The sequence below is a fragment of the Hymenobacter aerophilus DSM 13606 genome, from assembly GCF_000382225.1.
Classification (GTDB): Bacteria; Bacteroidota; Bacteroidia; order Cytophagales; family Hymenobacteraceae; genus Hymenobacter; species Hymenobacter aerophilus.
On sequence record NZ_KB907804.1, the window covers coordinates 113,619 to 170,507 of the forward strand.

A 56,889-nucleotide genomic window follows, 5' to 3' on the forward strand; every position below is an offset into this window, starting at 1 on the left:
AGCCGCACGTCGCCAACTACTTACCCACAGTTGCGCCCGAAATGCGGCGTTGGCTTTGGCGTAAGTCAGATTAAGGCGTATGTTTGCATCCTCAAAGACCACTAGGGTGACGTGACCGAGTGGCTAGGTAGAGGTCTGCAAAACCTCCTACGGCGGTTCGAATCCGCCCGTCACCTCTTCTGTAAAACCCCGATTGATGCGTTTCAATCGGGGTTTTTTGCGTCAATGCCTCCCGGACCGGCTCAAGTGGAGACGGTAGTTGGAAGTTGGGGCGCGGCGGGCTTAAATTGAACGGGATTTAGTGGCCTCTTATGATTTAGCCGCGCTTTATCCCTACATTCCGTTCCTGCGTAGAACCGCGCAACCCCCTGTTTCTCTCTTCTGTCTCCCTTTATGAAAATTGTGAACCTGCGCACTATGCGCGGCCCCAGCTTCTGGTCTGTTAAGCATTACCGGCTGATTGTAATGAAAGTGGATTTGGAGGAGCTGGCCGACAAGTGGTCGAGCAGCGTGCCGGCGCTGGCCGAGCAGCTGCCCGGCCTGCTGCCCCGGCTGACCGACGCGCCGCCCTCCGATGCCGACAAATCCATCCTGAAGAAGCCCCCGCTGACGGCCGAGCAGCTGACCGACGGTGAGCCGCTGGGCTACGTGATTCAGCACGTGGCGCTGGCGTTGCAGCGTACGGCGGCCATGCCCGTGTTCTGGGGCAAGTCGTACCCGGCCGAGCACGAGCCGGGCGTGGAGTTTGTGGTGTTTGCCTACCAGGAAGAGCGGGCGGGCCGCGTGGCTGCCGAGGCCGCCGTGCAAATCGTGGACGACATCTGCCAGGGCCGGCCCGTGAATATCGAGCGCACCATTGAGGAATTGCACGAAATCCGGGAGGAAGAGTTCTTCGGGCCCAGCACCTGGAGCATTGTATCGGAGGCCGCCTCGCGCGATATTCCTTACATCCAGCTCAAAAACAGCAACATTATCCAGCTGGGCTACGGCGTCAACCAGAAACGCATCTGGGCCACCACTACCAGCTACACCTCGCACGCGGGCGTGGAGGTGGCCGGCAATAAAAACCGCACCAAGGCCATGCTCGACGCGGCCGGTGTGCCCGTGCCCAACGGCACCACGGTGTACTCGGAGGACGAGCTGCGTGAGGCCATCGAGGAGCTGGGCTTTCCCATTGTCACCAAGCCGCTCAACGGCAACCACGGCCGCGGCGCCACCATCGGCATCAAGAGCTGGGCGGAGGCCGTCGAGGGCTTCCAGGCCGCCCGTGAGCATTCCAAGAACTCGCGCGCCGTTATTGTCGAGCAGCTCGTGCAGGGCCACGACTTCCGGTTGCTGGTGGTGAATGGCAAGCTGATTGCCGCCGCCAAGCGCACCCCGGCCGCCGTTACCGGCGACGGGCAGCACACCATCCAGGAGCTGATTGACAAGGTAAACGAGGACCCGCGCCGCGGCATCGGCCACGAAAAGGTGCTCACCAGCATCAAGGCCGACCAGCACACCCAGGATTTGCTGCTCAGCCGCGGCCTGAGCCTGGATTCGGTGCTGTCCGAAGGCGAGGAGCTGTACCTGAAAACCACGGCCAATATCAGCACCGGGGGCACCGCCACCGACGTAACCGACCTCGTGCACCCTTACAACGTGCTGCTGGCCGAGCGCGTGGCCGGCATTGTGGGCCTCGACATCTGCGGCATCGATTTGCTGACTTCTGACATTGCCATTCCGCTGAACGAAACCCGCGGCGCGGTTATCGAGGTGAATGCCGCGCCCGGCTTCCGGATGCACATTTCGCCCACCCAGGGCCTGGCCCGCAACGTGGCCGCCCCGGTTATCGATATGTTGTTTCCGGCCGGCAGCAAGTCCCGGATTCCGATTTTTGCCGTTACCGGCACCAATGGTAAAACCACTACCTCGCAGCTGCTGGCCCACATTGTGGCTTCCAAAGGCTATAAGGTAGGCTTCACCACTACCAACGGCATCTACATCCAGGGCGTGCAGCTGCAGAGCGGCGACTGCACCGGCGGCCAGAGCGCCGAATTCGTGCTCAAAGACCCCACGGTGAACTTTGCGGTGCTCGAAACGGCCCGCGGCGGCATGTTGCGCTCGGGCCTGGGCTTCCACACCTGCGACGTGGCCATCGTGACCAACGTGGCCGCCGACCACCTGGGCCTGCGCGACATTTACACCGTCGAGGACATGGCGGCCGTAAAGGGCGTGCTGCCGCGCACGGTGCGCAAAAACGGCTGGGCTGTGCTCAACGCCGACGACGACCTGGTGTACGCCATGCGCGAAAAGCTCGACTGCCGGGTGGCCCTGTTCAGTATGGACGAGCACAGCCCCCGCATCCGCGAGCACGCCGAGCACGGCGGACTGGCGGCCGTGTACGAGGAAGGCTACATTTCCATCTACAAAAACAGCTACAAGCTGCGCATTGATAGGGCCGCCGAGTTCCCGATTACCTTCGGCGGGCGGGCCAGCTTCAACATCGAAAACTCCATGGCGGCCGCCCTGGCCTGCTACTGCTACGGTTTCGATAAGGACGACATCAAGTCGGCGCTGCGCACGTTTGTGCCTTCGGGCGTGAAGACGCCGGGCCGCATGAACGTGTACAAATTCCCGCAGTTCGAGGTGATTGTGGATTACGCCCACAACGCCCACGGCATGGGCAAATTCGCCGATTTCCTCGATGCCACCGAGGCCACCCACAAAGTGGGCGTGATTTCGGGCCTCGGCGACCGGCGCGACGAAGACACGCTGGCCTTCGCCCGCATCGTGGGCCGGGTGTTCGATGAGGTAGTGCTACGCCAGGACCGCGACCTGCGCGGCAAAACCGCCGAGCAGCTCAAAGACCTGATGACCGAAGGCCTGCGCCTCGACGCCCCCGACATCCCCATCACCTACATCGAAAACGAGATGGATGCCATGGACCACGTGCTGCAAACCGCCCGCCCCGGTTCGCTGATTGCCATGTTCACCGAAGACATCACCTCCACGCTCAAAAAGCTCGACGAATTCGAAGCGCAGCTTGCCGCGGATCAATCGTAGTCACCCTGATTCTCAATCACTGATTGCCACTGATTGCCACTGATTAACCGTGATTTCGCTGATTTTATGTTCTGACTAATTTAGCTGGTAAACAAAAGAGCCACTCCAATTTGGAGTGGCTCTTTTGCTTGGGTGCGAACATCAAAAAATCAGCGAAATCACGGTTAATCAGCGGTAATCAGTGATTTATTTGAGTGTGAACGTCGTCTTTCCAATCAACACGCCGCCTTCGTAAAGCTCGACGGTGTGCAGGCCGGTTTTGTAGGGCGCGCCCTTAGCGTAGATGAACTGCACGGGCTGGCGGGTGTTGTCGTACACGAGCTCCTGCTTGGCCGTGTAGAAAGCCTCCGAGCCGTCGATCATGAAGGTGCCGCCGCCGGTGCTCAGGTTGTAGAGCGCGGCGCCGTCGGGCTCAATCAGGCGCATCATGATTTCCTTGGTTTCCTTCGGCGACACATCGTTGCGGGCTAGGTTGAAGGTTACCTTGATTTTCTCGACGCGCTTGGCTTTGAACTCGTTATCGGTGTCTTCTTTCTCTTTGTCGCGGCTGTTGATAACGCCCACACGGATATTTTCGGCCTGCAGGCGCGAGGCCACGGCCACCTTCTGGCTCAGCTCCTGGTTGGAGCGCACCACCGACGAAATGGTATCGGTCAGCTTGTTCTGGCGCTCCTTAAGGGTGGTGGTTTCGGTGTAGAGGGCCTCGTTATCGGCCTTGAGCTGGGCAATTTCCTCGTCCTTTTTGCGCAGCTGGGTTTCGAAGTTGGCGGCGCGCTGCTTGAAGCGGCGCTGCTCGGCCACGCTGAAGCTGCTGGCGCGGAACGAGCGAAGCTTGAGCAGGTCGGCGTTGATCTGGGCCAGCTTGGCCACCAGCGAGTCGTTGGCCAGGCCCATGCCCTGCACTTCCTGGCTCTGGCGCTCGTAATCCGACTTCAGGGCCTCGTACTGCTTGATCTGGTCTTCGAGCTTGGCATCCTTGCTCACCACGTCGGCCTGTAGCTGCTCGTTCTGCTTGCTCTTCTGCTGGTTCATGTAAAACAGAAACCCGTTGATGCCCAGCAGCACCAGAATAAGGGCCCCAATCAGGAGTAGGCGGTTATTGTTCTTTGGTTCGGGGCTCTGATCTTGTTCCATACAGAAAGGGTTTGGGTGGAGGCCCGGACAGTCCGGACGCGGTAGTACCTTTGAGGCAAAAATAACGGGGTTTGCCACCCCGGCAAGTGCCGAAGGTACAACCCCGCCACGAAATGCAGCCCGTCCCGCCCCTCGATACCGCCTACTGGCAGCAGCGCTACGAAATCGGCCAGACCGGCTGGGACACGGGCGCTATAACGCCGCCGCTGCGCGAATATTTTGCTCAGTTGGGCCCGCCCGACTCGCGCCGCATCCTCATTCCGGGGGCCGGCCGCGGCTACGAAGCCGAGTTTCTGCACCGCGCCGGCTGGCCCAATGTGCTGGTCGTCGACCTGGCCCCGGCGGCGCTGCAGGCCCTGCAAACCCGCGTGCCTAGCTTCCCGGCGGCCCACCTGCTGCTCGCCGATTTCTTTGCCCTGGAGCCATCCCCGGCCTTCGACCTTATTGTAGAGCAGACCTTTTTCTGCGCCCTCGACCCCGCGCTGCGGCCCGCCTACGCCCGGCAGTGCGCCCGGCTGCTGCGGCCCGGCGGCACGCTCATGGGTCTGCTTTTCGACACTGAGTTTAGCCAGCCCGGCCCGCCCTTCGGCGGCTCGCGCGCCGAGTACCGCCCGTATTTCGAGCCATATTTCGATTTCGTTCATTTCGAAACCGCCACCAACTCGCTGCCGCCCCGCCAGGGCCGGGAGCTGTTCATCTGCTTGAAACGGAAAGCAGATTCGATTAATATGAACCGAACCGACCTGTCATCCTGAGCCCAGTGAAGGACCGATCCAGAAGCCAATCAATGGATGTAGCTTCAGGACAGGTCCTTCACTGGGCTCAGGATGACAAACGACTGCCACTAACTAAGTTTCTCCGCCCTCAACTACCCAAATCCATGCTCGAAGCCCTTGCCAACGTGCTGCCGCACTTTCGGAACACCAATTCCGGCCAGTTTTTTCTGATGGCCGGCCCCTGCGTGATTGAGGGCGAAGATATGGCCCTGCGCATTGCCGAGCGCATTCAGCACATCACCGACAAGCTCCAGATTCCGTTCATCTTTAAGGGCTCGTATCGCAAAGCCAACCGCTCGCGCCTCGACTCCTACACCGGCATCGGCGACGAAAAGGCCCTGCGCATCCTGCAGAAAGTAAGCCGCGAAATCGGCGTGCCCACCGTCACCGACATCCACGAATCGGGTGAGGCTGCCATGGCCGCCGAGTACGTTGATGTGCTGCAGATTCCGGCGTTCCTGTGCCGGCAGACCGATTTGCTGGTGGCCGCCGCCCGGACCGGCAAGGTTGTCAACGTGAAAAAAGGCCAGTTTCTGAACGGCGAGGCCATGCAGTTTGCGGTGGACAAAGTGCGCCAGTCGGGCAACGACAACGTGCTGCTCACCGACCGGGGCAACTCGTTCGGCTACTCCGATCTGGTGGTCGACTTCCGCAACCTGCCCGCTATGCGCGAATTCGGCGTGCCCGTAATTATGGACGTCACGCACTCGTTGCAGCGGCCCAACCAGAGTAGCGGCGTCACGGGCGGCCAGCCGGCCCTCATCGAAACCATTGCCAAAGCCGCCATTGCCGTGGGCGCCGACGGCCTGTTCATCGAAACCCACCCCACGCCCGCTACCGCCAAATCCGACGGCGCCAACATGCTACCGCTCGATCAGCTGGAAGACCTGCTGACCAAACTGACGCGGGTGCGCGAGGCGGTGCGTTAGAAGCAGGTAGGTACTAAACGCCTGTCATTCAGAGCGCAGCGAAGAATCTCGCGTGCAATAGTAACCCTAGTGCTAGGAGTTACTATTGCACGTGAGATTCTTCGCTGCGCTCTGAATGACGTTCCTTAATCTCTAATCACGCCCCAAACACCCGGCTTAGCTCCAGCAGCTTATCCACGGGGTTATCGAAGCGCAGCGTGAAATGCTGGCGGGGCAGGCTGGGGCGGAAGAAGACGAGGCCGATGTAGAACAGGTCCACCGTCAGCGTGACGTCGGGGTGCCAGCGGATGGCCTCCCAGGCCCGCTCCATTTCCCCCGACCAGTGAATATCGTCGAGCACAAACACGCTGTCGGGGGTGCGGTGGGCGTTGAGCTGCTCGAAGTAGCGCAACGTAGGCTCGTAGCGGTGGTTGCCATCGAAGAAGGCAAAATCGACGGGTGCGGGCAGGGCCGCCAGGGTGGGGGCGAGGGTGTCGTCGAGGTTGCCTTCGATGAGTTTGACGTTTTCGGCGCCCACGGCCCCGAACGTCTGGCGGGCCACGGCCGCCGTGGCGGGGCAGCCTTCGAAGGTGAAGACTTGGGCCCGCGAGTCGGCCAGGGCGAGGTAGGCAGTGGTGAGGCCCAGTGAGGTGCCCAGCTCCACGATGGTGCGCGGCTGGTAGTGGTTGACGAGCCGGAACAGCAGCTGCCCCAGCTTCGGCGGCTTGGCGGCGGTGCGGGCAATGTCGCACAGGCGACGAGAGCGGCCCGCCCCGGCCACCCGCGAGCCGGCCCCGAAGTCGCGCACCGTAATGGCGGTAGAATCGGCGAGTAGGGCAGCCCGGCGGGCCTCTACGGCCTCGTAGGCGGCAAACCGGCCCGAGTGGTGGATAACGTGCGCGTACAGGCCGAAAACAAAGGGCGAGTGCAGCCCGTGGGCGTTGCCCGAGCGCCCCAGGAAGCGGAGGTAGCTGAGAATCTGGAAAAGCAAGGCGGGGCGGCGGGAGGTTAGAGTTTCAGGCCGAAAGGTAGAAACCGTTTGTCATCCTGAGCGGCGCGAAGGACCTTACTGGGCTAGAACGACCGTGGCAGCGCCTCGTTTCAACCTGATATGGTCCTTCGCGCCGCTCAGGATGACAGGGAGGCTTTTAGTTTCCAGCCCACAAAAAAGCCGCCCGAAGGCGGCTGTAAGCAGTTCAAAGCCAATCCAACGCCTTAGTTGAGTCGGTAAGGCACGATGAGCGTGAACTCGGGAATCTCCACGTCGAACTCGTGGCCGTCCATCACGCGCTCCATCTGGTAGGTGCCGCGCATCTTGCCCACGCCCGATTTCAGGTTGCAGCCCGACACGTACTGGTGCGACTCGCCGGGCTCCAAAACCGGCTGCTGGCCCACCACGCCTTCGCCTTCCACCTCGCGCACCACGCCATTGGCATCCGAAATAAACCAGTGGCGGCGCAGCAGCTTCACGGTATATTCGCTGTTGTTGCGAATATCAATTTTGTAGGCAAAAACGTAATGCTCCTGACCCGGGCTCGAATAGTCGGGCAAATAATTGGTGGTAACGCTGACGGTTACGCCCTGAGTGGTGGTCGTATTCATAACGGCGGAGTTCCAAAAGAGAAAAAAGCTAACAGTGCGGGCCCGGGTTTGGTTTACTTGCCTTCCTCTACGGAGTCCGGGCTGCCAATGCCGTCTCAAACTAACACAAACTAACAAATAATCCTGGTTCGCATGTCGGTTAAGATTGAAGAAAGCTGGCGGCAGGTGCTGGCGCCCGAGTTCGAGAAGCCCTATTTCCAGCACCTGATTGCCTTCGTAAAGGGCGAATACGCTACGGCCGAAGTGTTTCCGCCCGGCCCGCAAATTTTCCACGCCTTCGAGGCCTGCCCGTTTGATAAGCTGAAAGTGGTGATTCTGGGCCAGGACCCCTACCACGGCCGGGGCCAGGCCCACGGCCTGAGCTTCTCGGTGGCCGAGGGCGTGCGCACGCCGCCTTCGCTCCAGAACGTATTCAAGGAGCTGTACGCCGACCTGCCCGACACGGCTCCGGCCCCCAACGGCAACCTTGACCGGTGGGCCCAGCAGGGCGTGCTGCTGCTCAACGCCACGCTCACGGTGCGGGCCAAGGAGCCGGCCAGCCACCAGAAAAAAGGCTGGGAGCAGTTCACCGACGCTGTTATCCAAACCATTTCCGACCAGAAGGAGCACGTCGTGTTCATCCTCTGGGGCGCCTCAGCCCAGAAAAAGGGCGAAGTCATTGACGCCCGCAAACACCTCGTGCTAAAAGCTGCCCACCCCTCGCCCTACGCCGCCGACCGGGGCTTCTTCGGCAGCCGCCCCTTTAGCCAGACCAACGCCTACCTGCAGCAGCACCACGAGGCGCCGATTCAGTGGTGAATCACAGATGTTGCAGATGTTGCAGATGAAAAAGGATGCCGTTCATTGGTGGATATCTGCTGATGTTGAACAGTACCCAAAACTCAAAAGCCACCCCCTAGGGGGTGGCTTTTGAGTTTTTCATTAGTTGCAGTTGCAAAAACAGGGCCTCATCTACTATTGAACGGCATCCTTTTTCATCTGCAACATCTGTGATTTTAGTGCACTAAGTTGAACAGGCGGTTCCAGCGGATTTTGCTCAGGAAGCTGCCGTTAGGGTCGACGGACATCCAGATGAGCACGGCCTTGCCCACGATGTGGTCTTTGGGTACGAAGCCCCAGAAACGCGAATCGAGCGAGTTGTGGCGGTTGTCGCCCATCATGAAATAGTAATCCTGCTTGAAGGTGTAGCTCGTGAGCGGCTGGCCGTTCTGCAGAATTCGGCCCGCCCCATCGACGGTGATGCCCTCGTTGTGCTCGTAGCGGGTGATGATTTTCAGGTACTGGGGGGTGTTCTGGGGCGTCAGCTGCACGGTCTGGCCTTCTTTCGGGATTTGCAGCGGGCCGTAGTTGTCCTTGTTCCAGCTGGGGTAGGGCGGGTTCTGCAGGGCCTGGCTGTAGGGGTAGTCGGGGTTGTTGGGGAACACCTCCTGGCCCTCGCGCTGGCCCACGGGCGTTTGCAGGCTGATGATGCCCTTCACGTAGGGCTGCTGCTTGAAATAGGCGTAGGCGGCCGGCGTCATGCTGATGAGGTAGCCGGGGCCATACTCGGCGCTGTTTTCCTGGTAGGGCCGGCCGTCGGGCGTGTTGTACTCCACAATGCCGTGCTCCTTGAAGGCGGCGTACAGGTCGTCGTTGGCCTGGGGCACCTGCAGGTAGTAGCTGCTCTGCATCTCGGGGAAATTCTCGGCCGGCTTGCCATTGATGAACACCTGGCCCTGGCGCACTTCCAGCACGTCGCCGGCAATGGCCACGCAGCGCTTGATGTAATTGGTGCGCAAATCGGCGGGGTGCTCGGCCTCGAAGGGCACGTTGAACACTACCACGTCGTTGTTCTTCACCTCCGAAAAACCCGGCAGCCGGTAGCTGGGCAGCTGGATGGCCTCGGAGTAGCTTTTCAGGTTGGTACCCCAGATGGTCTGGTGCGTGAGCGGCACCTGCAACGGCGTCTGGGGCGTGCGCGGGCCGTAGTGCAGCTTACTCACGAACAGGTAGTCGCCCACCAGCAGCGTGTGCTCCATGCTGGGCGTCGGGATGGTGTAGGCCTCAAACGTAGCCCAGCGGATGAGTGTGGCCGCAATAACGGCGAACAGAATGGCGTCGCCCCACTCCCGAATCGGGCCCTTGCGCTTCTTGGGCACGGGCCCGCCCGCCGGAGGCGGCGTGCCGGCCGGATTCTTTTCGAGGTATTTCTCCCAGGATTGTACTGCCATGATGCAAGTGAGCCAGAAAAAGCGCCTTACCGGCCAGAACCGGGACGCTGCGGTTTAAACGATGGAAGATGCGAAATAATGCGCGAACTGTGATTTGGCGACTTGGTGATTTGGTCAATCGTTCTGTCATTCGCCAAATCACCAAGTCACCAAATCACAGCCCCAGCATATCCTTCATGCCGAACACGCCCTGGCGGCCGGGTAGCCACTCGGCGGCCAGCAGCGCGCCCTGCACGAAGCCCTCGCGGGTGTGAGCCTCATGCTTGAGCTCGATGGTGTCGGCCGGGCAGGAGTACGTGACGATGTGGGTGCCGATAACCGCGCCCTCGCGCTCCGACAGCACCGCCAGCTCGTTCGGCTCGGTGGTGGGCTCGTTGCGCCAGGTGGTTTTGCCGGGGAAGTGGCGCAGAATGCCTTCGGCCACCGTGAGGGCCGTGCCGCTGGGCTGGTCGACTTTCTGGGTGTGGTGGATTTCGCGCACCTGCACATCGTAGCCGCCGAACTGGTGCATTTTGGCCGCCATGTACTCGCTGAAATGAAAGAACAGGTTCACGCCCACGCTGTAGTTGGAGGCGTAGAACAGCGGCGTGCCGGTTTCGGCACTCAGGGCGCGGGCCTCGGCAAAATGGTGCAGCCACCCCGTGGAGCCGCACACCACCGGCAGGCCCTGGCGCAGGCAGGCGGCCACGTTCTGGAAGGCCGCATCGGGGTGGGTGAACTCAATGGCCACATCGACCTGGGCGGGCGTGAAATCGGCGATGCTGGTGCCGGGCCGGCTGGGGTCGATGATGCCGGCTAGCTGGTGGCCCCGCGCCCGGGCCTGGGCTTCGATGGCCCGGCCCATTTTGCCGTAGCCAATCAGGAGAATATTCATGTTGAGAAGAGAAGCTGGGAGTGGGAAGCTAGTGGATAGAATAGGGGGAAGCTAAGGTGCACAGGTTTTGATGAGCAGCAGATGAGGCAACCGGCCGGAAGCACGCTTGGTGCCTGTTGCCTTCTACTTCATCGAGAACGTGAGGGCCAGGCCGGCACGCGGGAACTGGCCCGGCGTGGGTAGCACCGCCGGGTCGAGGCGCAAACTCAGGTCGTCGCTGATGTCGAAGTTGCGCAGGTGGGCGTCCACCAGCGCGTCGAGAATGGTGATGCCGTACACCACGGCTGTGTAGGCAATAAACGTGTCGCGGTTTCGGCGGTAGAAATTAACACCCACCTGAACGCCTTCGCGGGTCTTTTCCTTCTTTACCCGTTCACCATTAAGGTTTTCACTGATAAACTCCGCCGGATTCTTGTTGTAGTCGATGGGGTTATTATCAATTACGTTGCGGCCCTTCACGTATTCGCGGTAGCGCATCTGGCTGTAGTACAGGCCGTAGCCTACGCCGGCCAGTCCGCCGTACACCAGCGGCAGCTTCCAGTAGCGGCGGTTGTATACCTGGCCCGCGCCGGGTATCAGGGCCAGCAGCGTGGCTTTCTGGGGCCGCGTTACGCGCATGCCCAGCAGCCGCTCGGTGCGCCGCGTAGTATCGACGGCGGTCGGCTTGGTGGCTACCTGCACCGAATCGGGGCCGGCGGTGGTGACCACCTGGGCCGAGGCCCCCGACGGCCGCAGCGCCGCCAGCGGCAGGCCCAGGGCGAAAAGCAGAGAATAGCGAAACCGAAACATACGAACAGAGCAGAGAACAAGCCGCGCGGGCAGGGGAAAAACCGAACCAACCCGGCCGGCACCGATGCAACGCGCTACGCACCGGCCTTGGTATGCAAGGCCGGCCGCGGCTAGGAGGGTTGCAGAATGTGCAGAATCCGCTGCATGTCCTCCACCGAGTCGAAGGCAATCTTGATTTCGCCCCGGCCCTGGGGTCCTGGTTTCACCAGCACCCGGCTGCCAAACCGCTCCGAGAGGTGCCGCTCGGTGCGCTTGATTTCGGCCACCGGCACCACCGGCTCCGGCGCCGCGGCGGCTTTCTGGCCGGTTTCGGCGCCCGCGGCGCTGCCGCCGTTGCGCACCAGCTGCTCCACCTTGCGCACCGACAGGTCTTCGGCCACAATGCGGCGAAACAGCTCCAGCTGCTGGTCCTGGCTCTCAATGCTGATCAGGGCGCGGGCGTGGCCCATGCTGATCACCGTGTCGCGCAGGCCGATCTGGATGTCGGGCGGCAGCTTGAGCAGGCGCAGGTAGTTGGTGACGGTCGAGCGGTTTTTGCCCACCCGGTCGCCCAGCTCCTCCTGCTTGAGGTTGCACTCGCTCACCAGGCGCTGGTAGCTGAGGGCAATTTCGATGGCGTTGAGGTTTTCGCGCTGGATGTTCTCAATCAGGGCCATTTCCAGCATCTGCTGGTCGTCGGCCTTGCGGATGTAGGCCGGAATGGCGTCGAGGCCGGCCAGCTTGGAGGCCTGCAGGCGCCGCTCGCCCGAAATGAGCTGGTAGGAGTTGGTGCCCGTCTGGCGCAGCGTTACGGGCTGGATGATGCCCTGCACCCGAATGCTCTCGGCCAACTCGCGCAGCGCGTCCTGGTCGAAGTGGGTGCGGGGCTGGTAGGGGTTGGCCTGAATGTGGCCCACCGGAATCAGCCCCACCGAGTTGACGGGGTGGGGCACGAGGCCCAGCCGCTCACTTTTCTTCTCGTAGCTGCCCTCAATCAGGGCGTTCAGGCCGCGGCCCAGGCCCCCGGCCCGGCGCTTGGGCGCCGCCGCCGGAGCGTTCTTCTCTTCGTTTTTTTCAGACATACCGACAAGCCGCCCTCACCCAATAGCACGGAGCAAAAGCGGGAGTCAAAAATACACAAACCCGCGGGAAGCCCGGCTAAAAATGTTCCACGGCACCAGAAAAACCGTGAAACATGCGGCGCTGAGCCACTTAGCCAGCGAAAAGGCCGGCCGCTACGGCCGAGCTTCTAACCCAACCTAGAAAGACAAAACGGCCCAGACCGGCGCCGGACCGGGTTACGGCTGCTGAAAGGGCCGGCGCTTGAAGCTGACGTTGCTCTGCAAATCCTTCTCGTACACGGCCAGACACTTCGTCTGGAACTCGGGCGCGAAGGGTATCGGGCCGGGCTGCAGCTGCCGGGGCGCCGGGCGGGCGGCGGCGAAGAAATACACCCGCGTGTTGCCGTACTTGGTGTGCGGCATATACTCGCCGTACTGCTGCATTTCGGCCCAGCGGACGGTGTCGGCCACCGTCACGGCATAAATGCGCTGCACCGGGCCGGTGTTGTTTTCGTTGCGGTACAGGGCCACCTCGGTAAAGTCGCCGTCGAGGTCCTGGGGGCCGGGCTGCGTCAGCGCATCAAACACGAACCAGAGCAGGAGCAGGGCCGCGGCCCCACCCAACAGGTATTTAGGACGAATCGGCATTTTAATAGGGTAGGTAGATGAATGATAAAAGAACGTCATGCTGAGCCCCGCGAAGTATCTCGCGTGCTGACGTTGTGCTGGTAACGCAACGTCAGCACGCGAGATGCTTCGCGGGGCTCAGCATGACAGTTTTAGTGTGTCTTCTAGCTCCTGGCTTCTGACTACTAGCTTCTCAAAAGCAGCCTACGCCGCGGCGTCTTCGCGCTCCTCGTTGCCGGTGCCGTTGAGCACTTCGATGTTCTTCTCCACGATTTCGCGGGCCAGGTTGAGGTAGCTGATGCTGCCTTTGCTCTCGGCGTCGTGCAGGATGACGGGAATGCCGAAGCTGGGCGACTCGCTCAGCTTCACGTTGCGCGGGATGATGGTGTCGAACACCAGCTGCTGGAAGTGCAGCTTCACTTCCTCGACTACCTGGTTGCTCAGACGCAGGCGCACGTCGTACATCGTGAGCAGGATGCCCTCGATTTCCAGCTCCTCGTTCAGCCGGCTCTGGATAATTTTAACGGTGTTGAGCAGCTTGCCCAGGCCTTCGAGGGCGAAATACTCGCACTGCACCGGGATGATAACCGAGTGCGCGGCCGTGAGGGCATTCACTGTAATCAGGCCCAGCGAGGGCGAGCAGTCGATGATGATGAAGTCGTAGAGGTCAGCCAGCGGGCGCAGGGCGTCCTTCATCTTCTCCTCCCGGTTGGGTAGGTTGATCATCTCCACCTCGGCGCCCACCAAATCAATGTGGGAGGGCATCAGGTCGAGGTGGGGCAGTACGTTGGTTTGCAGGATGATGTCCTGGGCATTGATGCCGTCGACCATGCACTCGTAGATGCTGTTCTGGATGTCTTTGGGGTCGAAGCCCACGCCCGAGGTGGCGTTGGCCTGCGGGTCGGCATCCACAAGCAGGGTCCGGTACTCCAGGGCCGCCAGCGAGGCGGCCAGGTTGATCGAGGAGGTGGTTTTACCCACGCCGCCTTTCTGGTTGGCTACGGCAATGATTTTGCCCATGAGGTCGAAATAAAGCTGTTAGCTGATGGCTGCTAGCTGTTAGCTTAGTTCAGGTGGCGGCCAGGGTTGGTGCGGCGCCGTACAGTGGCGCGGAAGCAAATCCCGGCCGGGAAGATACCTTTGGCAAATATACACGGTTTCATGGTTCCCCTGCTTCCAATTCTGGCCCGCGCCGCGGGATTTGTGCGTTTCCGACCCCTGCGGCCCCTACTGGGCGGCCGCCGGCCGGCGGTGCTGCTGGCCCTGCCGCTGCTGCTGGCTCTGGCCGCCTGCACCGATTCGGCGGCCCCGACCGATGCGCGCCGGGTGTTCCGCTACAACCAGCCCGAAAGCCTCACCTCCCTCGACCCTGCCTTCGCCCGCAACCAGGCCAACACCTGGGCCACCACTCAGCTCTACAACGGCTTAGTGGAGCTCGACGACAGCCTGCGCCCCGGCCCCAGCCTGGCCCGGCGCTACGAAATTGCGCCCGACGGCAAAACCTACACTTTCTGGCTGCGCCCCGCCGCCCGCTTCCACGACGCCGACGTATTCGCGGGCGGCAAAGGCCGGCGCGTAACGGCCCAGGATTTCGTGTACTCGTTTAAACGCCTGCTCGACGGGGCCACGGCCAGCCCCGGCGGCTGGATTTTTCGGGGCAAGGTGCTGGAGCAGGCCGGCGGCGAACCGTCGGATACCTGCTTCGTGGCCGTGAACGACTCGACGCTGCGCATCCACTTGAAGGAGCCGTTTATTCCCTTTCTGGGCATCCTGACGATGCCTTACGCTTACGTGGTGCCCCGCGAGGCCGTGCAGAAGTGGGGTAAGGACTTCCGGGCCCATCCGGTGGGCACCGGGCCGTTCGTGTTCAAGGAGTGGGACGAGGGCAATGCCATCATCTACCACCGCAACCCCAACTACTGGAAAAAGGACGCCCAGGGAAAACAGCTGCCCTACCTCGACGCGGTGCAGATTACCTTCATTCAGGACCGCAAAACCGAGTTCCTGACCTTCATGCAGGGCAAGCTCGATTTCCTGAGCGGCATCCGCAGCGGCTCGCGCGACCTGATTATGTACCCCGACGGGGAGGTGCGGGAGGATTTTCGGGGCAAGTTCCAGCTGCAGAAGGTGCCCTACCTCAACACCGAGTACATCGGCATGCAGCAGGACCTGACCAACCTGCGCGGCGACAACCTGCAAACCGGCCGCGCCCTGCAGGATAAGCGGGTGCGGCAGGCGCTCAACTACGCGCTCAATAAGCCCGAGCTGCTGGCCTACTTCCTCAACAACGTGGGCCGGCCGGGCAATTCGGGCTTCGTGCCGGCCTCGCTGCCCTCGTTCAGCGCTGCCAAAGTGCCGGGCTACACCTACGAGCTGGCCAAGGCCCGGCAGCTGCTGGCGGCGGCCGGCTACGGGCCGGGCAAGCCGCTGCGTCTGCGCCTCAACACGGTGGCCGAAACCAAGGAGCTGTGCGAGTACTACCAGAAAAAGTGGGCCGAAGTGGGCGTGCTGGTCGAAATTGACGTGAACCAGGGCGCCGCCCACGGCGAGCTGATTGACAACGGCCGCGCCGCCTTCTTCACCCGCAGCTGGCTCGGCGACTACCCCGACGCCGAAAACTACCTAGCCCTGTTCTACAGCCCCAACTTCGCGCCCGCCGGCCCCAACAAAACCCACTTCCAAAACGCCGCCTACGACCGCCTCTACCAGCAGGCCAAACTAGAGCAGGACGACACCAAACGCTACGCCCTCTACCAGCAGATGGACCGCATCATCGTGGCCGAGTGCCCGGTTATCAGTGTGTATTACGATGAAGTGGTGCGCCTGACCCAGAACAACGTGCGCGGCCTCACACCCAACCCCATGAACCAGCTGGTACTGGAAAAAGTAATCAAGAATTAGGGATTAGGAATTAAGAATTTCGCCCTGTCATCCTGAGTGGAGCGAAGGACCATATCACGTTAAAACAAGCCGTTGTTACGGCCGTTCTTGCGTGATAAGGTCCTTCGCTCCACTCAGGATGACAGGGCGAAATTCTTAATTCCTAATTATTAATTCTTAATTATCCCGCTAGGGATTCGTGCTCCACATGCTGGCTTCCTTGATGAAGATGCGGCGGTTGAGGCGCAGCTGGCTGATGACGATTTCGGCCAGGTCTTCGGGCTGCATCACTTTGTCGGGGTTGCCGTCGGTGAGGTTGTTGGTGGTGGCCAGCTCGGTGGCGACGGTGCTGGGCGTGAGGGCCGACACACGAATATTCTGCTTGCGCACTTCCTGCATCAGGGCTTCGGTGAGGCCCAGCATGCCGAATTTGGAGGCACTGTAGGCGCTGGAGCCCGCCGAGGCCCGCAGGCCCGAGGTAGAGGCCACGTTGATAATGTCGCCGCTCTGGCGCTGTTGCATCTGGGGCAGCACGGCGCGGGTCACGTAGTAAGTGCCCAGCAGATTCACCTGAATGATGTGCTCCCAGTCGGTGGGCGCCATATCCATGAACTTGCCGAAGGTGCCGATGCCGGCGTTGTTGATGAGAATATCGATGCTGCCGAGCTGCTCCAGGGCCTGGGCCACGGCGGTATCCACGGCGGCGCGGTCGGCCACGTCGGCGGTTACCAATACGGCGGCGGGGCCGTTGGCTTCCTTGATTTCCTGGGCTACGGTTTGCAGGTCGGTTTCGGTGCGGGCCAGCAGGGCCACGCGCACGCCCTGGGCGGCCAGGGCCAGGGCAATGGCGCGGCCGATGCCTTTGCCCGCGCCCGTTACGAGGGCGGTTTTGCCGGTTAAGTCTTCCATAAAGTCAGGTGGTGTTGAGTTGTAGGTGCGTAAATAAGCAGTTACAACTCCGGCCCGCCCCAAAGGTTGCCTTTGGGCCCAGGGGGCGCGCAATTCACAGTTCTGCTTACCTTTCCTGCTCCTAAACCTGCGCGCCGGCTTCGTCCGCTCAAACTGTTGCCCGCCGCGCTAACTCCTGCTCCTGTGAAGAACTTTATTCTGCCTGCGCTGCTGGCCGGTGCGCTGCTCAGCGGCTGCAATCAGCAGCAAAAAGCGGCCGATGAAACCGCCGCTATTTTCGCGCCCAACCTGAAAGATGTGAAGGACATCAACAAGTTGTTTGATTACTACTGGGAAGAAAACTCCCGGCTGTTTCCGCTCGATGCCACCACCCAGGGCGACAACCGCTTCAACGACCAGCTGCCCAACGATGGCACCCGCGCGTTCCGCGAGCAGCTACGGGCCTTCTACCAGAAATACCTCGACGGCCTGCACCAGTTCAAGCGCGAAAGCCTGTCGGTGAACGACAAAACCAGCTACGACATCCTGGAGTATGACCTGCAGAACAAGCTCGAAGGCCTGAAGCTCAACAGCTGGATGATGCCGTTTCAGCAGTTCTGGGGCCTGCCACTCACGATGGGCCAGTACGGCTCGGGCGAAGGCGTGCAGCCTTTCAAAACGGTTGAGGATTACGACAACTGGCTGGGCCGGGTGCACGGTTTCACGCCCTGGACCGACACGGCCATTGCCAATTTCCGGCAGGGCATGGCCGCGGGCGTAGTGCTGCCCAAGGCGCTGGTGCTGAAGATGATTCCGCAGATGCGGGCCATGGAAACCAAGGACCCCACCCAAAGCCTGTTCTACGGCCCCATCAACAAGCTGCCCGCCGATTTGCCGGCCGCCGACAAGCAGCGCCTCACGGCTGCCTACCAGAAGGCCATCCTCACGGAGCTGGTGCCGGCCTACAAAAAGCTGGGCGACTTCCTCGAAACCGAATACCTGCCCAAAGCCCGCCCCAGCACCGGCATTTCGGCCATTCCGGGCGGGCCCGACATGTACCGCTACCTCGTGAAAACGTGGACGACCACCGACAAAACACCGGACGAAATCTACCGGACCGGCCAGGCGGAAGTGGCCCGCATTCGGGGCGAGATGGAGAAGGTGAAGCAGCAGGTTGGGTTCCAGGGCGACTTGCCGGCGTTCTTCGCCAGCCTCAAAACCAACCCCGAGCTGATGCCCTACAAAACGCCCGAAGAGGTGCTCGACGGGTTCCGGGCCATTCAGGCCAAAATAGAGCCCAACCTGAAAAAAATGTTCGGCCGGGTGCCTAAAACGCCGTTTGAGATCCGGCAGACCGAGGATTTCCGCGCCGCCTCCGCCTCGGCCGAGTACAACCAGGGCGCCCCCGACGGCTCGCGCCCCGGCATCTTCTACATCCCGATTCTCGACGCCACCAAGTTCAACATCACCTCGGGCATGGAGTCGCTGTTTCTGCACGAGGCCATTCCGGGCCACCACTACCAGATTTCCTTGCAGCAGGAAAACACCGACCTGCCCAAATTCCGGCGCTTTGCCTGGTACGGGGCCATGGGCGAGGGCTGGGCGCTGTACTCGGAAAGCCTGGGCAAGGAGCTGGGCCTCTACACCGACCCCTACCAGTACATGGGCTCGTTGGGCGACGAGATGCACCGCGCCGTGCGCCTGGTGGTGGACGTGGGCATGCACACCAAAAACCTGACCCGCGAGCAGGCCATCAAGTATATGATGGCCAACGAAGCCATCAGCGAGGAAGGCGCCACGGCCGAAATTGAGCGCTACATGGCCATTCCGGGCCAGGCGCTGAGCTACAAAATCGGGGCCCTGAAACTGCGCGAGCTGCGCCAGAAATACGAGCAGCAGCACGGCGGCAGCACCACCCGCCTGCGCGAAAAGTACGCCGGCCAGAACCGCGCCCACTTCAACCTGAGCGACTTCCACGACGAGCTGCTGCGCGACGGCGTGATGCCGCTGGCCGTGCTGGAGCGCAAAATGGATACCTGGGCCGCCAATGAGAAGTGAGGTGGTGAGAAGCTAGAAGTATAAGAAGCTAGAAGTTAGAAGTCAGGAGATAGAAGTGGCCGCCGGCCGTTCTGAGGCTGCACAGAGCCCTGTTTCGCAAAATCATTCGTTGATACGGCCGTTTTTGCGTAGTAAGGTTTTTAAGCGATTCAGAGCGGCAGACGGCCGCTTCTATCTCCTGACTTCTAACTTCTAGCTTCTTTTATTATGACCAAATACCAATGGCAAACCATCGGGCTGGGCACGCTGGCCGGCTTCCGCAGCATGACGGCCCCGGCGCTGCTTAGCAGCAACCTGCTCACCTATCACCCCAAAGCCCTGGCCGGCTCGCCGCTGCGCTACCTGCAAAAGCCCTGGGTGGCCCAGGGCCTCAAGCTGCTGGCCGCCGGCGAAATGGTGGGCGACAAATTGCCCGCAACCCCCGACCGTATCGCGCCCCCCATTTTGCTGGGCCGGATAGTTTCGGGGGCGCTGGTGGGCGCCGCCATCTTCCGCATCAACCACGATAAAACCCTGAACGGGGCCGTACTGGGCGGTCTGGCGGCCGTGGCCGGTACTTACCTCAGCTTCTTTTTGCGCAAGGAGGCCACCCAAGAATCGGGGCTGCCGAGCGCCGTAACCGGCGGCTTCGAGGACGCCCTGACGCTGGGCATGGGCCTGGCCCTGACCAAAGGCACCGATGTGGGCAAGCCCCAGCCCCGCGCCTGGGACCTGTAGCGTCGCCTGCGTTTATCAGGCGCGCAACCCGCCAACAAAATGCCCCGCCGGATAATCCGGCGGGGCATTTTGCTTGGGAGGAAAGAAGGAGATAAGTAGGGCGATAATGCCGGAGAAATCCGGTTGGGGGAGCGGCCGACGGGCCGGGGAATCGGCTTAGTTTTCGCGGGTGGTGGCTTTCACCTCCGGGTTGGTCTGGGGCATGGAGTTGACGGGAGAAGTGCCCTGGTCGTCCGTAGTAGTAGAAGTTTTCTGGTCGGCCGCCGAGCCTTTGCCGATGGGCGTGTAAGCGTCCTGACTATTGCTGATGCTGTCGAGGTCGGTGTCGGCGGCGGTGGCTCTGGGGCCGTTGGTGAAGTCCTGGCTGAACTGGGGCTCCTTGCCGGGGCCGTTATCGTAGTCGCAGGCGGTGGTAAGGCCGAGGCCCAGGGCAGCAAACAGGCAGAGAGAAAATAGGCGGTTCATAGGTAGAGCGGTCAGGAAAGAGAAGTCGGAAGCGGCTTCATCGGGCAAACGTGCCGGACGGGGCCGGGGTTGCGTTGTACCTTCGCCCGATGGCTATTCCGACGCTGATGAACTGGAGCGGGGGCAAAGATTCGGCCCTGGCGCTCTACCACGCCCTGCGCGACCCCGCGCTGCACCTCACCGACCTGCTCACCAGCGTAAACGCCCACCACGGCCGCGTATCCATGCACGGCGTGCGCACGGCGCTGCTCGAAGCCCAGGCCCGGCGCATCGGCCTGCCCCTCACGCAGCTGCGCCTGCCCGAAACCCCCGATATGGCCGAGTACGAGCAGCTGATGCACGCCACGCTGGCGCCGCTGCTGGCCCGCGGCGTGGCCCGGTCGGTTTTTGGCGATATTCACCTGGAAGATTTGCGCCGCTACCGCGAGCAGCAGACGGCCACGCTGGGCCTGGAGGCCGTATTCCCACTCTGGCAGCGCCCCAACACCGAGCTGCTGGCCGAGTTTCTGACCCTGGGCTTCCGGGCCGTAGTAGTGTGCGTCAGCGAGCAGCACCTCGACCGCAGCTTCTGTGGCCGCGAGCTGGATGCCGATTTCCTGCGCGACCTGCCGGCCGGCGTCGATTCGTGCGGCGAAAACGGCGAATACCACAGCTTTGTCTACGATGCGCCGTACTACTCAGGGCCCATTGCCGTGCAGCGCGGCGAGCAGGTGCGCCGCGCCTACCCGGCCCCGGCCGGCAGCGCCGCCCCCGAAGCCGCCTTCTGGTTTCAGGATTTGTTGGTAATAGAATAAAAACGCCATTCAGAGCGCAGCGAAGAATCTCGCGTGAGTCATTCGGCGGTAATCCTTCAACGACTACAAGCGAGATTCTTCGCTCCACTCTGAATGACGTTCATTCAGCTAACAGCTAACAGCTAACAGCTAACAGCTAACAGCTAACAACAATATGGTTATTCTCTTCGACGGCGTCTGCAACCTGTGCAACGGCTTTGTGCAGTTCGTAATCCGGCACGATGCGGCCGGGCAGTTCCGGTTTGCGGCGCTGCAGTCGGCGGCGGGGCAGGAGCTGCTGCGGACCCACCAGCTGCCCGCACCTACCGAGCCCGACTCGGTAGTACTGCTGGCCGATGGGCAGGCGTACACCCACTCGGCGGCGGCGCTGGGCATTCTGGCCCGGCTGGGCGGGCGCTGGGCGGCGCTGGCCCGCGCCGGCCGCTGGTTTCCGCGCCCCCTGCGCGATGCCGTGTACCGCCTCATCGCCCGCTACCGCTACCGCTGGTTCGGCCGCCAGGAAAGCTGCTGGCTGCCCACACCCGAGCTGCAATGCCGGTTTCTGTAGCTGGTTTCCGTAAAAAAGAACGTTATGCTGAACCCCGCGAAGCATTTCGCGGGCTGACGTTGCAGCTTTGGTGATTTACTGCTGCAGTAGAGATGCTTCGGCCGCGCTCAGCATGACGCCCGTATTTTTACTCACTACTCACTACTCACTATTCACTACTCACCACTCACCACTCACCATCTCACCCCATGCAAGCTCTTGTTCTTTCCGGAATTGATCAGGCCGTAGCCCTGCAGGATGTGCCCACACCCACGCCTGCCGCCGGCCAGGTGCTGGTGCAGCTGCACGCCGCCGCCCTCAACCACCGCGACGTCTGGATTCAGAAGGGCCAGTACGCCGGCCTCAAATTCCCCATTATCCTGGGCTCCGACGGCGCCGGCACGGTAACGGCCCTCGGCGAAGGCGCTCCGGCAAGCCTGCTGCACCAGGCCGTGCTCATCAACCCCGGCCAGAACTGGGGCGACAACCCCCGCGCCCAGGGCCGCGACTTCCGCATTCTGGGCCTGCCCGATGATGGCACTTTCGCCGAGTACGTGGCCGTGCCGGCCGCAACCGTGCGGGCCAAGCCGGCGCACCTAAGCTTCGAACAGGCCGCCGCCCTGCCCCTGGGCGGCCTGACGGCCTACCGCGCCGCCTTCACGCGCGGGCAGGTAAAGGCCGGCGAGCGGGTACTCATCAGCGGCGTAGGTGGCGGCGTGGCGCTGCTGGCGCTGCAGATGGTAGTGGCCGCCGGCGCCGAAGCCTGGGTGACGTCGGGCTCGGAGGAGAAAATTGCCCGGGCTGTGGCGCTGGGCGCCAAAGGCGGCATCAGCTACAAAACCGAAAAATGGCCCTCCACGCTTACCAAACAGGCGGGCGGCGGCTTCGACCTCATCATCGACAGCGCCGCCGGCCCCGGCTTCAACGACCTGATTGACGCCGCCGCGCCCGGCGGCCGCATCGTGTTCTACGGCGCCACCCAGGGCGACGTGCCCGAGCTGGCCGCCCGCAAAGTGTTCTGGAAGCAGCTTTCGGTGCTGGGCTCCACAATGGGCACCGAGCAGGATTTCGCCGAAATGGTCGATTTGGTCGAGCAGCAGAAGCTGGTACCGGTCATCGACGAAACCTTCGCGCTGGCCGAGGGCGAGCAGGCCCTGCGCCGCATGGACGAAGGCGTGCAGTTTGGTAAGATCGTGCTAAAAATAAAGGCCTGAAAATATCCGCTGAACGCATCTTTAAAGAAGAAAAATTCGTTTTTGGAGGGAATCAAATTGCTGCTAATTTAGTTAGCTTTACATCCGCCAACCACGAAGTTTTCTGCCTTATGAAGATGCCCGCCGAATACCTCGCCTGCCCGGTTTTTGAGCTGACCTACCCAACCGGCGAAGCTGCCGAATCGGTGCCGGTAGTGGCCTACACCGACGCCCTGCAGGCCGTGGAAGCCGCCCTGGCCGACGCCGAAAAATATAAGTACCTGCTCATGCGCGCCCTGCGCCGCAGCGGCCCGGCCACCACGCAGCAGTACCCCGAGCTGCCCGCGCTGGCCTTCCCCGAGCCCGGCACCGATACCCGCGTGCTGCCGCTGTATCCGCCCAACGAGTTGGCCGCCTAAGCAAGCCGCGGCTCCGACGGGCCGGTTTTTATTGTCATTTATAGAAAAAGCCCCGCTTCCGGTTTCGGGAAGCGGGGCTTTTTGCGCTTCAATAAGTTGCCGCTACGCCTCGGTGCGCTCGGAGTGTTCCAGCTGACGCAGGCGTTGGCCCAGCAGCCGGGCCAGCGTAACGGCCTGGGCACGCAGCTCGGGCACGGCCGTCGACTCGAAGAAGGCGGGGCGGCGGCTGGGGCCAATGGTAAACAGCGTGCCGGAGGCCCGGCCATCCGCATTGAGCAGGGCGCCATTGACATCCGTAAGCAGGCCCAGGCCCAGCGGGTCGGGCACCAGCCTGCCGGCTTCGCGCAGCTGCACCACCAACGGCTCCTGAATGCGGCGGTAGTCGAGCAGCGGGCCGGTGCAGGTGATGACGTGCCGGGCCGTAACCTGCCGGTCGGGCTGGCCGGCGCGGCTGATGGTAACCAGCAGCCCGTCGTCGGTGGGCACTAGCTGGCGCGCCCGGCCCCGCAGCTGCTGCACGCGGCCCGAGGCCAGCAACTCCTCGATGGTAGCGGCGTTGCCGGGCGGGCTGCGGTGGCGCAGCACCGACCACATGCCGGCCAGATGGCGCAGAAAGCGCGCCTGCTCGGCCAGCGGCCAGCCGGCCCAGATGCGCGGCAAATCGGGCCGCAGCGAATCGAGCACCGGCTGCCAGGCAAGGCCCTGGGCCTGGGCGGCGGCTACGTGCCGACGCACCACCCGCATCACCTCGCCCACGGTGTTCAGGCCGGCCAGCTCGGGGTAGAAGCTGGGGTAAGCGGGGGCATCGGGCACGGCGGCCGTGGGCCAGCGGCCGTGCTGCGAAACCACCGTCAGGCGCCCCTGGTGGCCATCGGCCCGCAACCCCAGCAGCACATCCACGGCCGTCAGGCCCGAGCCGAGCAGCAGCACATCGTCGGTTGATTTGATGCTCGACAGCGCGCCCGACAGCCAGGGGCTGCCGTGGAAGCCCGGGTGCCTGACGTAGTCGTGGGGTGGGGGCGTGGGCAGGGCGGGCGGGAAATTGCCCAGGGCCAGCACCACCAAATCGGAGCGGATAAGCTCGCCGTTGCGCAGCCGCACCACGGCGCCCGGCCCGGCCGGGTCGGGCTCCACGCTCAGGGCCGAAGAGTTGTGCCACTGGCAGTTCATGCCGTTCATGGCGGGCCACTCCAGCACCTGGCCCACCAGCTGCTGCAGGTAGCGGCCATAGCTCTGGCGGGTACAGAAAACCGTCTGGCAGGTGTGCGCCGCGCCCGTCACGCGCAGCCAGTTCTGGAAATGGTCGGGCTCCTCCGGAAAGGCACTCAGGGCTTTGCAGGGCACATTAAGCAGGTATTCGGAGCGCCGGGCCGTGTAGGCCAGGCCGGGCCCCGGGGCGGGGCGCGGCTCTATCAGGTGCACATCACAGTGGTAGGGCTGGCCCGCCAGCCGGGCCAGTTGCACGGCCAGCATCGAGCCCGAAAAGCCGCCCCCGATAATTGTAATGCTCCTGCGCTGCATAGCCTGATTGGTTAAGAGCTTTTAAGATAGCACTCTCGCCGGAATGTTTAGTAGAAAAAAAATTGCAGCCGCGGCCAGACGGCCCGGCCGGCAACAGGTCAGCCACCGGCCAGAAGCTAGCCGCCACCATTCCGTTCCTGACTCCGCAGAGCCCCAGCTGCCGTCTTGCTGCTACCAGTAGCCAACTCCGCCGGGGCGGGCATCCGGCCGCTTAGTAGTAGGCGCCGGGCACCAGGTAGTTGCGCACGTAATCGTTGATGCCGTCTTCGAGGCGGGTGAAGGGCCGCTCGTAGCCGATGCCGCGCAGCTTGCTCATATCGGCCTGGGTGAAGTACTGGTAGGTGTCGCGGATATCCTCGGGCGTGTCGCGGAAGTGGATGTCGGCAGTGCGGTCGAGGGCGGCGAAGGTGCTCAGCGTCAGGTCGAGGAAGGTGCGGGCCTCGCCGGTGCCTAAGTTGTAGATGCCCGAGGCGCGGCGGGTCTGCATCAGAAACATGCACACGTCCACCACATCCTTCACGTACACGAAGTCGCGCTGCTGCTCGCCGTCGGCAAAATCGGGGTTGTGCGAGCGGAACAGCGTCATTGAGCCCGTTTCCTGAATCTGGCGGAAGGCGTGCAGAATAACCGAGGCCATGCGGCCTTTGTGGTATTCATTGGGACCGTACACGTTGAAAAACTTCAGGCCGGCCCAGAAAAACGGCTTTTCCGGCTGCGCCACGGCCCAGTTATCGAAATCGTTCTTCGACTCGCCGTAGGGGTTGAGCGGGCGTAGCAGCGGCAGCAGCACGTCGTCGTCGGAGTAGCCCAGCGTGCCCGAGCCGTAGGTGGCCGCCGACGAGGCGTACACCAGCGGCAGCTGATAGCGGCAGCAGGCCTGCCACATCTGCTTGGAGTACTCCAGGTTGAGGATGTTGAGCAGGTCGCGGTTGGTTTCGGTCGTGTCGGTGCGGGCCCCGAGGTGGAAAATGAACTCCACGTCGGCGTGGTGGGCATCGAGCCACGGAAAAAACTCCTCGCGGTCTACGTACTCGGTCAGGTGCTTGCCCGAGAGGTTGAGCAGCTTCCGTTCGTTGGTGAAGTTATCGACCACCACGATTTCGTTGAAATTGGCGGCGTTGAGGCGGGCGACGAGGGCACTGGCAATAAAGCCGGCAGCTCCGGTGACGACGATCATAAGGCAGAAGTTTAGGCCCAAAAGTAACCAGCAAGCCGCGAACGGCCGGCCAGTGGCGGGGCAGGCAGGAAGATAGCAGGTAGAGAACGGGCATCCTGCGCGGCGGTTACCTTTGCGCGCATGCTCCGCCAATTCATCCGCCGCTTCGCCGGCTTCAGCCTGCTGCCCCTGCTGCTGCTGGCCGCCTGCCGCCCCGATACTTCCGAAACCAATACCACCCCCGCGGCCGAAACCGCGGCCGGCCCCCAACAGCTGCGCGACGACCTGGGCCGGACCCTGACCGTGCCGGCCCAGCCGCGCCGCATCATGGCCCTGGCGGCCTCCATGACCGAAATGCTGTTTGCCGTGGCCGATACGGCTACCATCGTGGCCCGCACCCAGGTCTGCGACTACCCGGCCGCCGCGCTGCGCAAGCCCGTCGTCAACAGCTACCCGCTCGATCTGGAGCGCCTCGTAGCCCTCCGGCCCGACGTGGTGTTTACCACCACCGGCATCACTTCTGAGGCTGATGCCCAGCGGCTGCAGGAGCTAGGCATTCCGGTGTATTATCAGCAGTACGAAACGGTGGAGGATATTTTCCGGGGCCTCACTGACCTGGGCCGCATCCTGAACCGCCAGCCCCAGGCCCGGCAGCTGGTCGATTCGTTGCGCCGGGAGTTGCAGGCCGTGGAGGCGCTGCCCAAAGCCGCGGCGGCGCCCAGCGTGCTGGCCATCACCTGGACCGACCCGATTTACGTGTATGGCCAGAACACGCTGTTTACCGACAAAATCCGGCTGGCCGGCGGGCAGAACGCAGTACAGGAGAAATTCGCCCAGCCTTACCCGGCCCTCACCCGCGAATACATCCTTAAAATGAACCCCGATATACTGCTGGGCGGCTCGTTCGGCAAGCTCGACAGTACCTTTTTCCGGCTCTACCCCGAACTCAAGCGCATCAAAGCCTACCAGACCCGCCGCATCTACGCCCCCACCGACGACCTGATGTCACGCCCCGGCCCGCGGGTTATCGAGTCGGTGAAGGAGTTGCGGGAGCTGGTTAGGTGAATGTGCGAAATGTGCTGAGAATGTGGCGAATGAGAGGATAGAACTAAATGCACCTTACGTAACAACGGTACTTAAATTCGGCCTTTTCGTGCGCAGCCTCATTCCGCGCATCCCGCACATTTCCCACATTCAATTAAAATGACTCGTCCCGCCCTGCCTTTCATTCTGGCGAGCCTGCTGCTGACGGCGGGCCTGTTGGCCGTGGGGCTGCGGGTGGGCAGCTACGAAACCGATTATGCCCTGATCGGCCGGGCGCTGCTGCACTACGACGCCCGCGACCCGGCCCAGCTGGTGCTCATCGAGTTGCGGCTGCCGCGGCTGCTGCTGGCGCTGCTGGCCGGGGCCGGGCTGGCCCTTAGCGGCTACGTAATGCAGGCCATGGTGAACAACCCGCTCGCCGACCCCTACCTGCTGGGCACGGCTTCGGGCGGGGCGCTGGGGGCCAGCCTCACGTTCCTGTTCGTGCCGGGCCTGACGATATTCGGGCTATACGCGCCCCCGCTGGCCGCGCTGGTGGGGGCGCTGGGCGTTACGCTGGTGGTGGTGGTGATTGGCAGCCGCCGGGGGCGGGTGGTGCCCACGCTGCTGCTGCTGGCCGGCGTGGCCATGGGCTCGTTGGTAACGGCTGTGGGCGGGCTGCTCACGTTTCTGGCCGCCACCGAGGAGAAGCTGCGCACCATCACGTTCTGGTCGCTGGGCGGGTTTGAGCGGGCCAGCTGGGCCACGCTGCCCTATCCGGCCGCCGCCGTGGGGCTGGGGCTGGGGGCGCTGGCGCTACTGCGGCCCCGCCTGAACCTGCTGCTGCTGGGCGAGGAGCGGGCCACGGCGCTGGGCCTGCCGGTGGCCCGCACGCGCTGGCTGCTGCTGCTTATTGCCTCGGGCCTCACCGGGGCCGTAGTGGCGCTGTGCGGGCCGATTGGATTCGTGGGCCTAGTGATTCCGCACATCACGCGCTGGCTGCTGGGCACGGTGGGCCGGGGCAATATGGTGTTCTGCGCGCTGCTGGGCGGTAATTTTCTGGTGCTCTGCGACCTGCTGGCCCGGGTGCTCTACCCGCCCGCCGGCCTGCCCGTGGGCCTGGTCACGGCCCTGTTCGGCGTACCGTTCTTCGTATATTTGCTGCGCAAACAAGGAGGCTAGGTAAGCGCGCCTCCAACATCTTAGTAATGATCTACATCAGCCGCCAGGAACACTTCAACGCCGCCCACAAGCTGCACAACCCCAAGTGGAGCGACGAGCGCAACAAGGAAGTGTTCGGCCCCTGCGCCAACGTCAACTGGCACGGCCACAACTACGACCTCATCGTGACGGTGAAGGGCCGCCCCGACCCGGAAACGGGCTTTGTCATCGACCTCAAGGAGCTCAGCACGCTCATCCGCACCCACGTCATCGACCAGGTCGACCATAAGAACCTGAACCTCGACGTGCCCTTCATGGCCGGACAGCTGGCCAGCACCGAAAACCTGATTGTGGCCTTCTGGAACATCCTGCAGCCCGCCATCGAGGGCATTTCGCCGGCCCGCCTGCATTCGCTCAAGCTCTACGAAACGCCCCGCAACTTCGTGGAGTATTTCGGAGAATAATTATTAATTACTAATTCTTAATTACTAATTAGCAAAGGATGAAGTACTACCTGATAGCGGGCGAACGGTCCGGGGATTTTCACGCGGCCAGCCTCATGCAGGAGTTGCGCCGGCAGGACCCTGCGGCCGAGTTCCGCTTCTGGGGCGGCGACCTGATGCAGGCCGAGGGCGGTGAAATGGTGCGCCACTACCAGGAAATGGCCATTATGGGCTTCTGGGAAGCCGCTACCAGCGTGCTCAAGTTTCGCGGCTACCTCAAGCAGGCCCAGCGCGATATGCTGGCCTGGCAGCCCGATGTGGTAATTCTGGTAGACTACGCCGGCTTCAATATGCGGGTGGCTAAGTTTGCCAAGGAAGCCGGCCTGCAGGTGTTCTACTACATCTCGCCCAAAATCTGGGCCTGGAACCAGGGCCGCGTGCACCAGGTGAAGAAGGTGGTCGACCGCATGTTCGTGATTTTGCCCTTCGAGCAGGAATTCTACCAGCGCTTCGATTACAAAGTCGATTACATCGGCAACCCCATTGCCGACAGCGTGGGCGAGCACCAGAAATCGGACGACTTTTACCAGCGCAACCAGCTCGACCCCGCGCGGCCCATTATTGCGGTGCTGCCCGGCTCACGCAAGCAGGAAATCGAGGAGATGCTCTACGAGATGCTGGCCATTCTGCCGCCTTTCCTGAACTACCAGTTCATCGTGGCCGGCGTCGATAACCTCGACCGCAACTACTACGCCCACTTCGAGCGCAACAACGTGCGCATCCTCTTCGACCAGACCTACGACCTGCTGGCCCACGCCACCGCCGCGCTGGTAACCAGCGGCACGGCCACGCTCGAAACGGCCCTGTTTAACGTGCCCCAAGTGGTCTGCTACCGCACCAGCGCCGTGTCGTACGCCATTGGCAAGGCCGTTATCAAGGTGCCGTTTATTTCGCTGGTGAACCTGATTGCGGGCCGCGAAGTCGTGAAGGAGCTTATCCAGGGCGATTTCAACTCCCGCAACCTCGTAGTCGAGTTGAAGAAAATCACCGAAGACGAAGCGTTTATTGCCCAGCAGAAAGTCGGCTACGCCGAAATTTGGGAGAAGCTGGGCCAGCAGAAATCGGCTGAAAAGGCGGCGGCCCTGATGGTGGGCTATCTGCGGGAGCGGAAAACGGCGTAGGCTGGCCGGGTTTATAACGGCCAGTGGCCGGGTGGTTTTGGCAGGGCGTTGCGAGGAGGAATAAAGGCGCTATCTTGTTGACCGCTCGTTCTTTCAACCTGCCCTGAAACTGCTTTATGAAAACAGTTAGTCTGCTCCTGCTACTGGCCTTGCCGACGGCGTCCGTGGTCTTTGCGCAAAGCCCGGTTCTCCCGGCTACCCGGAGTTCTGTCTCTCCTCGCCCTCGCCAAACGCCCCGGCAACTCTACCAGGCCGCAGCGGCAATGGCCCAACGCAACGAGCCGCGCATGGCCCTGCGGCAGTTGAAGCAGGCCGTAGCAAGTGGCTTTTTCTCGGCCGAACAGATTGAGGCAGATGCCGATTTCGCGCCGTTGCGAACCCTGGGTGGCTGGCCGCAGCTGCTGAATTCCGCCCGTGCCCGCCAGCAAAAGCACGAAGCCGCTTTCGATCCGCAATTGATGGCGCTGATTAAAAAAAATCCACTACCAGGACCAACACTACCGCAGGATAGCCACGGCGGCCGAGCGGCAGTACGGCGTGGATTCGCCCCAGGCCCGAGCGGCTGACCACGAACAGAGCCGCCTCGACCCCCAGCTTATCCGGCAAGTCGACAGCCTGATTGCTATTCACGGCTACCCTGGCAAAAGGCTGGTGGGTGGTTACCAAACTGATGTAGCCTTTTTCGTTATTCAGCACAATCCCGATGAAAAGTATCTGCCGCTGCTTACTGTTGCCGCTGAGAAAGGCGATGTCAGGCCATCGGAGCTAGCCATCTTCACCGACCGCATCAGGGCACGGAAAGGAGAAAAACAGCTTTATGGCTCCCAATTAGGGCCGGCCGTGAAGGGCAAGTACACGCTCGACCCCATCGAAGACGAATCCAACGTAAACGGGCGGCGGGCGGCGGTGGGTTTGGAGCCGCTAGAAGACTACTTGAGCAAATACTACAACATTGCCTACCAGGTGCCCACCGTCACCCATAACCCCAACCCGCCCGAACTTTACACCCAGCCCCACACCGACAAGTCGCCGGTGGAGCCGATTGGCGGCTACGAAGCCATCTATGCCCGCCTGCAATACCCGGCCGAAGCCCGCCAGAAAAACATCAGCGGTAAGATTACGGTGCAACTTACCATCGACCCCCAAGGAGTGCCGCAGAACGTAGCCGTGGTGCAGGGCCTCGGCGCCGGCTGCGACGAAGAAGCCCTGCGCGTTATGCGCGCCGCCCGCTTCACCAACCCCGGCGGCCAGGACCACGAGATTCGGATGAACCTGCCGTTTCCATACGAGGCGACGGCGGGGAAGTAAGGCGTTGTGTTGGAGGCGCTCCGAAAGTTCTTGAACCCGATGCGACCGGCTTCGGATCGGCCGCTAACTCACGGCTGCTCGCCCAATGCCTGCCGGAGCACGTAGGCCACCGAACTGCTGTAGCGGTCGGGCGTAGCGAGCAGGGCGGTGAGGTCGGCGTGGGCGGCTTGGTGCCAGGGCGCGTGCCGACTCAGGTGGCCCAGCAGCAGCACGGCCCACTGCCGGCCCAGTTCAGTAGCCTGGTTGTTTAGGGCTACCTGCACCAGCACGCGGCGCAGCCGGCTGATAAGGGAAGTGGGCAGGGGCGCCAGCAGGGCCAACAGGGCCGCCAGTGCGGTGGGGGCGTCGTCAGTGCGGCCGGTGGTGTCGAGTAGGTCCCACAGGTGCCGTTTGATGTCATACGGATGACTATCTACCTCCCAAAAACCATATGTCTCCCACCGGGCCGTCAGCGCATCGATAGTTTCCAGGCTGGTTACCAGGTAATCCACGAAAGCTTCGGCCGAAGCGAAGTACTTCGTAGCGCCCCGTTGCGTAAAGCCCAGGCGCGAGCCGGGGTCGTCGCGGGTGCCGTAATACCAACTGTGCAGCAGTTGAAAAACCTGCTTCTGCATTTTCGGAGCCGCATCGCCAACCCACACCAAATTGCGCAGAAACTGATGTAACCGCAGCTGCTCGGCGCGGGGCGCGGCAGTCAGCCAGTGCTTGACCATCTCCTGCAAGCCCACCGCGGAGTTTTCCGGTGCGGTGCGCAGGTTATCGATAATCAGCTGAACGGGTAGGGCACCTTGCTCCAAAAGGGGGCGGAGCGCCGGCAAGTTGGGGAAGCTGAACAGGTCGCGCGCTATCAAATCGTGCGCCAGCGCCGGAACTTCGCTGGCTGGCAGGGCCGGCCAGCCCAGGATGGCGTTGATGTAGGACAGGTCCTGGCGAAACCGGTACGCGGTGGGGTCTGCGGCTGTTTCCTGGAGCAGCTGGCGGGCATCGTTGGGCTCCAGGTTGAGCACCCGGATACTTTGTAGCGTTCCGCGCAGCTCGTCGGGCAGGTCGGGGCGCCGGAGCAGCGGCTGCAAAAAGGGACGTAGCCGCAGGCGCGGCATGCCGCGCTGAATCATCATACTAAACAGGTTATTGAGCTGACTATCATTGAATTCTGCCAGTAAAGGCCCTAGCTCAAACTCTTGGTTGGTCCGGATCAACACCAAGGCCGCCGCAAAGCGCCGGCGCGGGCTGCGCAGGGCCGCGTGCAGTGGGTCGGGCAGGGCGGCGGCCAGCGCCACCCCAAAGGCCAGGTCGTCGTCGCCGGTTGTTAGCGCCTCGGCCGGTATGGGCTGCGACTCCCGGCCCCAGGCGGTGTTCAGCAGGGCCGACCCCACGGCCGCTTCCAGCGGGAGTACCTTGCTGAGGGCGTAAAGCGCGGGCCGCAGCTCGGCATCGTACCTCCGGAAGTGCAGGTTGACCAAGTAGTGCCAGTGGCTCAGAATGAGGGTGGCTTCCAGTTGTAGGGCGTCATCGGTCAGCTTCAGGGCCTGCACCGCCAGCTCGACATCGGGAAAGTAGGTTTCGTCGTAGGCTGTGGGTTCTAGGGCCCAGAGGCGCAGACGGGCCAGCGCGGCCAGCACCCGGCTAGTGCCGAAGGGCGAGTTCAGGCGGGTTTCCAGCAACTTTTCGGCTTCCGTAACACCCTGATGCGGGGGGAGCGTAAGGGCTTGCAGCTCGTCATCGGGCAGGGGCAGGCGGGGCAGCAGCTCGTTTTCCAGCGCCAGCGCCCAACCGCGCTGGCGCAGCTGGCTTTCCGCCCGGGCCAGGTCATCCAGGTGGCGCTCGGCCACGATGGCGTGGCGCTGGTAGAGGCGGTCAAAATGCTCGGCCTGATCGGGGGGCATGGCGGCCAGGCGCTCGGGAATCACGAACTGGTCGGAGCCCACGTGCTTAAGCCAGCGGGCAGGCCCGTAGTGCTCGTCGGGCACGAGGCCGGAGCCGCAGTGGCGGCAGTATTTACCGGCGGGCGTCAGCTGCACGCACCAGTGGCAGCGTTTCTCGCGGCGCACCACACAGCCGCACTGGCCACACAGGTCGCCAGGTTTCCAGTCGGGCGGTTGCACCTGACCACAGTTCTCACAAGTAGCACGCATATTTTCTCAGACAACCAACTGTTTGAAAACTAGATGCGCCCCCGCCGCACGCGGCCCCACAGCTGGTCTTTCTCTTCGGCCGTAGCTTCAGCCAGCCGGCGCGGAATATCGTCCTTGGCCAGCCCGTCGCGGCGCAGCAGCAGGGCCAGAGGCAGTTCGGCTACTGGTACAAAGGCGGCGCCGCAGTTGCGGCAGCGGCGGCCGGGCCCGCTGGAGCCGCACCAGAAACACTGCTCAATGGGCTCGGCTTGGCGGCCGCAGTTCACGCACAGGTCGCCGGGCGTGTAATCCTTCGGTTGCTTGTAGTTGCAGCTGGCGCAAAACACAGCGTCGGACGAGTCGACGTTGATGGTGGGGGCTACCACAGCCGTGCTGACGGCCGGCGCTTCGGTTACGGCGGCGGGCACGGCCCACTCCAGTACCCGGGTGGCCACGGCCGGGTCGAGTTCGGGCAGTAGTTCCAGCAGCGTAAGCACCGTGCCCACCTCGCCGAAACTGGCGCGGCTGCTGACGCCCATATCGACCAGGTTGGTGAGTTGCTCTTCGCTCAGACCTTTGGCTTTGAGGATGTTGCGTTCTAACAGAGTGAATTCGGAATCCATAAAGAAAGATAAGGCAAGGTGGATAGTTGGTAAGATAGCAAGGGAGGACCTTTTCGCACACAACGGCCCGCGAACAGAGTGACATCAGCTCACCGTACCGTCACCAACTCCGGACTTTCCAGCATCCGAACGGGCGAAATAACCCGCTCATTTAGCGGCAGCTTGGTGCCGTACCGCTCAAGCATTTTGGCCTGCACGGCGGGGTGGGAGAGGTCGAACTCGCGGAGCCGCTGGAGCTGGCCGATTTCGCGGCCGGTGGCCTGCTGGTACATTTTCCAGATGAGCTCCGAGCAGTAGATACGTTCATCCGACCAGCCAAAGTACAGGTCGTAATTGCGGCCCCGGTACTGCTCGCCGGCGGCCTGCAGCTTGCGTAGCACGGCCGGCGTGAGCACCTTTTCAGCATCGCGCAGGCGTTTGACCACAAACTGCCTGTCTTTGCCCCGGGCCACCCAAGCCGCCAGGGAAGTTTCGCTTACCGGCTGCACGGCTTCAAATACGCGCCACTTGCCGTTTTTATGGAACAGGATACCGCAGTGGCTGTACGCCGAGTGCGTGGCCAGCTGAATAGCTTTACTCTGGGCCGACTGCGAAGTCTGAAAAATCAGGTCGCCGTTGCGGAGCCGGGGCGCAATGCTTGCCGCGGATTGGCTGGCAACTTGGGCAACCTGGTAGCGCTTGAAGTAGCGCTGGGCGCGTGGAAATGCGGCCAGCGCAAGGGTGAACAGCAAGAACAGCAGCAACACTCGGCGCATGGTGTTTTAGAGAAAAGTGAAGGATGGGCAAGTGAAATCTCACAAAGTTTACAAGCTTACTTCTCAATATCGGCGCAATAGCTAGGAGTCTTTGCTTTCAAGGCGCCTATCAAGCGCACGCTACTGATAAAACGAATTATACTGAGCACGACAAGTGCATCGACAGATATCAAGGAAGCTGTAGAAAACCTTTATCAAGTATTTGCCCGCTACCCGCTCAACCCGGCAATGGAAGCCAGCCCCGTTTACGGCGACACTATCCAGGCCTGGAATCGGACGCTAACGGCTAACCCATTGCGGGCGCTAACCGAAGAGGACCTGCGAATCTTCTACTTCAAAGCCCTTACAACTTGGGGGAACCTGAGCGACTTCCGGCACTTTTTGCCGCGCATTCTGGAATTGTTAACAACCTTCAGCGGAGATTGGGAAGAGTGGGTCGCACTCAATAAACTGAACTACGGGCACTGGCAAACCTGGTCCGAGGCCGTGCAAAAGGCTATGCGCCGCTACCTGCGGGCCCTATGGCATGAGGTGCTGATATCCGACGTCGAAATGGTTGATGTCGTTTTTGGGGAATACACAGCCGGTATTGCCGAGGTATATCCTGATTTTGGCCAGCTGCTCCAGCATTGGTTCGAGGTTGAGAGTCCTTATAAAGTCCCCCGGCTGGTCTACTTCGTGAATGGAAATTCCAAGCAACTTTTAAAGAAGCAGCGACTGAGTATGTTTACCGGAACCAGTGAGCAAGGCCCGCTTTTCTTCTCGTGGCTGACCAGTCCGGCACTAATTGAATATCTCACAGCCGACTTCTTCCGCAACCCATCATCGGCCTACGCTGCGGAGCTTTCAGCCGTGATTCAAATGCTCGAAGTCGCCGCTAAAAAGTAAACCCGATGCCAGCCTCACGGCCAACATCGGGCAAAAAACCAGGCCAACAGTCGCTTACGTCAGCATGCCGCCATCGACCTGCAACACCTGGCCCGTAATGTAGGCCGAGTCGTCGGAGGCCAGGAAGGCGGTGGCTTTGGCTACGTCGTCGGGGGTGCCGCCGCGGCGCAGCGGAATGGCCTTGCGCCACTCATCCACCTGCTTGGCGTCGAGGGCATCGGTCATTTCGGTTTCGATGAAGCCGGGGGCCACCGCGTTGCAGCGGATATTGCGCGAGCCCAACTCCAGGGCTACCGACTTGGTGAAACCGATGATGCCGGCCTTGGAAGCTGCGTAATTGGCCTGCCCTGCGTTGCCCTTCACGCCCACCACCGATGACATGTTGATGATGCTGCCGGCTTTTGCCCGCATCATGGGCTTGGTGGCGGCCTTGGTCAGGTTGAACACCGACTTCAGGTTCACGGCCATTACCTGGTCCCACTGCTGCTCGCTCATGCGCATCAGCAGCCCGTCCTGGGTAATGCCGGCGTTGTTTACCAGAATATCGAGCTTGCCGAACTCGGCTACCACGTCCTCCACCAGCTTTTCGGCTTCAGCGTACACTGAAGCATCGGAGCGGAAGCCTTTTACTTTGGTACCGGCGGCCGAGAGCTCCTGCTCCAGCTGCTGGCCTTTTTCTACACTAGAGAGGTAGGTGAAAGCCACCTGGGCGCCCTGCTGGGCAAAATACGCCGCAATGGCGCGGCCAATTCCTTTCGAAGCGCCCGTAATCAGGGCCACTTTTCCGTCGAGCAGTTTCGTCATATCTTTGGTTAGAGCTACAAGCGTCAGGCTGCAAGCTACAAGCTTTGCTGGTTTAGGTGCAAGTGAGGAGCTGCAAGGCACCGGTTATTGGCGCGCGAGTTGTCAGTTTTAGGCTGGCAGAACCTAAGCTTGCAGCTTGTAGCTTGCGGCCTGAAGCTCAAAACATGACTATCTGTATTCTCGGGGCGGGGCCGGGCGGGGCCACGGCGGCTCTGCACCTGGCTAATGCCGGCCACCGCTGCCTGCTGCTCGACCGCGCCACCTTCCCGCGCGATAAAGTGTGCGGCGACGCGCTCAGTGGCAAGGTGCTCAGCGAATTGCGCCGCATTGATGAGGAGTTGCCCGCCCGCCTAGCTGCCGAGCCCGCCCAGCTCCCCAGCTGGGGCATCGACTTTTACGCCCCCAACGGCCGCCGGCTGGCCGTGCCCTTCAAGCCCCACTATAACCCGGCCACCGACCGCGCCGCCGGCCACATCAGTAAGCGCATCGACTTCGATAATTTCCTGATTGAAGAAGTGCGCCGCCGGCCCGAAATCGACTTCCGCGAAAACACCGACGTGGCCGCCCACGAGCAACTGCCCGACGGCCGCTGGCGACTACTGGGGCCCGACAAGCAGGAACTAGCCACCGCCGATGTGCTGCTGGTGGCCAACGGCGCCCAGTCGAACTTTGCGCGCGTGGTGGGCGGGCACGCGCTGGAGCCGGCCCACCACTGCGCCGGCCTGCGGGCCTACTACCGCGGCGTAACCGGCCTGCACCCCGACAACTTCATCGAACTGCACTTTATCAAGGAGTTTTTGCCCGGCTACCTCTGGATTTTCCCGCTGCCCGACGGCCAGGCCAACGTGGGCGTGGGCATGCTCTCAGAAGCCGTAGCCAAGAAAAAAGTGAAGCTGCGCGAGCGGCTCGACGAAATCCTGCGCACCCACCCGGCCCTCCGGGGCCGGTTTGCCAGCGCCGAACGGCTGGGGCCGGTGCGCGGCTTCGGGCTGCCGCTGGGCTCCAAGCGCCGCCCGCTCTCGGGCCGCAACTACCTGCTGCTCGGCGACGCCGGCTCGCTCATCGACCCGTTTTCGGGCGAGGGCATCAGTCACGCCATGGTATCGGGCCGCCACGCCGCCGACTGGGCCACCCGGGCCGTGGCAGCCCAGGACTTCTCGCCGGAGTTTCTGAAGGGCTACGATGCAGCCGTGTACAACCGGCTGTGGCAGGAGCTGCGCCTGAGCCGGGCCATGCAGCGGCTGCTGGGCTACCCGTGGCTGTTCAACTTCATTGCCAACCGCGCCGCCAATAACCCCACGCTGGCCGAAACCATCAGCAACATGTTCCTCGACCTCGACCTGCGCGAACGGCTGCGCCAACCGAGTTTCTACTTTAAGCTGTTACTGGGCAAGTAGGGGAGGAGGTGATGAGGTGATAAGTGAGGAGGAGGTGAGGGGATGAGGAGGTGATGGGTAAGGGCGTAAAAGGCGTGTCATTCTGAGCGGAGCGAAGAATCTCGCGTGCCACAGTAATTTCTAACGTTAGAGTTACCATGGCCCGCGAGATTCTTCGCTCCGCTCAGAATGACAGGCCTTTTACGCCCTCAGCCCAACACCTCCTCACCTCCTTACTTTCTCACCCCATCACCTATTTATCCTTGTTGCCCACATACCGGCGCAGGCTTTTTTCGGCGGCGGGGTTGAGCTGGGTGGCTTTTTCGAGGTCGACGCGGGCTTCCTTGAACTTGTTGATGGACGCGTAGCTGATGCCCCGGTATTCGTAGGCGTCGGCGTAGTTGGGGTCGAGGGCAATGGCCTTGGTGAAGTCGGGAATGGCCGAGCGGTAGTTGTAAATCTGCATCTTGGCCGAGCCCCGGCCGAAGAACGCGTCGCGGTCTTGGGGGTTGTATTTGGTGGCCTTGCCGAAGTCCAGGATGGCGCCGCTGTAATCCTTGGTTTCCAGACGGTTCAGGCCGCGGTTGTAGTACACGTTGCTGTTGGTGGGCTCCAGCTGAATGGCCGCGTTGTAATCAACCATGGCCGCCTTGTAGTCTTTCAGCTCGCTTTTGGCCCGGGCCCGCATCAGCAGGGCCTCCACATTGCGGGGTTCGGCTTCCAGGGCGGCATCGGCCGCTTTGATGTCCTTGCGGTGGTCGGGGGCCGTTTTGCGGGCCGCTGGGTCGATGTAGGCCGAGGAGCCGGACGATGACGGGACACTGGCGCCCGCATCTGTTTCGGCAGCGGTACCGCGGGCCGAAGGGCGTTCGATGTCGGCGGTGCTGCTGCGGGCGCAGGCGCCGGCCAGCAGCAACGTGGTACCAGCAAGCAGGGAGAGGAAGGGTGCTTTCATGAAAAAGTAACGTGTAGTGGGTAAAACGCCACTTCAGCCGGGCGGCTAAGGTGGCGGCGCGCCTTTGTACGGCCGCCGCATCCAAAGGGGCAAAGACGGGGCCGGAATTTTGGGGCGCCCGTTTTCAGTAGTCGTACCAAGCGCCGCGCGCCCGACTGCCCCGGCCTGCCTATCTTTGCCCGGCCGGACGTGGGCGTTACCTGCGGCGGGCGCTTCTTTTACTTCTCAACCGAACACAATATGGCATTGCAATACGACCTGGTCGTTATCGGCAGCGGCCCGGGCGGCTACGTAGCCGCCATCCGGGCCTCGCAGCTGGGCTTGAAAGTAGCCGTGATTGAGCGCGAGTCGCTGGGCGGCATCTGCCTCAACTGGGGCTGCATTCCCACCAAAGCCCTGCTCAAGAGCGCCCAGGTATTCGAATACCTCAACCACGCCGCCGACTACGGCCTGAGCGCCGAGAACGTGGCCTACGACTTCGGCGCCGTGATTCAGCGCAGCCGGGGCGTGGCCGATGGCATGAGCAAGGGCATCAACTTCCTGTTCAAGAAGAATAAGATTGATGTCATCATGGGCACCGGCAAGCTGCTGGCGGCCGGCAAAATCGAGCTCACCAAGGCCGACGGCGGCAAGGATACCGTGGAGGCCAAATCCATTATTCTGGCCACCGGCGCCCGTTCGCGCGAGCTGCCGGCGCTGCCCATCGATGGCCAGAAAATCATCGGTTACCGCCAGGCTATGGTGCTACCCGAGTTGCCCAAGCGCCTCGTGGTGGTGGGTTCGGGCGCCATCGGCGTCGAGTTTGCCTACTTCTACCGCACGATGGGCTCGGAGGTGACGGTGGTGGAATACCTGCCCCGCATCGTGCCCGTGGAGGACGAGGAGGTGTCGCGCCAGATGGAAAAGTCGTTCCGCAAAATTGGCGTCAAGGTGCTCACCAGCGCCGAAGTAACGGCCGTCGACACCAGCGGTGCCGGTTGCAACGTAACCGTAAAAACGGCCAAGGGCGACCAGCAGATTGAGTGCGACGTGGTGCTGAGTGCCGCCGGCGTAGTCACGAACATCGAAAACCTGGGCCTCGAAGAGCTGGGCATCAAGGTAGAAAAAGGCCGCCTCGTGGTGGACGATTTCTACCAGACCAACGTGCCCGGCATCTACGCTATCGGCGACATCGTGCCCGGCCCCGCACTGGCCCACGTGGCCTCGGCCGAGGGCATTATCTGCGTCGAGAAAATCGCCGGCCACCACCCCGAGCCGCTCAACTACCAGAACATCCCCGGCTGCACCTACGCCTCGCCCGAAATTGCCTCCGTGGGCATGACTGAGGCCGAAGCTAAGGAGCAGGGCTACGAGGTGCTGGTGGGCAAGTTCCCGTTCTCGGCCTCAGGCAAAGCCTCGGCCGCCGGCGTGAAGGACGGTTTCGTCAAAGTCATCTTCGACAAGAAGTACGGCGAGTGGCTGGGCGCCCACATGATTGGCGCCAACGTAACCGAAATGATTGCCGAAGTGGTGGTAGCGCGCAAGCTCGAAACCACGGGCCACGAAATCATCAAGGCCGTGCATCCGCACCCCACCATGAGCGAGGCTATCATGGAAGCTGCCGCCGCCGCTTACGGCGAAGTAATTCATCTGTAAGCCAGTTGCTTTATACCCAGCAATAAAGAAGCCCTTCCGACTTGCGGAAGGGCTTCTTTTGTATATTGGGGCTCCATCCATCTAACCACTGCCCGCTATGAAATGGCTGCCTTCCTTCGTTCGCTTATTTATGCTGTTTGCCCTGGGCCTGTTGCTGACTTTTCTCGGTGCCATGGGCTCTATAAATCATATAGGAGAAGGCTCCGGTACTTTATACAGTTTTGCCCGAATTCTTGGTTTGCTTCTATCGGTACTCGCCCCGCTGCTGATACTGCTGAAGTTTTTCTCCCGGCTCGACCGCAAAAAAGCACAGTAATTACCGATTACTGCGCCTGGTATTTGCTTTTGATGAAGCCGGGCATATCCTGGCCGTAGTCCTCGGTTTTGGTAGCTTCGGTTTTCCAGAGCGCCTCTACCAGCAGCAGTAGCAGGGCCGTTTCTTTGTCGGCGTCGGCGTATTCGAGCTGCGCGAAGGCCTGCCGGAGCCGGACCGGCAGCGGGCGCATAAACCGCTCGTGCTGCTGGCGAGCCATTTCCGAGTCGGCCAGGCGGTACTGCAGCTTCCAGAAGTGCGGCTCGTCGCGCACCAGCTTGAACGGCAGCTCAATCACACTGTGGATGAACGTGAGCGGGTCGGGCTCGGTGAGGCCGCCGCGGTTGGCTTCGATTATTCGCTTGTAGCCGCTGCGAATGACGAATTCCAGCAACAAATCTTTGGAGCCGAAGTGCTTGAAAATAAGGGCTTCCGATACGCCGGCCTCGCGGGCAATGAGCTGGGTAGAGCTGTTGTCGAAGCCCCGCTCCCCAAAAAGCCGCAGGGCCACGTCGGCAATGTGCTGTTTGCGGTTGGTCATGGCAGGCAGGGGCGGAGCGGGTGGGCCAGCGCCCGGAGTGATTGAACCCGCAATTACGGGTGCAAAAGCCTAAATACGTGCAGCGGCCGCAAAATAAGTGCTTCCCCGAAGCCCCAAAAAGAAGCCGGCCGATTCGGGGATTCCGAATCGGCCGGCTGCGTTTGTTCCGAAAGCCAGCGGGCGGCAGCGCCGGGGCAGGGCCGCGCGGCTTTCGGAGAGGCCGGCTGTGGGTGGGAGTGCAGCCGGGTAATCAGGGCGGGGAATTGGCCATCGGTGCCTAGTGGGAGTCAGCAGCCGTTAGCGGGAGCAAACTTACGCAATGATTCCGAAACCCAGTAAGTGTTAGCTCACTTTCGCAGGGTGAGCAAACACTCACCAGCCTGGCGCAAGTGATAAGCTGCTGAAATTCGACTTGTTATCAGGAGGTGTAAAATTTTGGCTCAGGTGAGCTACACCGGTTTTCAGGTCAGTATAGGACTTGCGGGACCGGCTGGTAGTAACGCGAACTTTGTAGTTCGCGCCCGCGCGCCGTTCGGGCAGCCCTGCTGGTTCGGGGACGACGCGAACTACAAAGTTCGCGCTACATCTAAACGATTGGAAACCTCCGCTAGCTGCTCGCCTGTGCCCCGCCGAGGCGACTACCGGCCCGAAACCGCGCCACTTTGCCCCGGATTTCGGCCAGCCCCAGGTTGTGCACGCTGCCGAGGTGGGTGGTTTGAAATTCGCGGTGCGGCTCGTAGGAGCCGTCTTCCACGGCCCGGCCCACCTGCCGGTAGGCCTCCCGGAACGGCACGCCGGCCTGGATGAGCTGGTTGATATTCTCCACCGAAAACACGGCGTCGTACTTGGTCTGCTTCAGCAAATCGGGCTTGATGCGCAGCTCAGGCAGCGCAAACAGTACAATGTCGAGAATGTCGAGCAGCTGCGTCATGGGCCCGAACAAGGTTTCCTTGAGCAGCTGGAAGTCGCGGTGGTAGCCGCTGGGCAGGCCGGCGGTAGCCAGCAGCAGCGTGTTGGGCAGCGCCTGTAGCACCTGGCAGCGGCCCCGAATCAGCTCGAACACGTCGGGGTTTTTCTTGTGGGGCATGATGCTGGAGCCGGTGGTAAAGGCGGCCGGCAGCTCCACGAAGGCCAAATCCTGGGAGTTGTAAAGCACCAGGTCGTAGGCCATTTTGGCCAGTGTGGCGGCCATACCAGCCAGGGCGAAGGCAAGCGTGCGCTCGGTTTTGCCGCGCAGCATCTGCGCCCCCACGCTGCTCACGGCCAGGCTGCCAAAGCCCAGTTCGCGGGTGGTTTGCAGCCGGTCGATGGGGAAGGAGGAGCCGAAGCCTGCGCCGGAGCCCAGCGGGTTCTGGTCGGCCACGGCGTAGGCGGCCTCAAACAGCGAAAGGTCGAGCAGCAGATGCTCGGCGTAGGCCGAAAACCAGAGCCCGAATGAGCTGGGCATGGCCGCCTGAAAGTGCGTGTAGCCCGGCATCAGGTCGGTCTGGTGCGCCTCGGCCTTGGTCAGCAGCACCTCCACCAGCTCCAGCGTGAGGCTCGCGGTGCGGCGGCAGTAGTCCTTGATGAACAGCTGCAGCGCCGTGAGCACCTGGTCGTTGCGCGAGCGGGCGGTGTGGATTTTCTTGCCCGCGTCGCCGAATTGCTCGGTCAGGTAGGCTTCAATTTTGGAGTGCACGTCCTCGTACTCGGGCTCGATAACGAACGTGCCGGCGTCCAATTGCTGCTGAAGCTCCTCCAGGCCCTGCTGGAGCTGCGCGTTTTCGGCCGCCGTCAGCAGGCCCGCCGCCGCCAGCATGTTGGCCTGGGCCCGCGAGGCCTGCACATCGAACGGGGCCAGGTACAGGTCCAGCTCCCGGTCGCGGCCCACGGTAAACTGTTCAATCTTCTGATCGACGGCAATGCCTTTGTCCCAGATTTTCATACTTGATTTTTAGGCTTTTAGCTGACAGCTGCTAGCTATTAGCTGCTGTTTATACGACTCGGGCTGAATACTTTGCCGGGCCGTTCAGGTGGTTTTCTCGCAGAGGTTCGCGGAGGTATGCGCGGAGGTAAAAAAGAGGTATGACGGCCTGCTGAGGATGATTTGAGAGCGACGCTAACAGCTACTAGCTAAAACCCAGTTGGTTCAAAACCATTCAGCAACTCCACGTAGCCCCGTACGCCGGCCCTGATTTCGCTGAGCAGGATATACTCGTCGGGGGTGTGGGAGCGAGCCGAGTCGCCGGGGCCGATTTTGACGGTGGGGAAGGGCATCATGCTCTGGTCGGAGAGCGTGACGGAGCCGAACGGGCGGCGGCCCAGCGCCCGCGCGCGCTGCACCAGCGGGTGCTCCGGAGCGATGCGCGAGGAGTTGAGGTGAGTGGAGCGCGGCACTACCTCCGAGTCAAGCAGACCCCGCACCAGCTCCACCACTTCCTGGTTGGTGTACAGCTCGTTGGTGCGCACGTCGGCTACGAAGGTGCAACGGTCGGGCACCACATTGTGCTGGCTGCCGGCCTGAATTTGGGTAACTGTCAGCTTCACCGGCCCGAGTAGCTCCGAAACGCGCTCAAACTGGAACTCGCGCAGCCGCTGAATATCGTTGAGGGCTTTGTAGAGGGCGTTTTCGCCCTCGTCGCGGGCGGCGTGTCCTGTCCGGCCGTGGGCGGTGCAGTCGAGGACCACGAGGCCTTTTTCGGCTACGGCGAGGTCCATCTGGGTGGGCTCACCTACGAGGCCCAGCACAATTTCGGGCAGCAGCGGCAGGAGCCGACGGATGCCGTCGGGACCCGAAATTTCCTCCTCGGCCGTGATGGCACAAGTGAGGTTGAAGGCGGGCGGGTGCTGCTCGAAATACAGAAAAGTAGCCAGCAGGCTCACGGCCGCGGCCCCGGCGTCGTTGCTGCCCAGGCCCGTCAGCCGGTCGCCCGCCAGCACGGCCCCAAACGGGTCGGCGGTCCAGCTGGGGCCGGGCTGCACGGTGTCGTGGTGGGAGTTGAGCAGCACCGTGGGCCGGGCCGGGTCGTAGTGCCGGCTCACGGCCCACACGTTATGGGCATTGCGCTCGGGCCGGGCTCCGTGGAAGGTCAGGAAGCGCACGAGGTGGGCGGCCGTCTGGTCTTCCTGCCGCGAAAACGAGGGCGTCTGAATCAGCTGAATCAGCAGCTGAATGGCGTCGTCGGTGAGCTGGGTGAGCAGCGGCTCGTTCAGCGGCTGGGTTAGCTCCGGCATAGCACGGTTTTTACGGGTTCGTGGAGGCGGAGCGCGTTTTCAATCACCACGCTTGCCACGCCGGCATTCAGCGCCGCAAAGGCGTTATCGAGCTTGGGCACCATGCCGGCGGCTACTGCGCCGGCCGCTTTCAGCTGGGCGTAGTCGGCGGCCGTCAGGCGCTCAATCACCGAACTATCGTCGTTCACATCGGCCAGCACGCCGTCTTTCTCGAAGCAGAAATGCAGCTCTACGGCCCGCCGCGGGGCCAGCGCCACGGCCACGGCGCTGGCAATGGTATCGGCGTTGGTGTTGAGCAGCTGGCCCTGGCCGTCGTGGGTGATGGCGCAGAGCACGGGCAGCAAACCGGCCCGTAGCAGCAGCTCCAGCAGGCCGGTGTTCACGGCGTCGGCCGGCAAATCGCCCACAAAGCCGTAGTTGATGGCGCCCACCGGCCGGCGCACGGCCCGGATGGCGTTGCCATCGGCCCCCGAGAGGCCGAGCGCGTTGACGCCGGCCGCCTGCAGCCCGGCCACCAGCTGTTTGTTGGTTTTGCCGGCGTAAAACATCGTTACAATGTCGAGCGTGGCGGCGTCGGTGATGCGGCGGCCCTGCACCAGCTGCGGCTCGTGGCCCAATTGGGCGAGAAGCTGGCTGGCCCCGCGGCCGCCGCCGTGCACCAGCAGCCGGGGCCCCGGCACCTGGGCCAGCGCGGCCACAAAGCGGCTCAGCTGGGCCGGCTCGTCGAGAATGGCGCCGCCGATTTTATAGATTTTCAGGGTTTCAGCCATAGCACGCTTGTGGGGAGAATGAGCAGACGGCCGCCGGGGCAGGGCCAGTCAGTGGGGCCCGCGGAATTTTTTTTGCGGCTGCCGCGGCAAAGTTTCCGAAAAAAAACATTTACGTTTGCAACGCTTTCCGGCATTCGCTCACTTTTAAATCCGGAAAGCCCCGCCGCCCCGCGGCACTCGCATATGATTCACCTCTCTACCCCTGCGCTTCTGCGACGACCAAACCTGGTCGTGCGAATTATGCCAGCTTAAGCTGGCCGCACTGGTATTGCCGGGTTCTTCGTCGCCGAAGAGCCGGTTCGGGGCCCGCCCATCGGCCCGCCCCCGAGAAATTCCCCGAATCAACTGCCCCCTGGTCCGAGTGTAAGCTTCCGCGTGTTTTTTCCGGCCCGGTGCCGGAACGCCCCGCCCTCCCGGTTCGCCGCCGCCGAGCCCGCCGCCTAAGCGCGGCGGCCGGTTGCTTTCGGCGCCTGCTGCTCCGCTGTTTCTGCGAGCCGGCGCTGCCTGCCTACGTTCGTGTTTCCACGCCTGCGGCCCTGTTGGGCCGCTAACCGACCCTCCGACATGTTGCTCCGAGTCGCCGAAGCTGCCGATGCGCAGCACGCCGAAACCCTGTGCCACTGGTATGCCGAATCGGCCCGTCAGCGGGGCGTGGGCATTGCCAAGCGCGACCCTAACTATCTGATTAAGAAGATGGAAAAGGGTGATTCCATCATCGCCTTTCTTGACGGGGCGCTGGCTGGTTTCTGCTATATCGAGACCTTTGAAGACGCCAAGTTCGTGGTCAATTCCGGGCTGATTGTGAACATGGAGCTGCGACAGGAGGGCCTGGGGCGCGCCATCAAAGAGCGCGTGTTCGAGCTGTCGCGCACGAAGTATCCAGCGGCCAAAATCTTCGGCATCACCACCAGCGCGGCCGTGATGAAAATCAACTCCGAGCTGGGCTACCGGCCCGTTACGTTTCCCGAACTCACCCAGAGCGAGGATTTCTGGAAGGGCTGCGCGAGCTGCAAAAACTACCCGATTCTGCAGGAAAATGAGCGGCGTATGTGCCTGTGCACCGGCATGGTGTACGACAAACTAAACGACCGTTTCAGCCAGCAAACCATCTCAGTATTGAGTAGTGAGACGTGAGTAGTGAGTATGAAAAAGTGCGGTGGCTTAACTCATTTAAGGGTTTGCCCGGCTCGTTCTTTCCCACTCGTCATTCCTCTCACTACTCAATACCCACTACTCAATACTAGACATGAAAAAGAAAGTCGTTTTAGCCTACAGCGGCGGCCTCGATACCTCGTTTTGTGCGGTGTACCTGACCCGCGAGCTGGGGCTGGAAGTGCACACGGTTATCGTGAATTCGGGTGGGTTTTCCGCTGCCGAGCTGGCCGCCATTGAGGCGCGGGCCTACGAGCTGGGCTCCTCCCGGCACGAGGTAATCGACGTAACCCAGCGCTTTTATCGGGACTGCCTGCGCTACCTGATTTTCGGGAACGTGCTCAAAAACGACACGTATCCGCTGAGCGTAAGTGCCGAGCGCATGTTCCAGAGCCTGGCGCTGGCCGAGTACGCCCGCGCCCATCAGGCCGACTACATTGCCCACGGCAGCACCGGCGCCGGCAACGACCAGGTGCGCTTCGATGTGGCCTTTTCGGTGATTGCGCCGGCCACTGAAATCATCACGCCCATCCGCGACCTTAAACTTTCGCGGCAGGCCGAAATCGACTTTCTCAACCAGCACGGCTTCGAAATGAGCTGGGAAAAGGCGAAATACTCTATTAACAAGGGCATCTGGGGCACCAGCGTGGGCGGCGTCGAAACGCTGACTTCGCGCGAGGCCCTGCCGGAAAGTGCCTACCCGTCGCAGTTGCAGCGCCAGGATTCGGAGCGCGTGGAAATCACGTTTGAACGCGGTGAGCCCGTGGCTTTGAATGGACAGAAAATGGAGCCGGTAGCCCTGATTCAGCAGCTGAACGAGCTGGGCGCGGCCTTTGCCATCGGCCGCGATACGCACGTGGGCGACACGATTCTGGGCATCAAGGGCCGGGTGGGGTTTGAGGCGCCCGCGCCGCTCATCCTCATCAAGGCCCATCACCTGCTCGAAAAGCACACGCTCAGCCGCTGGCAGCTGCTGCACAAGGATTACGTGGCCAATTGGTACGGCACGCTGCTGCACGAGGCCCAGTACCTCGACCCGGTGATGCGCGACTTCGAGGCCCTGCTCGAATCGAGCCAGGCGCGGGTGTCGGGCACGGTGTTCGTGACCTTGCAGCCCTACCGCTTCGAGCTGCAGGGCGTGGAGTCGAAGTTCGACATGATGCAGTCGAAGGTGGCCACCTACGGCGAGGAAAATAACGCCTGGGACGGCCGTGACGCCCAGGGCTTCATCAAAATTTTCAGCAACCAGCTGAAGATTCATTCCTCTTTCGACGATGAAAATTAAAGTCGGCATAGTGGGCGGCGCGGGCTACACGGCTGGCGAACTAATCCGCATTCTGCTCCATCATGAATACGCCGAATTAGGCGCCATCGTGAGCTCCTCCAACGCGGGCAACGCGGTGCACCAGGTGCACGACGACTTGGTGGGCGAAACGGAACTGCGCTTTGCCACCGAACTGGCCGGCGACGAGGACGTGGTGTTTTTGTGCCTGGGTCACGGCAATTCCAAGGCGTGGCTTCAGAAAAACACGCTGCCCGAAAGCACCGCCATTATCGACCTGAGCAACGATTTCCGCCTGGCGGCCGATGCGGAATTTGCCGGTCGCGAGTTCGTGTACGGATTGCCGGAGCTGAACCGCAGCCGCATCCAGCAGGCCCAGAGCATTGCCAATCCGGGCTGTTTTGCCACGGCTATTCAGCTGGCGCTGCTGCCGCTGGCCCAGGCCGGCCGGCTCACGGATGATGTGCACGTGTCGGCCATTACGGGCAGCACGGGGGCGGGGCAGGGGCTGGCAGAAACGGTGCATTTCTCATGGCGCAGCAACAACGTGTCCATCTACAAGCCCTTCACGCACCAGCACCTCGGCGAAATCGGCGAGAGTCTGGCGCAGCTCCAGCCGCAGTTGGGCGCGGATATTCACTTCATTCCCTACCGGGGCAATTTCGCGCGGGGCATTTTCGCCAGCGTTTACACGCCCTCGGAGTTGACCCAGGACGAGGCGCGGGCGCTGTACCAACAGTTTTACGCCGACGCGCCGTTTACCACGGTGTCGGATAAGGAAATTCACCTCAAGCAGGTGGTTAATACTAATAGGTGCCTGCTACATGTGCAGAAGGTAGGCAAGCAGCTGCTGATTACCTCAGCAATTGATAATCTGGTGAAAGGCGCGTCGGGCCAAGCGGTGCAGAATATGAACCTGCTATTTGGGCTGCCGGAAACGACGGGGTTGATTTTGAAAGCGGTTAATTTCTAGCATTCCACCAATTACCCAAGCTGTAAATGGCACTCCAAATTTGTCCGAAATGCAAGGAGCATGCCTTTACCTGGTACATATCAGAAAACAATGCGGGTGGGGAAGTTACCATCTGGCAGTGCGCGAGTTGCGAATACTACGCTTTCGAGTATGACGAGCGTATGTCAAGACCTTGTCCACACTGTGGCTCAGGACAGGAGTCAAAATTACTCGACCAGGAGAATGAATACTGGTGGTGCTACTGCTGTAACAGTACTAATGTGGTTGCTTCGTTTAAATAGTTAATAGCCCAAAAACCATGGAGCTTTTCAACGTGTATCCGCTCGTCAACATCACGCCCGTGCGCGCACTCGGCGCGAAACTCTGGGACGATAAGGGACAAGAGTACCTGGATTTCTATGGTGGCCACGCCGTTATTTCCATCGGCCACAGCCACCCGCACTACGTGCAGCGCCTCACCGAGCAACTGCAACACATCGGCTTCTACTCCAACTCGGTGCAGATTCCGATTCAGACGGAGCTGGCCCGCAAGCTGGGCCAGGTATCGGGCTACGAGGACTACGCGCTGTTTTTGTGCAATTCGGGCGCCGAGGCTAATGAGAATGCGCTGAAGCTGGCTTCCTTCCATACCGGCAAAACCCGCGTAGTGGCCTTTCGAGGCGCGTTTCATGGCCGTACCAGCGGCGCGGTGGCCGCCACCGACAACCCCAAAATTGTGGCGCCATTCAACGCCGGCCACGCCGTCAGCTTCCTCGAATACGACCTGGCGGCGGTAGAAGCCACGCTGCAAGCCGGGGGCGTGTGCGCCGTAATTATCGAGCCGATTCAGGGCGTGGGCGGCATCATCATGCCTGCCGATGAATTCCTGCAAGGCTTGGCAGCGCTGTGCCGGCAGTATGGCGCGCTGCTCATTGCCGATGAGGTGCAGAGCGGTTACGGCCGCAGCGGCAAGTTCTTTGCCCACCAGCACGCCGACATCCGGCCCGATATTATTTCGGTGGCCAAGGGCATGGGCAACGGCTTTCCCATCGGCGGCATCCTGATTTCGCCCGAGTTAAACGCCTCCTACGGACTGCTGGGCACCACCTTCGGCGGCAACCACCTGGCCTGCGCCGCTGCCCTGGCCGTGCTCGAAGTCATCGAGAACGAAAAGCTGCTTACCCACGCTACCGAGCTGGGCGGCTACCTCCGCACGGAGTTGCTGGCCCACGCCGGCGCCGAAGAAATCCGCGGCCGGGGCCTAATGGTGGGCATCAAGTACAACTTCCCCATCAAGGAAATCCGCGACCAGCTGCTCACCGAGCACCACATTTTCGTGGGCAACGCCTCCGACCCCACGGTGCTCCGACTACTGCCGCCGCTCAACATCACGCGGGCCGAGGTTGACCGGTTTTTTGGGGCCTTGTACGCGCTGGTGCCGGTTGCAGTCAGAACGGTGTAGAGACGCATACTTGCGTCTCGTCGTTGAACGGCCCACACCCGAACGACCCCAGTTTACCAACAACGTCAGCAACGATTGAGACGCGAATACGCGTCTCTACACCCCACGCCATGTCCCAAACAGTAAAACTTGTTCTCGAAGACGGCACCGAAATCCAGGGCGAGTCCTTCGGCGCGTTCACCTCCGCCGCGGGCGAGGTGGTGTTCAGCACGGCCATGACGGGCTACCCCGAAAACCTGACCGACCCGTCCTTCGCCGGCCAGATTCTGGTGCTGACTACTCCCATGGTGGGCAACTACGGCGTGCCTGGCGAGGAGCTCTACGAATCGATTTCCCGCATTTTCGAGTCCGACAAAATCCACGTGGCCGGGCTGGTGGTCAACTACTACTCCCAGGAGCACAGCCACTGGAACGCCGCCAAATGCCTGGGCGACTGGCTGAAGGAGTACAACATCCCCGGCATCTGCGGCGTCGATACGCGCATGCTGACCAAGAAGCTGCGCGAAAACGGTGCGCTGCTGGGCAAAATCGTGGCCGACGGGCAGGACCTGCCCCTGCACGACCCCAACCTTGACAACCTGGTGGCCCAGGTGAGTCCGGCCGGGGTGCAGCACTATGGCCACGGCCAGCACAAAATCGTGCTCGTCGACTGCGGCACCAAGACCAACATCCTCCGCTGCTTCCTGGAGCGCGACGTGGAGCTGATCCGCGTGCCCTGGGACTACGATTTCACCCAGCTCGACTACGACGGCCTGTTTCTGAGCAACGGTCCCGGCGACCCCAAGCTATGCGAAGCCACCATCGGGCACCTGCGAAAAGCGCTAACCCAGGACAAGCCGATTTTCGGCATCTGCCTGGGCTCCCAGCTCATGGGCCTGGCGGCGGGCGGCGACACGTTCAAGCTCAAGTACGGCCACCGCAGCCACAACCAGCCCGTCAAACTCACCGGCACCCAGCGCTGCTACATCACCAGCCAAAACCACGGCTTCGCGGTCGATACCGCCACGCTGCCCGCCGAGTGGCAGATGCTGTTTGAGAACCTGAACGACGGCACCTGCGAAGGCATCAAGCACCAAACCAAGCCGTTCTTCTCCACCCAGTTCCACCCCGAGGCCGCCGGCGGGCCAGAGGATACGGAGTTTCTGTTCGATGACTTTTTGACGGCGGTGGCGGAGTATAAGAGTAGCGCTGGAAGATAATAAGCGAAGATGCTTCGGCTCCGCTCAACATGACATTCTGATTGCTCCTCCAGACGTTCAAAAAGAACCCAACCCTTAGAATGACCAAACCCAACAAAGTCCTCATCCTCGGTTCCGGCGCGCTCAAAATTGGCGAGGCCGGCGAGTTCGATTATTCCGGCTCGCAGGCGCTCAAGGCGCTCAAGGAGGAAGGCATCCGCACCGTGCTCATCAACCCCAACATTGCCACCGTGCAGACGTCGGAGGGCATGGCCGACGACGTGTACTTCCTGCCCGTGACGCCCTACTTCGTCGAGCAGGTCATCCAGAAAGAGCAGCCCGATGGCATTCTGGTGGCTTTTGGCGGCCAGACGGCCCTGAACTGCGCCGTGGCCCTGTACCGGGCCGGTGTGTTCGAGCGCTACGGCGTGCAGGTGCTGGGCACGCCCGTGCAGGCCATCATCGACACCGAGGACCGGGAGATTTTCAAGGAGAAGCTCGACCAGATTGGCGTGCTCTCGGCCCGCAGCGTGGCCTGCACCTCCCTGGAGGAGGCCCTGGCCGCCGGCCAGACCATCGGCTTTCCCATCATCGTGCGGGCCGCCTTTGCGCTGGGCGGGCTGGGCAGCGGCTTTGCCAATAACCTGGACGAGCTGCGGGCCGTGGTGCAACAGGCCTTCACCACGTCCGACCAGGTGCTGGTGGAGGAGTCGCTCAAGGGCTGGAAGGAAGTGGAGTACGAGGTGGTGCGCGATGCGTATGACAACTGCATCACGGTCTGCAACATGGAGAACTTCGACCCCATCGGCATCCACACCGGCGAGAGCATCGTGGTGGCCCCCTCGCAGACGCTCAGCAACCGCGAGTACCACAAGCTGCGCTCTATCGGCATCCAGACCATCCGGCACCTGGGCATTGTGGGCGAGTGCAACATCCAGTACGCGCTCGACCCCGCCTCGGAAGACTACCGCGTGATTGAGGTCAACGCCCGCCTGTCGCGCTCCTCGGCCCTGGCCTCGAAGGCCACGGGCTACCCGCTGGCCTTCGTGGCGGCCAAGCTGAGTCTGGGCTACTCGCTTTCGGAGCTCAAAAACAGCGTCACGCAGACTACCTCGGCCTTTTTCGAGCCGGCCCTGGACTACGTGGTGGTGAAGCTGCCGCGCTGGGACCTGGGCAAATTCTCGGGCGTCAACCGCCAGATTGGCTCGGCCATGAAGAGCGTGGGCGAGGTGATGGCCATCGGCAAAACGTTCGAGGAAGCCATCCAGAAAGGCCTGCGCATGCTCGATACCGGCAAGCGCGGCTTTGTGGCCAACCGCCCCGAGGAAGGGCTGGATAACGCCGCCATCGACCAGCTGCTGCGCGAGCCCAACGAGGAGCGCATCTTTGCCATCAACCAGGCGTTTGAGGCCGGCTACTCGCTGGAACAGGTGCACCAGCTCACGCGCATTGACCACTGGTTTTTGCAGCGCCTGCTGACCATTTTCCAGCTGGGCCGGCAGCTGGCCGCCGGCCGCGCCACCGGCGGGCTTGATGGGCTGGAAACCAGGCTGCTGCGCGAGGTGAAGAAGGCCGGTTTCTCCGACCAGCAGCTAGCCGTGCTGCTGCTGGGCGAGGGCGACGTGAAGGCGGACGAGCTGCGGGTGCGGGCCCGCCGCAAGGCCCTGGGTGTGCTGCCCGTTGTCAAACAGATTGACACGCTGGCGGCCGAGTTTCCGGCCCGGACCAACTACCTCTACCTCACCTACCACGGCACCGAACACGATTTGGCGCCCGAAACCGAGCAGTCCATCCTGGTGCTGGGCTCGGGCGTGTACCGCATCGGCTCATCGGTCGAGTTCGACTGGTGCGGCGTGCAGGCTGTGCAGACGGCGGCCGGGGAGGGCTACAAAACCATCCTCATCAACTACAACCCCGAAACTGTCAGCACCGACTACGACGTCTCGGACCGGCTGTATTTTGAGGAGCTGAGCTTCGAGCGGGTAATGGACGTGCTGGATTTCGAGCAGCCCGGCGGCGTTATCCTAAGCACCGGCGGCCAGATTCCCAACAACCTGGCCATGCGCCTCGAAGAAGCCGAAGCGCCTATTTTAGGCACCACGGCCGCGCACATCGATGAGGCCGAGAACCGCCACAAGTTCTCGCGCATCATGGACGAGCTGGGTATTGCCCAGCCGCGCTGGAAGGAGCTCACGTCGCTGCAGGCCATGGAGCAGTTCGTGCACGACGTGGGCTACCCCGTGCTCATCCGCCCGAGCTACGTGCTGTCGGGCGCGGCCATGAACGTGGTGTCCAACGCCTTCGAGCTGGAAGCGTTTCTGCAAACGGCCGTGGAAGTAAGCGCCGAATATCCGGTGGTGGTGTCCGAGTTCATGCAGGAAGCCAAGGAAATCGAGCTCGACGCGGTGGCCGATAAAGGAGAAATCGTGAGCTACGCCATCAGTGAGCACGTCGAGTTTGCTGGCGTGCACTCGGGCGACGCGACCATGTACTACCCCCCCCAGCGCGTGTACGTGGGCACCATCCGCAAGCTCAAACGCATTGCCGAGCAGGTGGCCCGCCGCTACGCCATCAGCGGCCCGTTCAACATCCAGTTTCTGGAGAAGAACGGCGCCATCAGCGTAATCGAGTGCAACTTGCGCGCCGCCCGCAGCTACCCCTTCGTCTCGAAGATATCGGGCAACAACCTCATCCAAAAGGCCACGCAGGTGCTGCTGGGTAAGCCCGTTGCCCGCGACGAAAGCGAGCGGGTGTACGATTTGCCCTTCGTGGGCGTGAAGGCCCCGCAGTTCTCCTTCACCCGCCTGCCCGGCGCCGACCCGGTGCTGCGCGTGGACATGGTCAGCACGGGCGAAGTGGGCTGCCTGGGCGACACGGCCGAGGAGGCGTTGCTGAAGGCCATGCTGAGCGTGGGCTACCAGATTCCGCAGAAGTCGGTGCTTATCAGCGGCGGCCCCATCACGTCGAAAGTGGCGCTGCTCTCCGTCACCCAGCTGTTGGTGCGCAAGGGCTACCAGGTGTACGCCACGCTGGGCACGCACCGTTTCTTCACCGAAAACCACGTGCCCAGCTCCCTGCTCTACTGGCCCGACGAGCTGCAGGAGCCCAACGTGCTGACGTATCTGAAGGAGAAGAAAATCGACCTGGTCATCAACATTCCCAAGAACCTGAGCAAGGGCGAGCTGGACAACGACTACACCATCCGCCGCGCCGCGGTGGATTCGGGGGTGGGCCTGCTGACCAACGCGCGGCTGGCCAAGGCCTTCATCAAGGCCTTCTGCACGCTGGAAATGAAGGATTTGAAGATCAAGAGCTGGGGGGAATATCGGGCGATGTAGTGACGCATATTTACGTCTCGTCGTTGAACACTATGAAAATATGAATCTCTCTCATCTTAAAGCCGCTTGGGAAAAGGCTCATATCAGGGCTGCCCGACCGGCCAGTCGGGCCGAAATCCGTGCTTTTGAAAGAAAGTACAGCGTACAACTTCCGAAAGATATGTTCGACTACTTCAAACTGGTTAATGGAATGATGGACGGAGAAACTGACAATGAGCTATTCGCTTTCTATTCTTTGGATAAGCTCGAAACAGTTGTCAATAAGTTTAGCGACTGGCACGGAATACCCAAATACAGCGACGCCTTAACCACTCTTGATAGGCCAGAAACCCTTTTTTTGTTTTCGGACTACTTCATTCATCTTGAGGCCTTTGCTATTCGACTGGATAAGTCAAGTATTCTCAATAACCATGTTTATGCTATATGCGGCGGAATGTATCAGGTTGTAGCAGTGTCATTCTCAGCATTCATTGATTTATACCTGCAAGATTCTGAGGCGTTGATTATTTGACTTCGGATTCAGCAGCCTATTCTCACTCAGCTCTCACATTACCCCATGAAAAACTTCACCTCCTTCGCCGATGCCGGCGACTATAAAGCCCTGTTGCAGCAAGCCCTCGAAATCAAGGCCAACCCGTACGGCTACCAGCACATCGGGCGCAACAAAACCGTCGGGCTCATCTTCTTCAACCCCAGTTTGCGCACCCGGCTTAGCTCGGTGAAGGCGGCCTACAACCTGGGCGCGCAAGCCTGGGTGCTCAACGCCGGCACCGATTCGTGGACACTGGAAACGGCTGACGGCGCCGTGATGGATGGCTCGACCCAGGAGCACATCAAGGAGGCCATTGCCGTGATGAGCCAGTATTGCGACGTGCTGGGCGTGCGCACCTTCCCCACGCTCACCGACCGTGAGGCCGACTACGGCGAGGTGTTCTTCAACAAGATTCTCTCCTACGCCACGGTGCCCGTCATCAGCCTCGAAAGCGCCACGTTGCACCCGCTGCAAAGCTTCACCGACCTGCTGACGGTGGCCGAAACCAAGCAGCAGGAGCGCGTGAAAGTGGTGCTCACCTGGGCCCCGCACGTGCGCGCCCTGCCCCAGTGCGTGCCTAACTCGTTCTGCGACTGGTTCACCGATATCGACTGGGTTGATTTGGTCATCACCCACCCCGAGGGCTACGAGTTGGACCCCAAATTCACCCGCGGCGCCCGCATCGAGTACGACCAGCACAAAGCCCTGGCCGGCGCCGACTACGTGCAGGCCAAGAACTGGAGCAGCTACCACGACTACGGCCAGGTGCTGAGTACCGACCCCTCTTGGATGCTGACAGCTGAGCACATGGCTGGCACCAACGATGCGAAATTCCTGCACTGCCTGCCCGTGCGCCGCAACGTGGAAGTGTCGGATGCCGTGCTCGATTCGCCCAATTCGCTTATCATTCAGGAGGCCGGCAACCGCACGTTCGCCATGCAAACCGTGCTACACGAGCTGCTTAAATAAGTTGTTCTGACGTGGCGCCTCACCCCCCCGGCCCCCTCTCCTCAACAGGAGAGGGGGTGCGTTCAACGGCCACGCACGCCATCAACCAAACGAGCCGACGTGGCTCCCCCTCTCCTGTTAAGGAGAGGGGGCCGGGGGGTGAGGCGCACGCGAAGGGCGACGATGCCTTGCCTTTTTACCCCTAGCTTTGCGGCAATGCTCGTATTGCCCGCTTCCGCCCGCTTCCCGCTTGCCCTGTTGTTGATTTGCTGCCTGCTGATCGGCCTGCCCCAAATGGGGCGCGCCCAGGACGCCGGGGTGCCGCCCAAGCGGGAGCTGCGGGGCGTGTGGATTGCCACCGTGGAGAACATCGACTGGCCCAGCAGCCGCAACCTAAGCCCCGAGCAGCAGCGCCGCGAGTACCGCCGGATTCTGGACGACCACCAGCGCACGGGCATCAACGCCGTGTTTGTGCAGGTGCGGCCCGCCTCCGATGCCTTCTATGCCAGCCAGTTGGAGCCCTGGAGCAAGTGGCTGACCGGCACCCAGGGCAAGGCCCCCGCGCCCTACTACGACCCGCTGCCCTTCCTGATTGAGGAGGCCCACAACCGCGGTATGGAGTTCCACGCCTGGTTCAACCCGTACCGGGCTACCATGGACACGCTCACGCGCCGGCTCGCGCCCAACCACCCGTTCCGGCAGCACCCCGAGTGGTTTCTGCGGTTTTCGGGCAAGCTGCTCTACAACCCCGGCCTGCCCGAAGTGCGCGCCTACATCAATCGCGTGATTATGGACGTGGTACGCCGCTACGACATCGACGGGGTGCATTTCGACGATTACTTCTACCCGTATCCGGAGGCCCGGAAGGTGATTGAGGACCAGGACGCCTTCGCCCGCTTCAACCCCGACAACCTAAAGCTGGCCGACTGGCGCCGCCAGAACGTGAACCTGCTCATCCGCGACCTGCATGACTCCATTCGCAGCACCAAGCGCTGGGTGAAGTTCGGCATCTCGCCCTTCGGCGTGTGGCGCAACCAGCGCACCGACCCCAACGGCTCCGACACCCGCGCCTTCGAGGGCTACGATGGTCTGTACGCCGACGCGCTGGAATGGACCCGCCAGGGCTGGGTGGATTACGTGCTGCCCCAACTGTACTGGAGCACCGGCTTCGCGGTGGCCCGCTACCCCACGCTGGTGGAATGGTGGGCCCGCAACGCCAATGGCCGCCATGTGTACATCGGCCACGGCGCCTACCGGATGCTCGAAAACACCAAGGCCGACACCGTGTGGCGCAACCCGCGCGAGCTGCCCCGGCAGGTG

General features: G+C 61.9%; 52 protein-coding genes and 1 tRNA gene (1 of these 53 cut by a window edge). 31 read left to right on the forward strand and 22 right to left on the reverse strand.

Annotation, left to right across the window (positions count from 1 at the left end; all coding sequences use genetic code 11):
• Positions 1–105 precede the first annotated feature (105 nt).
• Together H145_RS0105355 and cphA are read left to right on the forward strand one after the other, a co-directional pair.
• Positions 106–176: transfer RNA gene (locus H145_RS0105355), tRNA-Cys, on the forward strand.
• A 217-nt stretch (positions 177–393) separates the two neighbouring features.
• Positions 394–3,045: a cyanophycin synthetase gene (gene cphA, locus H145_RS0105360; protein WP_019947110.1), complete on the forward strand. Its 2,652-nt coding sequence runs from the start codon at positions 394–396 to the stop codon at positions 3,043–3,045.
• A 186-nt stretch (positions 3,046–3,231) separates the two neighbouring features.
• Here the strand turns inward: cphA and H145_RS0105365 are convergent, their stop codons facing one another.
• Complete coding sequence (locus H145_RS0105365; RefSeq protein WP_019947111.1) at positions 3,232–4,179, reverse strand: hypothetical protein; 948 nt, start codon at positions 4,177–4,179, stop codon at positions 3,232–3,234.
• A gap of 86 nt (positions 4,180–4,265) precedes the next feature.
• Between H145_RS0105365 and H145_RS0105370 the strand changes: the two genes are divergently transcribed.
• Positions 4,266–4,934: a methyltransferase domain-containing protein gene (locus H145_RS0105370; RefSeq protein ID WP_240471665.1), complete on the forward strand. Its 669-nt coding sequence runs from the start codon at positions 4,266–4,268 to the stop codon at positions 4,932–4,934.
• 125 nt (positions 4,935–5,059) lie between these two features.
• Positions 5,060–5,884, forward strand: coding sequence for a 3-deoxy-8-phosphooctulonate synthase (gene kdsA / locus H145_RS0105375; protein WP_019947113.1), 825 nt, complete (start codon positions 5,060–5,062; stop codon positions 5,882–5,884).
• A 136-nt stretch (positions 5,885–6,020) separates the two neighbouring features.
• On the opposite strand, the gene H145_RS0105380 is transcribed toward kdsA, so the two are convergent.
• Positions 6,021–6,854 (reverse strand): O-methyltransferase, encoded by an 834-nt coding sequence (locus tag H145_RS0105380; protein ID WP_019947114.1) that lies wholly within the window; start codon positions 6,852–6,854, stop codon positions 6,021–6,023.
• A 224-nt stretch (positions 6,855–7,078) separates the two neighbouring features.
• Positions 7,079–7,465, reverse strand: coding sequence for a Co2+/Mg2+ efflux protein ApaG (apaG, locus tag H145_RS0105385; protein WP_019947115.1), 387 nt, complete (start codon positions 7,463–7,465; stop codon positions 7,079–7,081).
• A gap of 132 nt (positions 7,466–7,597) precedes the next feature.
• On the opposite strand from apaG, the gene H145_RS0105390 reads away from it, so the two are divergent.
• Positions 7,598–8,263 carry a uracil-DNA glycosylase gene (locus H145_RS0105390; RefSeq protein WP_019947116.1) on the forward strand — a complete coding sequence of 222 codons (666 nt, stop codon included), beginning with the start codon at positions 7,598–7,600 and terminating at the stop codon, positions 8,261–8,263.
• Between the two features lie 197 nt (positions 8,264–8,460).
• Here the strand turns inward: H145_RS0105390 and lepB are convergent, their stop codons facing one another.
• The 6 genes from lepB to H145_RS0105420 all read right to left on the reverse strand — a co-directional run bounded on the left by lepB (position 8,461) and on the right by H145_RS0105420 (position 14,025).
• Entirely contained in the window at positions 8,461–9,675 is a 1,215-nt protein-coding gene (lepB, locus tag H145_RS0105395; RefSeq protein ID WP_019947117.1) for a signal peptidase I, read from the reverse strand.
• 154 nt (positions 9,676–9,829) lie between these two features.
• Complete coding sequence (gene dapB, locus H145_RS0105400) at positions 9,830–10,549, reverse strand: 4-hydroxy-tetrahydrodipicolinate reductase (protein ID WP_019947118.1); 720 nt, start codon at positions 10,547–10,549, stop codon at positions 9,830–9,832.
• Positions 10,550–10,672: 123 nt separating this feature from the next.
• Positions 10,673–11,338 (reverse strand): DUF5683 domain-containing protein, encoded by a 666-nt coding sequence (locus H145_RS20090; RefSeq protein WP_019947119.1) that lies wholly within the window; start codon positions 11,336–11,338, stop codon positions 10,673–10,675.
• A 110-nt stretch (positions 11,339–11,448) separates the two neighbouring features.
• Entirely contained in the window at positions 11,449–12,399 is a 951-nt protein-coding gene (locus H145_RS0105410; protein WP_019947120.1) for a ParB/RepB/Spo0J family partition protein, read from the reverse strand.
• 216 nt (positions 12,400–12,615) lie between these two features.
• The gene (locus tag H145_RS0105415) at positions 12,616–13,026 is read right to left on the reverse strand and encodes a hypothetical protein (protein WP_019947121.1); all 411 of its coding nucleotides are present in this window, start codon (positions 13,024–13,026) and stop codon (positions 12,616–12,618) included.
• Between the two features lie 183 nt (positions 13,027–13,209).
• The gene (locus H145_RS0105420) at positions 13,210–14,025 is read right to left on the reverse strand and encodes a ParA family protein (RefSeq protein ID WP_019947122.1); all 816 of its coding nucleotides are present in this window, start codon (positions 14,023–14,025) and stop codon (positions 13,210–13,212) included.
• A 141-nt stretch (positions 14,026–14,166) separates the two neighbouring features.
• Between H145_RS0105420 and H145_RS0105425 the strand changes: the two genes are divergently transcribed.
• Complete coding sequence (locus tag H145_RS0105425) at positions 14,167–15,906, forward strand: ABC transporter substrate-binding protein (protein ID WP_019947123.1); 1,740 nt, start codon at positions 14,167–14,169, stop codon at positions 15,904–15,906.
• Positions 15,907–16,074: 168 nt separating this feature from the next.
• Here H145_RS0105425 and H145_RS0105430 read toward each other — a convergent pair whose 3' ends face one another.
• Complete coding sequence (locus H145_RS0105430) at positions 16,075–16,794, reverse strand: 3-ketoacyl-ACP reductase (protein ID WP_019947124.1); 720 nt, start codon at positions 16,792–16,794, stop codon at positions 16,075–16,077.
• A gap of 183 nt (positions 16,795–16,977) precedes the next feature.
• Between H145_RS0105430 and H145_RS0105435 the strand changes: the two genes are divergently transcribed.
• Positions 16,978–18,831, forward strand: coding sequence for a DUF885 domain-containing protein (locus H145_RS0105435; RefSeq protein ID WP_019947125.1), 1,854 nt, complete (start codon positions 16,978–16,980; stop codon positions 18,829–18,831).
• Positions 18,832–19,038: 207 nt separating this feature from the next.
• Positions 19,039–19,548, forward strand: coding sequence for a DUF4126 family protein (locus H145_RS20095; RefSeq protein WP_019947126.1), 510 nt, complete (start codon positions 19,039–19,041; stop codon positions 19,546–19,548).
• A 156-nt stretch (positions 19,549–19,704) separates the two neighbouring features.
• Here H145_RS20095 and H145_RS0105445 read toward each other — a convergent pair whose 3' ends face one another.
• Positions 19,705–20,013: a hypothetical protein gene (locus tag H145_RS0105445; RefSeq protein WP_019947127.1), complete on the reverse strand. Its 309-nt coding sequence runs from the start codon at positions 20,011–20,013 to the stop codon at positions 19,705–19,707.
• 89 nt (positions 20,014–20,102) lie between these two features.
• Between H145_RS0105445 and H145_RS0105450 the strand changes: the two genes are divergently transcribed.
• From H145_RS0105450 to H145_RS0105465, 4 genes are all read left to right on the forward strand, one after another.
• On the forward strand, positions 20,103–20,807 hold the full coding sequence (locus H145_RS0105450) for a Dph6-related ATP pyrophosphatase (protein WP_026351277.1): 705 nt from the start codon (positions 20,103–20,105) through the stop codon (positions 20,805–20,807).
• 154 nt (positions 20,808–20,961) lie between these two features.
• Positions 20,962–21,354, forward strand: a complete 393-nt coding sequence (locus H145_RS0105455) for a thiol-disulfide oxidoreductase DCC family protein (RefSeq protein ID WP_019947129.1) — start codon at positions 20,962–20,964, stop codon at positions 21,352–21,354.
• Between the two features lie 188 nt (positions 21,355–21,542).
• A complete protein-coding gene (locus tag H145_RS0105460; protein WP_019947130.1) occupies positions 21,543–22,547 on the forward strand; it encodes a zinc-binding dehydrogenase in 1,005 nt (334 codons plus the stop codon).
• A gap of 116 nt (positions 22,548–22,663) precedes the next feature.
• Entirely contained in the window at positions 22,664–22,945 is a 282-nt protein-coding gene (locus H145_RS0105465; protein WP_205619296.1) for a hypothetical protein, read from the forward strand.
• A gap of 102 nt (positions 22,946–23,047) precedes the next feature.
• Here H145_RS0105465 and H145_RS0105470 read toward each other — a convergent pair whose 3' ends face one another.
• Complete coding sequence (locus H145_RS0105470; RefSeq protein ID WP_019947132.1) at positions 23,048–24,466, reverse strand: FAD/NAD(P)-binding protein; 1,419 nt, start codon at positions 24,464–24,466, stop codon at positions 23,048–23,050.
• A gap of 211 nt (positions 24,467–24,677) precedes the next feature.
• Positions 24,678–25,643: an ADP-glyceromanno-heptose 6-epimerase gene (gene rfaD, locus H145_RS0105475; protein ID WP_019947133.1), complete on the reverse strand. Its 966-nt coding sequence runs from the start codon at positions 25,641–25,643 to the stop codon at positions 24,678–24,680.
• A 120-nt stretch (positions 25,644–25,763) separates the two neighbouring features.
• Between rfaD and H145_RS0105480 the strand changes: the two genes are divergently transcribed.
• The 6 genes from H145_RS0105480 (at position 25,764) to H145_RS23660 (ending at position 30,738) form a co-directional block, all read left to right on the forward strand.
• Positions 25,764–26,687 carry an ABC transporter substrate-binding protein gene (locus H145_RS0105480; RefSeq protein WP_019947134.1) on the forward strand — a complete coding sequence of 308 codons (924 nt, stop codon included), beginning with the start codon at positions 25,764–25,766 and terminating at the stop codon, positions 26,685–26,687.
• Between the two features lie 138 nt (positions 26,688–26,825).
• Positions 26,826–27,827, forward strand: coding sequence for a FecCD family ABC transporter permease (locus H145_RS0105485; RefSeq protein ID WP_019947135.1), 1,002 nt, complete (start codon positions 26,826–26,828; stop codon positions 27,825–27,827).
• A 26-nt stretch (positions 27,828–27,853) separates the two neighbouring features.
• Positions 27,854–28,270 (forward strand): 6-carboxytetrahydropterin synthase QueD, encoded by a 417-nt coding sequence (locus H145_RS0105490; RefSeq protein WP_019947136.1) that lies wholly within the window; start codon positions 27,854–27,856, stop codon positions 28,268–28,270.
• Between the two features lie 38 nt (positions 28,271–28,308).
• Complete coding sequence (gene lpxB / locus H145_RS0105495) at positions 28,309–29,430, forward strand: lipid-A-disaccharide synthase (RefSeq protein ID WP_019947137.1); 1,122 nt, start codon at positions 28,309–28,311, stop codon at positions 29,428–29,430.
• Between the two features lie 116 nt (positions 29,431–29,546).
• Entirely contained in the window at positions 29,547–29,996 is a 450-nt protein-coding gene (locus tag H145_RS23655; RefSeq protein ID WP_394330650.1) for a TPR end-of-group domain-containing protein, read from the forward strand.
• Complete coding sequence (locus H145_RS23660) at positions 29,968–30,738, forward strand: energy transducer TonB (RefSeq protein WP_169513165.1); 771 nt, start codon at positions 29,968–29,970, stop codon at positions 30,736–30,738. Before H145_RS23655 ends, H145_RS23660 begins: the two co-directional genes overlap by 29 nt.
• Positions 30,739–30,806: 68 nt before the next feature.
• Here the strand turns inward: H145_RS23660 and H145_RS0105515 are convergent, their stop codons facing one another.
• The 3 genes from H145_RS0105515 to H145_RS0105525 form a co-directional block, all read right to left on the reverse strand.
• Complete coding sequence (locus H145_RS0105515) at positions 30,807–32,873, reverse strand: FYVE zinc finger domain-containing protein (protein ID WP_157541221.1); 2,067 nt, start codon at positions 32,871–32,873, stop codon at positions 30,807–30,809.
• Positions 32,874–32,902: 29 nt separating this feature from the next.
• The gene (locus H145_RS0105520) at positions 32,903–33,475 is read right to left on the reverse strand and encodes a hypothetical protein (protein WP_019947142.1); all 573 of its coding nucleotides are present in this window, start codon (positions 33,473–33,475) and stop codon (positions 32,903–32,905) included.
• A gap of 89 nt (positions 33,476–33,564) precedes the next feature.
• Positions 33,565–34,230, reverse strand: coding sequence for a YiiX family permuted papain-like enzyme (locus H145_RS0105525; protein ID WP_019947143.1), 666 nt, complete (start codon positions 34,228–34,230; stop codon positions 33,565–33,567).
• A gap of 228 nt (positions 34,231–34,458) precedes the next feature.
• Here H145_RS0105525 and H145_RS22575 point away from each other — a divergent pair, with 228 nt between their 5' ends.
• Positions 34,459–35,118 (forward strand): hypothetical protein, encoded by a 660-nt coding sequence (locus tag H145_RS22575; RefSeq protein ID WP_019947144.1) that lies wholly within the window; start codon positions 34,459–34,461, stop codon positions 35,116–35,118.
• 54 nt (positions 35,119–35,172) lie between these two features.
• Here H145_RS22575 and fabG read toward each other — a convergent pair whose 3' ends face one another.
• Complete coding sequence (fabG, locus tag H145_RS0105535; RefSeq protein WP_019947145.1) at positions 35,173–35,922, reverse strand: 3-oxoacyl-[acyl-carrier-protein] reductase; 750 nt, start codon at positions 35,920–35,922, stop codon at positions 35,173–35,175.
• 164 nt (positions 35,923–36,086) lie between these two features.
• Between fabG and H145_RS0105540 the strand changes: the two genes are divergently transcribed.
• Positions 36,087–37,319, forward strand: coding sequence for an NAD(P)/FAD-dependent oxidoreductase (locus H145_RS0105540; protein WP_019947146.1), 1,233 nt, complete (start codon positions 36,087–36,089; stop codon positions 37,317–37,319).
• Positions 37,320–37,551: 232 nt separating this feature from the next.
• On the opposite strand, the gene H145_RS22580 is transcribed toward H145_RS0105540, so the two are convergent.
• Positions 37,552–38,253, reverse strand: coding sequence for a tetratricopeptide repeat protein (locus H145_RS22580; RefSeq protein ID WP_019947147.1), 702 nt, complete (start codon positions 38,251–38,253; stop codon positions 37,552–37,554).
• 240 nt (positions 38,254–38,493) lie between these two features.
• Here H145_RS22580 and lpdA point away from each other — a divergent pair, with 240 nt between their 5' ends.
• Entirely contained in the window at positions 38,494–39,888 is a 1,395-nt protein-coding gene (gene lpdA, locus H145_RS0105550; RefSeq protein ID WP_026351278.1) for a dihydrolipoyl dehydrogenase, read from the forward strand.
• 97 nt (positions 39,889–39,985) lie between these two features.
• Positions 39,986–40,204 carry a hypothetical protein gene (locus H145_RS0105555; protein ID WP_019947149.1) on the forward strand — a complete coding sequence of 73 codons (219 nt, stop codon included), beginning with the start codon at positions 39,986–39,988 and terminating at the stop codon, positions 40,202–40,204.
• Between the two features lie 7 nt (positions 40,205–40,211).
• Here H145_RS0105555 and H145_RS0105560 read toward each other — a convergent pair whose 3' ends face one another.
• The 4 genes from H145_RS0105560 to argB all read right to left on the reverse strand — a co-directional run bounded on the left by H145_RS0105560 (position 40,212) and on the right by argB (position 44,725).
• Entirely contained in the window at positions 40,212–40,742 is a 531-nt protein-coding gene (locus H145_RS0105560) for a TetR/AcrR family transcriptional regulator (protein ID WP_019947150.1), read from the reverse strand.
• A gap of 607 nt (positions 40,743–41,349) precedes the next feature.
• The gene (gene argH, locus H145_RS0105565; protein ID WP_019947151.1) at positions 41,350–42,666 is read right to left on the reverse strand and encodes an argininosuccinate lyase; all 1,317 of its coding nucleotides are present in this window, start codon (positions 42,664–42,666) and stop codon (positions 41,350–41,352) included.
• Positions 42,667–42,854: 188 nt separating this feature from the next.
• Positions 42,855–43,955: a M20 family metallo-hydrolase gene (locus tag H145_RS0105570; RefSeq protein ID WP_019947152.1), complete on the reverse strand. Its 1,101-nt coding sequence runs from the start codon at positions 43,953–43,955 to the stop codon at positions 42,855–42,857.
• Positions 43,943–44,725 (reverse strand): acetylglutamate kinase, encoded by a 783-nt coding sequence (gene argB / locus H145_RS0105575; protein WP_019947153.1) that lies wholly within the window; start codon positions 44,723–44,725, stop codon positions 43,943–43,945. Before argB ends, H145_RS0105570 begins: the two co-directional genes overlap by 13 nt.
• Before the next feature lie 564 nt (positions 44,726–45,289).
• Between argB and H145_RS0105580 the strand changes: the two genes are divergently transcribed.
• The 9 genes from H145_RS0105580 to H145_RS20115 all read left to right on the forward strand — a co-directional run.
• The gene (locus H145_RS0105580) at positions 45,290–45,859 is read left to right on the forward strand and encodes an N-acetyltransferase (RefSeq protein WP_019947154.1); all 570 of its coding nucleotides are present in this window, start codon (positions 45,290–45,292) and stop codon (positions 45,857–45,859) included.
• 112 nt (positions 45,860–45,971) lie between these two features.
• Complete coding sequence (gene argG / locus H145_RS0105585) at positions 45,972–47,162, forward strand: argininosuccinate synthase (protein ID WP_019947155.1); 1,191 nt, start codon at positions 45,972–45,974, stop codon at positions 47,160–47,162.
• Positions 47,152–48,132 (forward strand): N-acetyl-gamma-glutamyl-phosphate reductase, encoded by a 981-nt coding sequence (gene argC, locus H145_RS0105590; protein ID WP_019947156.1) that lies wholly within the window; start codon positions 47,152–47,154, stop codon positions 48,130–48,132. Before argG ends, argC begins: the two co-directional genes overlap by 11 nt.
• Positions 48,133–48,430: 298 nt before the next feature.
• A complete protein-coding gene (locus H145_RS0105595; protein ID WP_019947157.1) occupies positions 48,431–49,573 on the forward strand; it encodes an aspartate aminotransferase family protein in 1,143 nt (380 codons plus the stop codon).
• 110 nt (positions 49,574–49,683) lie between these two features.
• Positions 49,684–50,772: a glutamine-hydrolyzing carbamoyl-phosphate synthase small subunit gene (gene carA, locus H145_RS0105600; RefSeq protein WP_019947158.1), complete on the forward strand. Its 1,089-nt coding sequence runs from the start codon at positions 49,684–49,686 to the stop codon at positions 50,770–50,772.
• 80 nt (positions 50,773–50,852) lie between these two features.
• Entirely contained in the window at positions 50,853–54,089 is a 3,237-nt protein-coding gene (gene carB, locus H145_RS0105605; RefSeq protein ID WP_019947159.1) for a carbamoyl-phosphate synthase (glutamine-hydrolyzing) large subunit, read from the forward strand.
• A gap of 40 nt (positions 54,090–54,129) precedes the next feature.
• Complete coding sequence (locus H145_RS0105615) at positions 54,130–54,600, forward strand: SMI1/KNR4 family protein (protein WP_071595129.1); 471 nt, start codon at positions 54,130–54,132, stop codon at positions 54,598–54,600.
• Positions 54,601–54,645: 45 nt separating this feature from the next.
• Positions 54,646–55,590: a Rossmann-fold NAD(P)-binding domain-containing protein gene (locus tag H145_RS0105620; RefSeq protein ID WP_019947162.1), complete on the forward strand. Its 945-nt coding sequence runs from the start codon at positions 54,646–54,648 to the stop codon at positions 55,588–55,590.
• A gap of 195 nt (positions 55,591–55,785) precedes the next feature.
• Positions 55,786–56,889, forward strand: the 5' portion of a protein-coding gene (locus H145_RS20115; protein ID WP_019947163.1) for a glycoside hydrolase family 10 protein. Its footprint extends 699 nt past the window's final position; only the first 1,104 of its 1,803 coding nucleotides appear in the window; its start codon is at positions 55,786–55,788; its stop codon lies off the right edge, out of view.

Coding starts and splice junctions, on each gene's coding strand:
- H145_RS0105430 (WP_019947124.1), bottom strand. CDS start 16,794: ATGGAAGACTTAACCGGCAAAACCGCCCTCGTAACGGGCGCGGGCAAA.
- H145_RS0105580 (WP_019947154.1), top strand. CDS start 45,290: ATGTTGCTCCGAGTCGCCGAAGCTGCCGATGCGCAGCACGCCGAAACC.
- H145_RS0105595 (WP_019947157.1), top strand. CDS start 48,431: ATGGAGCTTTTCAACGTGTATCCGCTCGTCAACATCACGCCCGTGCGC.
- lpdA (WP_026351278.1), top strand. CDS start 38,494: ATGGCATTGCAATACGACCTGGTCGTTATCGGCAGCGGCCCGGGCGGC.
- carB (WP_019947159.1), top strand. CDS start 50,853: ATGACCAAACCCAACAAAGTCCTCATCCTCGGTTCCGGCGCGCTCAAA.
- H145_RS0105425 (WP_019947123.1), top strand. CDS start 14,167: ATGGTTCCCCTGCTTCCAATTCTGGCCCGCGCCGCGGGATTTGTGCGT.
- lpxB (WP_019947137.1), top strand. CDS start 28,309: ATGAAGTACTACCTGATAGCGGGCGAACGGTCCGGGGATTTTCACGCG.
- dapB (WP_019947118.1), bottom strand. CDS start 10,549: ATGAATATTCTCCTGATTGGCTACGGCAAAATGGGCCGGGCCATCGAA.
- apaG (WP_019947115.1), bottom strand. CDS start 7,465: ATGAATACGACCACCACTCAGGGCGTAACCGTCAGCGTTACCACCAAT.
- carA (WP_019947158.1), top strand. CDS start 49,684: ATGTCCCAAACAGTAAAACTTGTTCTCGAAGACGGCACCGAAATCCAG.
- H145_RS0105490 (WP_019947136.1), top strand. CDS start 27,854: ATGATCTACATCAGCCGCCAGGAACACTTCAACGCCGCCCACAAGCTG.
- H145_RS0105445 (WP_019947127.1), bottom strand. CDS start 20,013: ATGAACCGCCTATTTTCTCTCTGCCTGTTTGCTGCCCTGGGCCTCGGC.
- H145_RS23655 (WP_394330650.1), top strand. CDS start 29,547: ATGAAAACAGTTAGTCTGCTCCTGCTACTGGCCTTGCCGACGGCGTCC.
- H145_RS22580 (WP_019947147.1), bottom strand. CDS start 38,253: ATGAAAGCACCCTTCCTCTCCCTGCTTGCTGGTACCACGTTGCTGCTG.
- H145_RS22575 (WP_019947144.1), top strand. CDS start 34,459: ATGGAAGCCAGCCCCGTTTACGGCGACACTATCCAGGCCTGGAATCGG.
- H145_RS20095 (WP_019947126.1), top strand. CDS start 19,039: ATGACCAAATACCAATGGCAAACCATCGGGCTGGGCACGCTGGCCGGC.
- argG (WP_019947155.1), top strand. CDS start 45,972: ATGAAAAAGAAAGTCGTTTTAGCCTACAGCGGCGGCCTCGATACCTCG.
- H145_RS20090 (WP_019947119.1), bottom strand. CDS start 11,338: ATGTTTCGGTTTCGCTATTCTCTGCTTTTCGCCCTGGGCCTGCCGCTG.
- fabG (WP_019947145.1), bottom strand. CDS start 35,922: ATGACGAAACTGCTCGACGGAAAAGTGGCCCTGATTACGGGCGCTTCG.
- H145_RS0105365 (WP_019947111.1), bottom strand. CDS start 4,179: ATGGAACAAGATCAGAGCCCCGAACCAAAGAACAATAACCGCCTACTC.
- cphA (WP_019947110.1), top strand. CDS start 394: ATGAAAATTGTGAACCTGCGCACTATGCGCGGCCCCAGCTTCTGGTCT.
- kdsA (WP_019947113.1), top strand. CDS start 5,060: ATGCTCGAAGCCCTTGCCAACGTGCTGCCGCACTTTCGGAACACCAAT.
- H145_RS0105465 (WP_205619296.1), top strand. CDS start 22,664: ATGCCCGCCGAATACCTCGCCTGCCCGGTTTTTGAGCTGACCTACCCA.
- argC (WP_019947156.1), top strand. CDS start 47,152: ATGAAAATTAAAGTCGGCATAGTGGGCGGCGCGGGCTACACGGCTGGC.
- H145_RS0105560 (WP_019947150.1), bottom strand. CDS start 40,742: ATGACCAACCGCAAACAGCACATTGCCGACGTGGCCCTGCGGCTTTTT.
- rfaD (WP_019947133.1), bottom strand. CDS start 25,643: ATGATCGTCGTCACCGGAGCTGCCGGCTTTATTGCCAGTGCCCTCGTC.
- H145_RS0105470 (WP_019947132.1), bottom strand. CDS start 24,466: ATGCAGCGCAGGAGCATTACAATTATCGGGGGCGGCTTTTCGGGCTCG.
- H145_RS0105540 (WP_019947146.1), top strand. CDS start 36,087: ATGACTATCTGTATTCTCGGGGCGGGGCCGGGCGGGGCCACGGCGGCT.
- argB (WP_019947153.1), bottom strand. CDS start 44,725: ATGGCTGAAACCCTGAAAATCTATAAAATCGGCGGCGCCATTCTCGAC.
- H145_RS0105415 (WP_019947121.1), bottom strand. CDS start 13,026: ATGCCGATTCGTCCTAAATACCTGTTGGGTGGGGCCGCGGCCCTGCTC.
- H145_RS0105620 (WP_019947162.1), top strand. CDS start 54,646: ATGAAAAACTTCACCTCCTTCGCCGATGCCGGCGACTATAAAGCCCTG.
- H145_RS0105450 (WP_026351277.1), top strand. CDS start 20,103: ATGGCTATTCCGACGCTGATGAACTGGAGCGGGGGCAAAGATTCGGCC.
- H145_RS0105485 (WP_019947135.1), top strand. CDS start 26,826: ATGACTCGTCCCGCCCTGCCTTTCATTCTGGCGAGCCTGCTGCTGACG.
- H145_RS0105615 (WP_071595129.1), top strand. CDS start 54,130: ATGAATCTCTCTCATCTTAAAGCCGCTTGGGAAAAGGCTCATATCAGG.
- H145_RS0105410 (WP_019947120.1), bottom strand. CDS start 12,399: ATGTCTGAAAAAAACGAAGAGAAGAACGCTCCGGCGGCGGCGCCCAAG.
- H145_RS0105420 (WP_019947122.1), bottom strand. CDS start 14,025: ATGGGCAAAATCATTGCCGTAGCCAACCAGAAAGGCGGCGTGGGTAAA.
- H145_RS0105460 (WP_019947130.1), top strand. CDS start 21,543: ATGCAAGCTCTTGTTCTTTCCGGAATTGATCAGGCCGTAGCCCTGCAG.
- H145_RS0105390 (WP_019947116.1), top strand. CDS start 7,598: ATGTCGGTTAAGATTGAAGAAAGCTGGCGGCAGGTGCTGGCGCCCGAG.
- H145_RS0105570 (WP_019947152.1), bottom strand. CDS start 43,955: ATGCCGGAGCTAACCCAGCCGCTGAACGAGCCGCTGCTCACCCAGCTC.
- H145_RS0105480 (WP_019947134.1), top strand. CDS start 25,764: ATGCTCCGCCAATTCATCCGCCGCTTCGCCGGCTTCAGCCTGCTGCCC.
- H145_RS0105515 (WP_157541221.1), bottom strand. CDS start 32,873: ATGCGTGCTACTTGTGAGAACTGTGGTCAGGTGCAACCGCCCGACTGG.
- H145_RS0105555 (WP_019947149.1), top strand. CDS start 39,986: ATGAAATGGCTGCCTTCCTTCGTTCGCTTATTTATGCTGTTTGCCCTG.
- H145_RS0105520 (WP_019947142.1), bottom strand. CDS start 33,475: ATGGATTCCGAATTCACTCTGTTAGAACGCAACATCCTCAAAGCCAAA.
- lepB (WP_019947117.1), bottom strand. CDS start 9,675: ATGGCAGTACAATCCTGGGAGAAATACCTCGAAAAGAATCCGGCCGGC.
- H145_RS0105525 (WP_019947143.1), bottom strand. CDS start 34,230: ATGCGCCGAGTGTTGCTGCTGTTCTTGCTGTTCACCCTTGCGCTGGCC.
- H145_RS0105455 (WP_019947129.1), top strand. CDS start 20,962: ATGGTTATTCTCTTCGACGGCGTCTGCAACCTGTGCAACGGCTTTGTG.
- argH (WP_019947151.1), bottom strand. CDS start 42,666: ATGAAAATCTGGGACAAAGGCATTGCCGTCGATCAGAAGATTGAACAG.